Below are 57,671 nucleotides of genomic sequence, written 5' to 3' on the forward strand. Positions count from 1 at the left end.
CCCCCGGGGGGGGGGTGTGGGGGGGGGTGCCCCACACCTCGTCCCTTTGAATCTTCCCCCCTCCCAGCCTCCCCCCTCCGGGGGGAGGAGTATGTGCCCGCAAGACCTCCGATCTGAACCGTTGCTTTAACTGTAGTAGCATAACCTTCTGATATTCGTTGGGTTAACCATATAGAGGGGGGCAACAGATGAGAAAGATGTTCGCTGTAATCGGTATCACCATGCTGCTTCTGTGCAGTGCCAGCGCGGCCTTCGCCGCGGCTCCGATCAAGATCGGGGGACTCTTCGCCGTTACCGGTCCTGCTTCCTTCCTTGGCGAACCTGAAAAGAACACCCTTGAACTGCTGGTCAAAGAGGCCAACGCCAAGGGGGGCATCAACGGCTCCAAGATCGAGCTCTTCGTCTACGACACCGGCGGGGACGCCACCAAGGCTGTGCAACTCGCCAACAAGCTGATCAAGAACGACAAGGTAGTCGCCATCATCGGACCGAGCACCACCGGTGAATCGATGGCCGTCATCCCGGTCGCCGAGAAAGAACAGATCCCGCTCGTTTCCTGCGCCGCCGGCATCAAGATCACCGACCCCGTCAAGAAATGGGTCTTTAAGACTCCCGCCAACGACCATGTTGCGGCGGAGAAGATCTTGATTCAGGCGGAGAAGCTGAAGCAGAAGAACATCGCCCTGATCACCGTCTCCGATTCCTTCGGTTCCTCCGGACGGGAACAGCTGAAGCAGATGGCCGCCAAGCGCGGCTTCAAGATCGTGGCTGACGAAGTCTACTCGCCCAAAGACACCGACATGACCCCGCAGCTTACGAAGATCAAGGCTGCTAAACCGGACGCCATCATCTGCTGGGGCACCAATCCCGGCCCGGCCATCATCACTCGCAACATCCAGCAGCTGGGCATCAAGACCCAGGTCTACCAAAGCCACGGCGTCGCCTCCAAGAAGTACATCGAGCTGGCCACCGCGCAGGCCGCCAAGGGGATCATGCTCCCCGCCGGCAAACTGGCCGTGTTCGACCTGCTGAAGGCGAGCGACCCGCAGGCGAAACTGCTCAAGGACTACAACACCGACTACAAGAAAAGCTACGGCGTCGAGGCTTCCACCTTCGGCGGCTACGCTTACGACGGCTTCCAGTTGATCGCCGCGGCCATCAAGAAAGGGGCCGCCACCGCGGCCCAGATCCGCGACGGTATCGAGAAAAACGGCCGCATGGTAGGCGTGTCCGGCGTCTTCAAGATGTCGCCGACCGATCACAACGGCCTCGATCTGGGCGCCTTCGAGATGGTCCGCATCGTTAAGGGCGACTGGGTCATCGTAAAATAACGACCTGCGGCAGGAGTGCCGCTCAAAAGGGGAGGGAAATCGTGAAAAAACTAGTCTCGACTGCTTTTGCTTCGTTTGCATTATTCTGCCTGTCCACCGCCGCACTGGCAGCTCCGCCGATCAAGATCGGCGCGCTCTTCGCCGTGACCGGCCCCGCGTCGTTCCTCGGCGAGCCCGAGCGTAACACTGCGCAGATGGTGGTTGACGAGATCAACAAGGCCGGCGGCGTCAAGGGGCGCAAGTTGGAGCTGATCACCTACGACACCGGCGGGGATGCCACCAAGGCCGTTCAGCTCGCCAACAAGCTCGTCAAGAACGACAAGGTGGTCGCCATCATCGGTCCCAGCACCACCGGTGACAGTATGGCTATCATCCCCATCGTCGAGAAGGCCCAGGTACCGCTCATCTCCTGCGCGGCGGGCAGCAAGATCACCGAGCCGGTGAAAAAGTGGGTCTTCAAGACCGCCCAGAACGACGGGCTGGCCGTGGCGAAGATCTACGAGCAGCTGAAGAAGGAGAAGAAGACCAAGGTCGCCATCCTGACCGTCTCTGACGGCTTCGGCGCTTCCGGCCGGGAGCAACTGAAGGCGCAGGCAGCGCACTACGGCATCCAGATCCTTTCCGACGACACCTACGGTCCCAAGGACACCGACATGACCGCGCAACTGGCCAAGATCCGCGGTTCCCAGGCCCAGGCCCTCATCTGCTGGGGCACCAACCCGGGGCCGGCCGTCATCGCCAGAAACGCCAAGCAGCTCGGCCTCACCATCCCGGTGTACATGAGCCACGGCGTCTCCTCCAAGAAGTTCATCGAGCTGGCCGGCGATGCAGCCGAGGGGATCAAGCTGCCGTCCGGCAAGGTGCTGGTCGCCGACCTTCTGCCGAAAACCGACAAGCAAAAACCCTCTCTGCTTGCCTTCATCAAGGATTATCAGAACCACTTCAGGGCCGAGGGTGACCACTTTGGCGGCCACGCTTGGGATGCGGTCATGCTGCTGAAAGGCGCCATCGAGAAAGGCGGCGACACCCCTGCCGGTATCCGCAATGCGCTGGAAAATACTCGCAACTTCCCGGGTATCGGCGGTGTGTTCAGCTACTCCGCCAAGGACCACGCCGGTCTGACCAAGGATGCCTTTACCCTGGTCGAAGTGCGCAAAAAAGACTGGGTGCTGGTCAAGTAGGTAAAGAGGATTCATGGAGCTTTTAAACCAGGTAACGCAGTTCGTCATATCGGGGCTCGCCACAGGTTCCATCTACGCCCTTATTGGCCTCAGCTTCGCCATCATCTTCAATTCGACCGGGATCATCAACTTCGCCCAGGGTGAGTTCGTCATGCTGGGCGGGGTGTTGACCATCTTCTCGCTGAACGTGCTGCATCTGCCGCTGCTGGCGGCCATCGTCGTCGCGGTAGCGGTAACCACTATCATCGGCCTTGTTTTCGAGCGGCTGGCCATCCGGCCGCTCAAAAACGCCACCCCGCTCATGCTCATCATCATCACCATCGGCGCCAGCATCCTGATTCGCGGCCTGGTGATGCTGCTGTGGGGCAAGGACACCCAGGCGCTGCCGGCCTTTTCCGGGACCGACCCGATCAGCATCGCCGGGGCGACCCTGCTACCGCAGCATCTCTGGATCTTCGGCGTCACCGTGCTGGTCATCATCGGCTGCCGACTCTTCTTCAACCACACTATCAGCGGCAAGGCCATGCGCGCCTGCTCCTTCAACCGCCGCGCCGCAAACCTGGTCGGCATCAGCGTCGGGCGCATGGTGCTCTTCTCCTTCGTGATTTCCGCCGCGGTCGGTGCGCTGGCAGGGGTGATCATCGCGCCGCTCACCATGACCGCCTACGACGTCGGCGTCATGCTGGGGTTGAAGGGATTCTGTGCCGCCATCATGGGCGGCATGGGGAGCGGTCTCGGCACCGTGTTGGGTGGCCTGATCCTCGGCACCCTCGAGTCGCTCGGCGCCGGCCTCATCTCCTCCGGTTATAAGGACGCCATCGCATTTTTCATCCTGCTCCTGATCCTTTTCATCAGGCCGCAGGGGCTTTTCAAGAAGGGCGAAACAGAAAGGGTTTAAAGGTTTTACTTTGAAATCGGACAGAATAAAATTTCTCTTTTTTGCCCTCGTGGTGCTGCTTATCCCGCTGCCGCTCTCCGGTGGGTATCTTACCAACGTCCTTATCTTTGTCGGGATCAACAGCGTGCTCGCCCTGGGGCTCAACCTCCTGTTGGGCTACGCTGGCCAGATCTCGCTCGGGCAGGCTGCCTTCTTCGGCCTGGGCGCCTACGGTTCCGGCGTGCTCACTACCGCCTACGGCCTCAACCCCTGGCTCGCCATGATCGCCGTCGCCCTCTGCGTCGCTGCCTTCGCCTTCGCCATCGGCTTCCCGGTGCTGCGCCTGAAAGGGCACTACCTGGCCATGGCCACCCTCGGCGTCGGCGTCATCGTCAACATCGCCTTCAACGAGACCGTAGACCTCACCGGCGGCCCGTCCGGCCTCTCCGGCATTCCCAATCTCAGCATCGGCAGCCTCACCTTCGACTCTGACCTGAAGAACTACTACCTGGTCTGGGTCTTCGCGCTTGGGATGATCCTCTTATCGCTGAACCTGGTCAACTCCCGTTTCGGGCGCGGCCTGCGCGCCATCCACGATTCGGAGGTGGCCGCCCGCGTCATGGGCGTCAATGCGAGGCTCATGAAGGTGCAGGTATTCACCCTGTCGGCATTCATGTCCGCCATCATGGGGAGCCTGTACTGTCACGTGATGACCTTTATCTCGCCCAACTCCTTCGGGTTCAGCATGTCGGTTGAGCTGCTCACCATGGTGGTTATCGGCGGCCTGGGGAGCGTGTACGGCTCCATCCTGGGTGCCTTGCTGCTGACCCTGCTCCCCGAGATGCTGCGCACCTTCCAGGACTACGACATCATCGTGTACGGCCTCCTGCTGATTACCATGACCATCTACCTCCCCGGCGGCCTGGTGGAGGGGATTCCGGCGCTGTTCCGGCTCCTGGTGCCGGCGAAGAAGGTAACGGAGGGGAGCGATGCTTAGCCTGAACGGAATCGGCAAGAGGTTCGGCGGACTGATCGCCCTGGAGGGTATCAGCTTCAATGTCGGCAAGGGCTCCATCACCGGCATCATCGGTCCCAACGGCGCAGGCAAGACCACGCTCTTCAACGTCGCCACCGGGATCTATCCCCCATCCAGCGGAGCCGTGCTCCTGGAGGGGAAGGACATCTCCAAGCTGCCGCCGGAAGGGCGCGCGCGGCTGGGACTGGTGCGCACCTTCCAGAACATCGAGCTCTTCGGCAAGATGACCGTGCTGGAGAACGTCATGGTCGGTCTGCACACCCAGAGCAGCTCCGGCTTATTCGCCTGCTCGTTCCGGATGCCCTGGCAGATGAGCGAGGAGCGCCGCATACGCGCGCGGGCCATGGAACTGCTCGACTTCGTCGGCATCCAGGAGCTGGCCGAGGTCCAGGCTGGCACTCTGTCTTTCGGCAAGGGACGGCTTTTGGAGATCGCGCGCGCCATGGCGCTGGAGCCGAAGATCCTTTTGATGGACGAACCGGCGGCGGGCCTCAATAGCAGCGAGACGGCGGAGTTGGCCGAGCTGATTAAGCGGATCCGAGACCTTGGCGTGACGGTGGCCTTGGTCGAGCACGACATGGACCTGGTCATGGACATCTGCGACCAGTTGGTGGTCCTCAACCTGGGCTCCATGCTGGCGGAAGGGACCCCGCGCCAGATCCAGGACAACCAGGCCGTTATCACCGCGTACCTCGGGGAGGAATAGGCTAGTCCAGTTCCCTCCCCGGAGGGGGAGGGTGCCCGAAGGGCGGGTGAGGGCTGTGCCACGAAGTGAGTGAGGCGCATATTGCGGCGCCCTCACCCCCAGCCCCTCTCCCGGAGGGCGAGGGGAGTCTTTTAAGGAACCAAATGCTAAAGATCAAGAACATCAACGCCTATTACGGGAAGGTGCACGCGCTCAAGAACGTATCGCTGCACCTGAAGGCCGGCGAGATAGTGACCCTTATCGGCGCCAACGGCGCGGGGAAGACCACGCTGCTCAACACGCTCTCCGGCATCATCCCCACCGCCAGCGGGGAGATCCTGCTCGAAGGGAAGGATATCGTCGGGCAGGCCGCGGATCGCGTGGTCTCGCTGGGGCTGTCCCAGGTGCCGGAAGGACGCCAGGTTTTCAACCCGCTCACGGTCGAGGAAAACCTGGAGCTGGGCGCCTACCTGCGCTACCGGGCCGGCGGACAGAGACACGACATCGGAACGGACCTGGAGCGAATGTACCAGATGTTCCCGCGACTCAAGGAACGTCGCCGCCAGGCTGCCGGGACCCTCTCCGGCGGTGAGCAGCAGATGCTCGCCATCGGTCGCGCGCTTATGGCACGCCCGAAGCTCTTGCTTCTGGACGAGCCGTCCATGGGACTTGCCCCGCTGGTGGTGCAGGACATCTTCAAGGTGATCGAGCGCCTGCGCAGCGAGGAGGGGACCACCATCCTCCTGGTGGAGCAGAACGCACGCGCCGCGCTGAAGGTCGCAGATCGCGGCTACGTCCTCGAGACCGGTAAAGTGATACTTGAAGGAAAGGCGTCCGAACTGTTGGAAAACAAGGATGTGCAGCGCGCCTATCTGGGGCGCGACAAGAAAGAAATTTGGGAGAGGTAGCTATGCAGATTTGGGAGCCCGAATACGAGTGCATGCCGCGGGAGGAGATCGAGCAGCTCCAATTGGAGCGGCTCCAGGCTACTCTGAACCGCGTTTACAAGAACGTCACCTGCTACCGCAACAGGTTCAAGGAAATGGGGATCGTCCCCGAGGACGTCCGATCCCTCGCCGACCTGGCCAAGCTCCCGTTCACCACCAAGGAGGACCTACGCCTCAACTACCCGTACGGCATGTTCGCAGTGCCGCTGCGCGAGGTGGTTCGCATCCACTCCTCCTCGGGCACCACCGGCAAGCCGACGGTCGTGGGCTACACCAAGCACGACCTGAAGGTCTGGTCCAGCCTCGTTGCCCGCTTTATGACTGCGGCCGGGGTTAACAGTGACGACGTGGTGCAGATCGCGTTCGGCTATGGTCTCTTCACCGGTGCTTTTGGCCTGCACTACGGTTCCGAAATGATCGGCGCTTCCGTCATCCCGATGGGGTCGGGCAACACCGAAAAGCAGATCATGATCATGCAGGACTACCGCACCACCGCGCTGGTCTCTACGCCGAGCTATGCCGTCACCATCGCGGAGCGGATGGAGAAAATGGGGATCGATCCCAAGGGTCTCACTCTGAAGGTCGGTCTCTTCGGCGGCGAGCCTTGGTCCGAGGCGATGCGCCGCGAGATTGAGGAACGGCTCGGCATCACCGCCACCGACAACTACGGCCTCTCCGAGGTGATCGGCCCGGGCGTCGCCGGCGAGTGCCTGTGCAAGCGCGGCATGCACATCTCCGAGGATCATTTCATCGCCGAGATTATCGACCCGGATACGGGCGCCGTGCTGCCTCCCGGCAGCGTCGGCGAACTGGTGCTTACCTCGCTCACCAAGGAAGCCTTCCCGATGGTTCGGTACCGGACCCGCGACATCACCTCACTGGACTACGAGAAGTGCGACTGCGGCAGAACCATGGTGCGCATGAAGAAAACCATGGGGCGCTCCGACGACATGCTCATCATCAAGGGGGTCAACGTCTACCCGTCGCAGATCGAGGACGTGCTGTTCGCCATCGAAGGGTGCCAACCTCACTACCAGTTGGTCGTGGATCGCAAGGGTGCGCTGGACACCCTGGAGATCCGCATCGAGGTAACCGAGAACATCTTCTTTGACGAGATGAAGAAGCAGAAGGCCTTCCTGGACCAGGTGGAGAAGAAGATTGATTCCGTGCTCGGCGTCGGCGCCGTGGTGAAGCTGGTGGAGCCCAACAGCATTCCGCGAGCCGAAGGCAAAGCATGTCGCGTCATTGACAACAGGAAAATCTAGACTAGCATTGATTCCGCTTTTGCTTTCAAGCCGGGTGTCATTGTCAAGGCTGCAAGCATACTCAACTGGGGCACGCCCCCCCGATACTACCAAGGAGGAATCAACATGAAAAAAGTTCTCGTTGCTACTGCTGCTGTACTGTCTATGTCCGTAATCGCGGTTCCCGCTTTTGCCGAGGCCAAGAAAGGCGAGAAGATCGACGCCAAGGCCAAGTTCGACCAACACTGTGTCGCCTGTCACCCGAAAGGCGGCAACATCATCAAACCCAGCAAGGGCCTGGGCAAAAAAGAGCTCGCCGCCAACGGCATCAAGACCGAGAAGGACATCGTTGCCAAGATGCGCAACCCCGGCCCCGGCATGACCAAGTTCGATGCCAAAGCAGTGCCCGATGCCGAAGCCCACGCCATCGCCAAGTACATCCTCACCACCTTTAAATAATCTCGCTTCAGATAATGCAAAAAGCACCTGCCGGCCTTGCGCCAGCAGGTGCTTTTTTATTGAAGCAGGGAACCGGAGCCCTACAGCAGATTGTTCTACGAAGTGCTGCACTTGGCTTCAGGCTCCCCCGCTTGTTAAAGGGGGGATAGGGGGGATTTGCTTTATTCAACCCAGTGCCTGACCCCCCACAGCAAATTCGTCAACGAATCGCTGCACGTTACTTACGTTCCCCCCTTGTTAAAGGGGGGCAGGGGGATTTGCTCTTTGCTGGCACATCCTAAATATTTCTTCCAATACCGCTGTCGTTTCCACTAATACCTGCCGGTTGTCAAATCTCAGCACCATCAATCCCTGTTCTTTCAGAGACACGTCTCGGGCAGCATCACCCTTGCACTGCTCCTCCTCAAGATGCTGACAGCCATCGACCTCAATCACCAATTGTGCGGCGGCAGCAAAGAAATCGACAATATAAGGCCCCAGCGGTTTCTGACGATGGAACTGGAGCCCGAGGAGTTGCTTGCCCCGCAGGTGAGACCACAGCAGCTGCTCGGCCTCGGTCATCTGTTTGCGCAGTGTACGGGATGGCCATTTTAGATGGTGATTGTAATTTCGGAACAAGGCTGAATCCCCCCTGGCCCCCCTTTAACAAGGGGGGGACGCGAGTGCCCGTGCTGCGCTTTGTGGGCAAGGTAGTTCCGTTTCTTGTGATGGCAAGGAGGTGCCGGGACATAGCTAAATCCCCCCTGTCCCCCCTTTGTTAAAGGGGGGGACGTGATATGTAGTGAAGCGCTTCGTGCTCCACTCAACTGGGTGCAACCGTCGGTTGTTGGCCACGCAGGTCAGCACCAGAGTTCAGGTTCCCCCCCTTGTAAAAGGGGGGACAGGGGGGATTTGATCTTTGCTGGCAGACTGTGGTTCGAGGTCACACTATACCCTTAACCCTGAGCTTTGGCTGGAGACTTTTTAAGTTTGACTTTGTCGCCAATACTGTTAAACCGATCTAATGTTTTTATCCCGGTTTAGCAAGGAGCGGGCGATGGGAAAGGAACATTGGCTCTTTAAATGGCCGGCGCTACGCCAGTTGACTAACGGCGATCCGTCGGGACTGGGTGAGTCCGCGATGAGCGAACGGACGCGCAACCTGAAACCGCGCATCGCGGAGGCGGACAAGGTAGTGGGGTCGGTCTGCCCATTCTGCGGCGTCGGCTGCGGCCAGAAGGTCTACGTCAAGGACGGCAAGATCATGGACATAGAGGGAGACTACGACTCTCCCATCTCGGAGGGGTGCCTCTGTCCTAAGGGGGCAGCAACCATGCAACTCGTTACCGGGTCTCACCGGGTCATGAACGTCCTGTATCGGCGCCCCTACGGCAAGAGGTGGGAGAAGATCCCGCTCAAACAGGCGATGAACATGGTGGCTGACCGGGTCAAGCAGACCCGCGACGAAACCTGGGAGGACCAGCACGAACAGGGGCATCCGCTGCGACGCACGCTCGGTATCGCACACCTGGGCGGCGCGACCCTGGATAATGAAGAAAACTACCTCATCAAGAAACTGTTCACCTCCCTGGGCATAATCCAGGTGGAGAACCAGGCACGCATCTGACATTCCTCCACCGTCCCCGGTCTGGGGATCTCGTTCGGCAGGGGAGGGGCAACCACCTTTCAGCAGGACCTGCAGCACTCCGATTGCATCGTCATCCAGGGCTCCAACATGGCCGAGTGCCACCCGGTGGGCTTCCGCTGGGTCATGGAGGCCAAACGTCGAGGCGCCACCATCATTCATGTCGATCCCCGTTTCACCCGTACCAGCGCCGTCGCTGACATTCACGTCCCCATCCGCCCCGGCAGCGACATCGCCTTCCTGGGAGGCCTGATCAATTACATCATCAGTAACGAGCGCTGGTTCCGGGACTACGTCATCAACTACACCAACGCTGCTGCCCTGGTTTCCGAGGACTATCAGGACACGGAGGACCTGGACGGTCTGTTCAGCGGCTGGAATGCAGAGAAGGGGCAGTACGACCCATCGTCCTGGCAGTATCGTGGCCTGGAAGTGACCCCTGCCGCCGGCCACCGCGAAATGTTCTCCGGTGAGCCGCGCGCCGAACGCGGCGCCATCGTTGCGGCGGAACAACACGACTTCACGCTCACCGATCCGCTGTGCGTGTTCCAGATCGTGAAGAGACACTTCTCCCGCTACACGCCCGAAGTAGTGCAGGAGGCATGCGGTATCCAGCCCGAGATGTTCGAGACGGTGGCACGTGCCCTGTGCGACAACTCCGGCCGGGAACGGACCAGCGCGTTTTGCTACGCCGTCGGCTGGACCCAGCACTCAATCGGCGTTCAATACATCCGCACCGCCGCCATTGTGCAGATGCTCTTAGGCAACATCGGCCGTCCCGGCGGCGGCATCATGGCTCTGCGCGGGCATTCCTCCATCCAGGGATCCACTGATATCCCGACCCTGTACAACATGCTCCCCGGCTACCTCCCGATGCCCAAGGCCTCCTATGACACAGATCTAAAGAAATATCTGGAGTACAACGAGTCCGCCTCGGGGTGGTGGAGCGAGTTCCCCAAGTACATGGTTTCCCTCTTGAAGGCATGGTACGGTCCCGCTGCGACCTTGCAGAACGACTGGTGCTACAACTACCTGCCCCATATCTCGGGCGATCACTCTCACATGGTGACGGTGGCCGCCATGGCCGACTCCAAGGTGCAGGGGTACTTCGTCATGGGAGAAAATCCGGCAGTTGGATCGATGAACTGCGCCCTGCAGCGTAAGGGGCTGCGCAACCTGAAGTGGCTCGTTGTGCGCGATTTCGCCCCCACGGAGACCGCGGAGTTCTGGCGCAAAGCGCCCGAAATCGTCGCCGGTGACGTCAAACCGGAAGAGATCGGCACCGAAGTATTTTTCTTCCCCTGCGCCGCCCATACCGAAAAGGACGGCACCTTCACCAACACCCAGCGTCTGTTGCAGTGGCACCACAAGGCGGTGGAGCCACCCGGCGACTGCCGCTCCGAACTGCACTTCATCTGGCATCTCGGCCGGCGGCTGAAGGAGCTGTACCGGGCCTCGTCGGAGCCCAAGGACCTTGCCCTGCGCGACTTGACCTGGGACTACCGCAGCATCGGCGCGATCGAGGAACCGGATGCCGAGGAGGTTCTCGCCGAGATTGGCGGCTACACCCTGGGGGATCACAAATATCTCTCCGGGTACAAGGAACTTAAGAACGACGGCAGCACGGTCTGCGGCTGCTGGATCTACTGCGGTTGCTACAAAGATGGCGTCAACCAGCCAGCACGCAGAAAGCCGGCGGCTCAGCAGACCTGGGTGGCGCCGGAATGGGGCTGGGCGTGGCCAGCCAACCGGCGCATGCTCTACAACCGCGCGTCCGCTGATCTCGACGGCAAGCCGTGGTCGGAACGGAAGAAGTACGTCTGGTGGGACCCCGAGCAGCGCAAATGGACCGGCTACGACAACCCTGACTTCATCGTGGAACGTCCTCCCGACTATCGCCCGGGCCCCGACGCCAAGGGGATCGACACCCTCTCCGGCATCGATCCTTTCATCATGCAGGCGGAGGGGAAGGCGTGGCTTTACGACCCCAACGGACTTTTGGACGGTCCGCTCCCCACCCATTACGAACCCGAGGAATCGGTGCTGAAAAACCCGCTCTACGGTCAGCAGTGCAACCCGGCGCGCATGGAGTGGGTCCGCAACGACAACCCCTACCACAAGGCGTGGGGCGATCCCGATTATCCTTTTATCGGCACGACCTACCGCCTTACCGAACATCACACCGCCGGGGGGATGAGTCGATGGGTGCCCTGGCTGTGCGAGCTGCAACCCGAGATGTTCATCGAGGTGTCGCCGGAACTGGCACAGCTGCGTGGGCTGGAGAACGGTGGCTGGGCCACGGTAAGCACCATCCGCGGCGAGATCGAGGCGCGGGTGCTGGTGACCGAGCGGATGCAGCCGTTCGTGCAGCAGGGGCGGACGCTGCACACGGTAGGGCTTCCCTATCACTGGAGCTGGATCGGACGCTCCACCGGTGATGCTGCCAACGAACTCACCGCCTTCGTGGCGGACCCCAATGTCAGCATAGAGGAATCGAAGGCGTTCTCGGTCCAGGTGGTGGCAGGGAGGAAGTCCAAGAAGCGGCGTGCGGCGGCCCAGGGGCCGCTGGCACAGCGTGAGGTGTCGGGCCCAGAGCGGGACCTGCCACCGGTTCACGAGAAGCCAGCCGGCGCACACGGGCTCCACGCAGGTAAGACGGAATTGACGGAGGAATCATGACCACTCCAGCTACCGGTTTCTTTACCGACACCAGCGTCTGCATCGGCTGCAAGGCATGCGAGGTCGCCTGCAAGCAGTGGAACCAACTCCCGGCTGACGGAGACTTTTTCAGCGGCCGTTCCTACGACAACACCATTCACCTGGAAGCGACCACGTGGCGCCATGTCGCGTTCATCGAGCGCCAACAGCGGCTCTCTGGACAGAGCACGTCGCGACCATTCTCCTGGCTTCTCATGTCCGACGTCTGCAAACACTGCGAACGTGCCGGCTGCCTGGAGGCATGCCCAACCGGCGCCATCGTGCGCACGGAGTTCGACACCGTCTATGTCCAACCGGATGTCTGCAACGGCTGCGGCTACTGCGTGGTTTGCTGCCCCTTCGGCGTCATCAATCGCCGCGAGGACGACGGTCGGGCCTGGAAGTGCACGCTCTGTTACGACCGCCAGAAAGAGGGCATCGAGCCCGCTTGCGCCAAGACATGTCCGACCGATTCGATAACCTTCGGGAAGCTGGATGACTTGAAGGAGATCGCCCTTGCCCGTTTGCAGGAGCTGCACCGGCGCGGGGTGACCGAGGCGTGGCTGTACGGGATGGGTGGGCGTGACCAGCCGGGCACGGAGGGACTGCACGCCTTCTTCCTGTTGCTGGATCGACCCGAGGCTTATAACTTGCCGCCCGATCCTTACGTCCCGACCAAGGGAGTGGCAGGGGCGTGGGGCGTCATGGCGTTGGCAGCAGCGGGGATGGCGGCTGCGGCACTGGCCGCCGCCCATGGCAGGGGAGGGGACCGGAAATGAGCCTGGCACAGAGAAGGTTGCACGTAGGAAGGGAGATGAGTCCGGAACTCGCGCTGCAGATAGGCGAGGGGGCCGCACAGCAGGTAAAGCGTCCTGAACCGGATGCCGGAGGCATCGTGCCGTTGTGGCGGCAAGTTCCGTCGCAGCACCGCACCGACCAGAACTACTACGGGCTGGCACTGATCAAGGAGCCGGTGTGGATCTGGTCGGTGCCGGCGTACTTCTACGTCGGCGGGGTGGCTGGAGGGAGCGCCATGCTGGCCGCGGCGTTGCACGGCAAGAAGCGCCTGCGCAGGTTGGCGGCCTGGTGCCGTCTGCTGGCCTTTGCCGGCACCACGGTCGGTCCGGCACTGCTCACCTACGACCTGGGCAAGATGAGCCGGTTCCTGAACATGCTGCGCGTTTTGCGCCCCAGCTCTCCCATGAGTGTCGGTTCCTGGTCGCTTGCAGGCACCGGCATGATGGCGACCCTCTCCCTGCTGCAGGGTGATCGCTCCGGTGTGGTTACCCGTTACGGCACGGCGCTGGGAGGACTCCTGGTGGCTGGTTACACCGGGGTGCTTTTGGGCAACACTGCCAACCCGCTCTGGCGCGAGCGGCGGCTGCTCCTGCCGATGCTGTTCATGTCGTCAGCGGCGGCCAGCACGGCTGGCGTGCTGCAAATGATGCCGCTGGACAAGCGTGAGGAAAAGGTGGTGCAGCGCTTCGGCATGGTCGGCAAAGCGGGCGAAGCCGCCTGCATGGTTGCCATGCAGAGGAGCGATGCGGCGGTGCCCGAGGTAGGCGCGGCCGCAAGGGAGGGGAAGGGTGGAGTGCTGTGGACGGCGGCCAAGGCCGCACTGGTTTCCGGTATCCTGGTGGAGTTGCTGCCGGTACGCTCACCCTTGAAGAGGAAGGTAAGTGGTGCCCTTACCACCATCGGTGCCATCTGCCTGCGCTTCGCGCTGCTGGAGGCGGGAAAGACAGCGGCGCGGGAGCCGCAGACGACCATCAATTTGCAGCGTAGCAGGATGAGGCGGTAAGGCTGGCGGACAGCGTGGTGGACAGCACACACAAAGAGCGCCGCAGGGAATCCTGCGGCGCTCTTCTTTATTCCGTCTAGTCGATCCCTCTCCCCTCCGGGAGAGGGTGCCCGAAGGGCGGGTGAGGGGGATGCCCAATATGAGACGTTGCCTACTGCAGCACCCTCACCCCCGGCCCCTCTCCCGAAGGGCGAGGGGAGACCGGCCACTACAGCTACAGCGTCTGTTTGGCGGCCGAGACCTTGATTTCCATGACCGCCCTGGCCCAGGGGAAGGTGGCCTTGGTGGAATCGAAGTTGGGGCCGGAGTCGAGGATTGTCCCGGTACCCTCGACGAAGAACCCGGTGCCGGGGCCGTGACTTCCTTCGACTTCACGGGTGCCCAGCGTGATCAGGACCCGCGGGTTCTGGGCCAGGTTGTTCTCGGTCACGTGCATGTAGCCGACCGGCACCAGCAGTTTCCCGTCCGGGCTGATCCTCAGGTAGCTGTTCCAGGTGTTGACCATGTGCGGGCCTTCAATGCCCTGCGTCACTATGGCCACCACGCCCTCATGCGCCATCACTTCTTTCATCTTGTCAGGAATGGGAATCATCATATAGCTCCTCCTTTGGTGGCTACCACTGTCTCAGTTCGATGGGAAATCCGTCGCAATCCCGTATCTCGGCACGTTTGGAAGGTCCCAGCGCTACCGGTCCCCAACTGGGGGTGATGCCTTTGCCGGCGAGGTAGGCTAGGACGGCATCCATGTCTTCCACCTCCAGCGCCATCATCCGGTAACCGGTGCTCCAAGGCTCTGCCGCCGTTATGGTCGGATCCTTCACCCGCATCAGCTCCAGCACCGTGTCCCCCAAGGCGAGATAGGCGATTTCCTCGAGCGGCGCTGCCGCCACTGTCATTTGCTGCCGTACGGTGAAGCCGAGGACATCGGTATAAAACCGGATGGAGCGTTCGAAGTCTGCGGGAATTATCTCGATGTGATCGATTCTCTTAAACACACTTATCTCCTTATTGCTGTATCTACTTACCGCATTATCTGCTGTGATGTTTACTGTGGCTCTGCTATGAGTGCCGCTTCCGTTGCTTGGTCGGGCACCCGCATCCACTGTGCCGCGATGAGCGAGATGACACCAAGCACGGTGCCGGCAATGAAAGGAATGCGGTAATCCATCATCCAGAAGTACCCGCCCAGTGCGGGCAGGAACACGGCAGCTATGTGGTTGATGGTGAAACCCACTGACATGGAGGAGGCGATGTCGGCAGGATCGGCCACCTTCTGAAAGTAGGTCCTGATTGCAACTTCGAAATTGTAGAGGATGTTGTCGAGTATGTACATCAGCATGACCAGATTTTTGGAGGTGGTGAAGGCATAGACCAGGAAGATGACGATAACGCCGGAGTACTCGATGGACGAGATGGTGCGTTCGCCGAAGTGGTTGATCGCCTTGCCGATCAGCGAGTTGAGGATGTAGGCCACCACGTTGTTGACGATGAAGAGGATGGTCATCTCGCGTACCGTGAAGTGGAACACCTGGACCAGGAGCAAAATGGAAAACACCACGAAGATCTGGCGTCGTGCGCCGGACAGGAGCGTCATAAGGTAAAAGAGCGAGTACCGGCGGCGCAGGATCATCTTCTTGCGCTGCGGCACGATGCCGGCGTGGGTGGGGTTCTGGAACAGCCCCCAGATTCCTGCTGCCAGCACCAGTGCGCCGATGGTCAGGTACATCTCGCGGTACTGCGCGATGCCGCTCAGGCAGTACACGATGATGCCGGCGACGACGCTCGATACCGCCGCGAGCGCACGCAGACGACCGAAAATGAGTGGCGACACAGCGGTCGAGAAATATTGCAGCGTGAGTGACTGGTTGGTGCTCTCGTAGTAGTGGAAGCCGAAGCTCATGACCACGGTGGTGAAGATGACCCAGCCGTAGGAGGGGATTAGGGCGGTGATGCCGGTCCCCAGGCCGAGTAGGACGATGGAAAGCGCAGCCAGCTTGTGTTCCCGGACCAGCAGCAGCACGAACACCACCAAAAGCGACAAGAGCCCGGGTATCTCGCGCACCGACTGGGTTACCCCCACCTGGCTGCCGTTCAGATGCACCATCTCGGCGGCGAAGTTGTTGAAGAGAATGGTATAGCCCTGCAGGCCGATGGTAGAGGCTGCGGTAAGCACCACCAGGAAGCGCAGCATCGGGCGCTGCTCCGAGGCCAAAAGTCCGGTATCGAATTTCCCCAGTACACCTTTCATGAACTCTCCGGTTTCGTGTTGCGGTTCACGCGCCGGCTCCAGCCGCGCAGAGCGCTATTCTTAGCACTGATGGCGTCGCCTGTATATACCGCTGTCTCTAATGATTAAGAGGCGGCTTGACATTAATGGGTCGCCAGCTACTTTTTATGAATGTTTTTCGGCACAGGCACCGGCTGCGCAAGCGTATCGGCGCGGGTGACGGCTACATCAACTTGGGAGGAGGACGTCATGCAAAAGTATCGCTGCACTGTTTGTGGGTACATCTACGATCCAGAGGTCGGGGACATTGATAGTGGTGTAGCTCCGGGAACCGCTTTCGAGGACATCCCGGAGGATTGGGTCTGCCCCATCTGTGGTGTCGACAAGAGCATGTTCGAGCCGGAATAGGCCTCTCGGGGAGAACCGATCATGAAGTGCGTGATAATCGGTGGCATAGCAGCCGGACTTTCGGCGGCGAGCCAGATCAAGCGACAGTCACCCGAGGCTGAGGTCATCGTCCTGGAGAAAAGCGGCGACGTTTCGTACGCAGCGTGCGGCATGCCGTACAACCTCTTCTTCAGGGACCGCCCGGTGGAGAAGCTGTACGCCATGCCCCTGGTGACCATCCGCAGCGAGCGCGGCGTCGACTATCGGCTGCACCAGGAAGTGACCCGCATCGATGCGGACGGGAAGAAGGTCGAGATTACCGATCTACAGAGCGGTAAAAGCTACAGTGAAAGTTATGATTTTCTGGTGTATGCCACCGGAAACAAAGCGATCCGTCTCGATTATCCCGGCTTCGACGATCCTGACGTCTTCTATTTTCGCACCCTGGAAGATACCCGACGCGCCAAGGAATTCCTCTACCGCACCCCTCCTTCGAAGGTGCTCCTGATTGGGGCCGGCTATACCAACCTGGAAGTTGCCGACGTCATGACCAACCTGAAACTCGCCCCGGTGATCGTCGAGAAGGCGCCGGTGATTCTCCCCTCCTTCTGCGAGGAGGTGCGCGAGAAGGTCGTGGCGAAGGCGCTGGATAAGGGGATCGAGATCTTTACCGGTGTTGATATCGAGGAGAAGTCGGGCCGGAAGGTGAAGACCTCCGCGGGGACGTTCGAGGCCGACATGGTCGTTGTGGCAGCCGGGGCAAGGCCCAACACGGCGCTCTTCGCCGCGGCCGGTGGTGAACTGGGTGTTGCCGGCGCGGTCAAGGTGGACCGCTACCTGCGCACCAACCTGGACGGTGTCTTCTCCGGCGGGGACTGCGCCGAGCACTACGTTCGGCAGTTGGGGTTGAACTCGTATTTCCCGCTGGGGCCAGCTGCCAACAAGCAGGGGCGGGTGATCGGCCACAACATCTGCAACCCCGACAAGATGACCGAGTTCTGGGGCGTCGACCAGACCGCGGTCTTCAAGTTTTTCGACTACACCGTGGCCACCACGGGGCTCAACGAACGGCAGCTGCAAACGCTGGGCAAGAACGTGGTCAAGGTTGTGGTGGACGGGCCGACCAGGGGAGAATTTCCCGGAGGCGGCACCGTCCGCATCGTGCTCCTGTGCGAGAAAGGAAGCGGTCTTCTGCTCGGTGGCCAGATGGTGGGCGAGGACGTGGTCGCCAAGCGGCTGGATATCCTGGCGACTGCCATCTACAAGAACATGACCGTGTTCGAGATCGCCGAGTTGGACCTGAGTTATTCCCCGCCTTACGCGCCGGTCTGGGACCCGGTCCTGGTCGCGGCCAACGTCGCGGTAAAAAAAGTCTGAGGAGAAGACATGAGCGTACTAAACAGCTACAACACCCTCTCCACGCTCACCGTGGATGGCAAGAGCTACCGGTATCACTCGCTGAAGGCTTTCGCGGCCAACTCGGGCATCGATATCAGCCGGCTGCCGTACTCGATGAAGATCCTGCTGGAAAATCTGCTGCGCCGCGAGGACGGCGTGGTGGTCAAAAAGGCAGACATCGAGGCGGTGGCGCGCTGGGACGCGCAGGCGGAACCGGACCAGGAGATCCAGTTCATGCCGGCGCGCATCCTGTTGCAGGACTTCACCGGTGTACCTGCCGTGGCCGATCTGGCGGCCATGCGCTCGGCTCTCAACCGGCTCGGCGGGCGCCCCTCTGACATCAACCCGATGCAGCGCGCCGACCTGGTCATCGACCACTCGGTGCAGGTGGACCAATACGGCAGCCAACTCGCACTGAAGGCCAACTCGGTGCTGGAGTTCGAGCGTAACCATGAGCGCTACCAGTTCCTGCGCTGGGGGCAGTCCGCCTTCCGCAACTTCAGTGTTGTGCCGCCTGCGACGGGCATCTGCCACCAGGTGAACCTGGAATACCTGGCCCAAGTGGCGCTGGTGAACACGGTGGAGGACGAGGCCGGGGTAGAGTGGGTGCTGCCGGACACACTGGTGGGCACCGACTCGCACTCCACCATGATCAACGGCCTGGGCGTGGTCGGCTGGGGCGTCGGCGGCATCGAGGCCGAGGCCGCCATGCTGGGGCAACCCTGTTCCATGCTCATCCCGCAGGTGGTTGGTTTCCGGCTCACCGGCGCCTTGAGCCCCGGCGCCACCGCTACCGACCTCGTGCTGACCATCACCCAGATGCTCAGGAAGAAAGGAGTGGTCGGAAAGTTCGTCGAGTTCTACGGCCCCGGCGCGGCCTCGCTCAACATCGCCGACCGGGCCACCATCGGCAACATGGCCCCAGAGTACGGCGCCACCATCGGCGTATTCCCCGTCGATGAGCAGACCACGGCCTACCTCGGCCTCTCCGGCAGGGGCAAGGTGGTGCCGCTGGTGGAGGCGTACTTCAAGGAGCAGGAGCTCTGGCGCTCCTCCGACCGGCCCGAACCGGTGTTCAGCGATACCCTGGAACTGGACTTGGCCGACGTGGAGCCGTCACTTGCCGGCCCGAGCCGTCCCATGGACCGCGTGCGCCTCAAGGAAGTGCGCGGGTCATTCAGGAGGCAGCTCGTCACCCTCAGGCAGCAGGACGCGGCGCACGTGGACAAGGAGACCCTGAACCGGTGGCTGGGGGAGGGAGGCTCGCCCGTTACCGTCGCTCCGGAACTGATGGCTGAGCACCCGGACAAGGCGCTTGGGTCGCTGGGCCAGTGCGTGCCGGTGCGCCAGCCCGACGGCACCAGCTACAACCTGTGCCACGGCTCCATCGTCATCGCGGCCATCACTAGTTGCACCAACACCTCCAACCCCTCGGTGATGATCGGGGCTGGCGTTCTGGCGCGAAATGCGGTGCGGCGTGGGCTCCAGGTGCGCCCCTGGGTGAAGACTAGCCTTGCCCCGGGGTCCAAGGTGGTGACCGACTACCTGGCCGCCGCCGGGTTGACGCCCTACCTTGATGCGCTCCGCTTCCACCTGGTCGGCTACGGCTGCACCACCTGCATCGGCAACAGCGGCCCCTTGGCTGACCACATCTCGCGTGCGGTTGTGGAAGGGGATCTCGCGGTAGCGGCGGTCCTTTCCGGCAACCGCAACTTCGAGGGGCGCATCAACGCCCACGTCAGGGCCAACTACCTCGCTTCGCCCCCGCTGGTGGTCGCCTACGCCCTCGCCGGCAACATCAACATCGACTTGACCCGGGACCCCCTCGGCACCGATCCCAACGGCGAACCGGTGTACCTTAAGGACATCTGGCCGGACGACAAGGAAGTGGCGGAACTGGTGCAAAGCTGCGTCCATGCCGAGTCCTTCGCCACTAACTACGCCGATGTCTTCCACGGCGACGACGAGTGGCGCAGTCTCATTGTTCCCAGCGGTGAACTGTACCATTGGCAGGAGGATTCAACCTACATCAAGGAGCCTCCCTTCTTCCTCGAACTGCCGCCCGAGCCGCAGCCGGTTCAAGATATCACCGGCGCGCGTTGCCTCGCTCTCTTGGGCGACTCCATCACCACGGACCACATCTCGCCCGCCGGTTCCATCGGCAAGGCGACCCCGGCCGGTCGCTACCTGATGTCGCTCGGCATCGAGCCCAAGGACTTCAACTCCTACGGCGCGCGCCGCGGCAACCACGAGGTCATGGTGCGCGGCACCTTCGCCAACACCCGCATCCGGAACGTGCTGGTTCCCGGCGTGGAAGGCGGTGTCACCATGTTCTTCGCCAAGGGTGATGGCAGCGGCAAGCAGATGTCCATCTTCGATGCTTCGGAGCAGTACCGGGCCGAGGGGATGCCGCTGGTCGTCATTGCCGGCAAGGAGTATGGCACCGGTTCCTCGCGCGACTGGGCCGCCAAAGGGACCAAGCTCCTTGGTGTCCGGGCGGTGATCGCTGAAAGTTTCGAGAGGATCCACCGCTCCAACCTGGTCGGCATGGGGATTCTACCGCTGCAGTTCCTCCCTGGTGAAAGCTATAAGAGTGTCGGCCTCAACGGCACTGAGAGTTTCGACATGACCGGGCTGAACGACCTGACGCCAGGACAGAAACTCGAGGTGAAGTACGCCGGCGTGGATGGCTCCAGCGGATCCTTCACCGTGCTGGTGCGCATCGACACCTCCAACGAACTCGATTACTACCATCACGGCGGCATTCTGCCGTATGTATTGAGACAGTTCCTCAAGAGTTAGACCTCGTCTGACTGTGATTCCCTCCTCTGGAGGGGGAGGGGCGGGGAGGGGGCTCGCCGGCAACGGTTCCCCCCCTCCCAACCTCCCCCCTCCAGGGGGAGGAGTCGCCTCGGTCCCCGCCTAGTCCCTCCGCACTCGCATTCCAACCCGGAAGTCGCGCGAATGATTATTCGCCCCTACAGTTCTCACTTGACCTTTAATACCCCCTGGGGGTATTGTCGATCTAACTGGAGATACCCCCGTGGGGTATCCCGAAGGCTGGAGGGAGCTATGAGCGACTCGTCAAAAAACAAGCTGAACACGCGCGTCAAAAGGATCGCCGGGCAGGTGGCCGGTATCGAGCGGATGCTGGAGGAGAAGCGCTACTGCGTAGATATCCTGAACCAGATTTCCGCTGTGCGCTCCGCACTCGATTCTTTGGGAGTGGAGCTACTGACTCGTCACCTTGAAAACTGCGTACTGGGGCAGGGGGGCGACAAGCAGCACGACCAGGCCAAACCGATGAGCCAGCAGCAGTTGATGGACGAGGTGAAGACGGCATTGTCACGGTTCCTGAAGTAGTGAGTTAGGGAGGACAAGTACATGGCTGAGAAGGTATTATTTCGCGACCCGGTGTGCGGGATGGAAGTCGGCGCAGCTGCTCCCCTTTCCGCTACCCATAAAGGCACCAGTTACAAATTCTGCTCGGTGAATTGCCTGGAGAAGTTTCTTGCTTCTCCCGAAACCTACCTCGCGCAAGCTGCCGTGCCCGTGCCGGGCGAGTCGGCTGCACCGGTAGAGCCGCCGACCCCGCCTGCGACACATGAGACGCACGAGCTGCATGCACCGGAGCAGGTGGAACAGTGCGAGCTGCCGCTTCTGGGTATGAACTGCGCCGGGTGCGCTGGCCGGATCGAGAAGACGCTGAATACAACGCCCGGCGTTGTCACCGCAGCGGTCAACTTCGCCACCACCCGCGCCACGATCAAGTACGATCCCCAGGGAACTTCTCCTGATGCGCTCAAGCAGGTGGTGCGCGACATGGGCTACGACGTCCTGGAATCCGGCGGCGGAGGGGAGGCGGACGAGGCCGGCATGCTGGAGGCGCAGACCCAGGTGCACGAGGCGCAGTACAGGAAGAACCGGACCAAGTTCTTCCTGGCGCTGGCCCTGACCCTGCCGGTGGCCGTGCTGGCCATGGGGGGACACGTAATCCCTGCGCTGGCGGATTCCTTCAACTTCCCGGGACGCGCATGGGGCGAGCTCGCCCTCACCACTCCCGTGCTGTTCTGGGCCGGTCGGGAGTTCTTCACTGGCGCCTGGGCCGCGGCTAAACACCGGGTGGCGGATATGAACACGCTGGTAGCCCTGGGCACCCTCTCCGCATATGTCTTCAGTCTGGTCGCGACCATCGCCCCGGAGTGGCTGATGGCCGGAGCTGGCTCGTCTGGCGCAACCGCCGGGCACGCACATGCCATGGCCTCGCCGGTTGGGGTCTACTACGAGGTGGCCGCCATCATCGTCACGCTGATCCTGATGGGGCGCCTCCTGGAGGCGCGCGCCCGCAGTAAGACCAGCGGCGCCATCCATGCCCTTATCGGCCTGCAGCCCAAGCTGGCCCGCGTGGTTCGCAATGACAGGGAAGAGGATATCCCGATCGCCGAGGTGGTGCTTGGCGATGTCATCGTAGTTCGTCCCGGCGAAAAGGTACCGGTGGACGGTGACGTCATCGAGGGGAGTTCTTCGGTGGACGAGAGTATGCTGACCGGTGAGCCGCTGCCGGTGCACAAAAAAACAGGCGACACCGTGATCGGTGCTACCTTGAACAAGACCGGCTCGTTCCGGATGCGTGCCACCAGGATCGGCAAGGACACCGTGTTGCAACAGATCGTGCGTCTGGTGCAACAGGCCCAGGGGAGCAAGGCCCCTATTCAGCGCCTCGCCGATCTCATCGCGAGCTACTTTGTACCGGTGGTGATCAGTCTCGCCATTGCAACCTTCGTGATCTGGTTCGACGTTTCGCCGCCGGAGACGCGTCTCAATATGGCGGTGCTCACCTTCGTCTCGGTGCTGATCATCGCATGCCCTTGCGCCCTGGGGCTCGCCACGCCGACCGCCATCATGGTAGGGACCGGGCGCGGCGCCCAGAGCGGCATCCTAATCAAGGGGGGCGAGGCGCTTGAGACCGCCCACAAGCTGACAACCATCGTTCTGGACAAGACCGGCACCATCACCCGCGGCGTCCCTTCAGTCACCGACGTGGAAAGCTTCCTGGACGATCGGCAGACCTTGCTGAAGTTGGCGGCCTCCGCTGAGGCGGGCAGCGAGCACCCACTTGGGGAGGCAATCGTACGCTCGGCTGAGGAGGAGGGACTGGAACGGCTGCCGGTGAGCGGTTTCAATGCCATCCCTGGGCATGGCATCGAGGCCGAGGTGGCAGGCAAGAAGATCCTTATCGGCACCGAGCTGCTGCTGAATAACCACGCTGTAGCCGTTAATCCTTCGAAGGCTCACCGGTTGGCGGATGAGGGAAAGACCCCGGTGCTGGTAGCCATTGACGGACGGTTCGCCGGTGTCATCGCCGTCGCCGACCCGATCAAGGAAACGTCCGCCGCCGCTGTGAAGCGCCTGCACGAACTCGGGCTCGAGGTGATCATGCTGACCGGCGACAACCGCCGCACCGCCGACTCCATTGCCCGCCAGGTAGGCGTGGACCGCGTGGTGGCTGAGGTTCTGCCGGATGGCAAGGGTGAAGAGGTCAAGAAACTGCAGGCGCAGGGCAAGGTGGTCGCCATGGTCGGGGACGGCATCAACGACGCACCGGCGCTGGCCCAGGCCGACGTGGGGATCGCCATGGGGAGCGGCACCGACGTCGCCATCGAGGCGGCCGACATAACGCTGGTGCGCGGCGACCTCAACGGCGTCATCTCCAGCATCGCGCTCTCCCGGGCCACCATCGCCAACATCAAGCAGAACCTGTTCTTCGCCTTCATCTACAACATCCTCGGTATCCCGATCGCCGCGGGGATCCTGTACCCGTTCACCGGGTGGCTCCTGAGCCCGATCATCGCCTCGCTCACCATGGCGCTCTCGTCAGTGAGCGTGGTTACCAACGCCCTGCGTTTGCGCGGGTTTACCGTAGAGAGGGGATAGCCATGGATACGTCTCAGATACTGGTAACTCTGGGCGGAGTCGCCCTGATTTCGTTCAACCTCTGGTTCTTTTTCGGCAAAAAAGCTACCAACAAGCCTGCTGCCGCCAAGGGAGCACGGTATGCCTGCCCGATGCATCCCTGGATCACCAGCGACGATCCCACTGCTGACTGCTCGATCTGCGGGATGAAGCTGGTTAGCAGCGACGAGTTGAGGAAGTAGTCAGAGCGGCCGTGTGTGGAATATTCTTCTGCCTACGTTGAATATTCTTCCGCGGCCGTTGCCGTCCCGAGAGCGCAGACCCGCGCGGGTTGCGCTTTTCCAGGCACTTAAACTCTTGGTCGCCAGTTGGCACGACACTTGATAAACAAGTAGCCGTTAGTCGTTGAAAGAAGATGCCGCGGGGCTCCTCCTCCTCGGTCCCGCGGCATCTTTCAACCCGCAGCACGGAGACACGATGAAACTGCACACCATCTCGATCAACAACCTGAAGCGCCGCAAGGCCAAGATGGCATTTTTGACCATCGGCCTCATGGTCGGCATCGCCACCATCGTGACCCTGGTCACCCTGACCCGGTCCATGTCCAACGACATCGAGCGGAAGATGGACGAGTTCGGCGCCAACATCCTGATCACCCCGCAAAGTAACGGCCTGTCCATGAACTACGGTGGCATCAACCTGGGCGGCGTCACCTTCGACCAGCGTGAGATCAAGCAGGAGGATCTCGACAAGGTCCGCAAAATCAAGAACAACAAGAACATCTCCTCCATCTCCCCGAAAGTGCTGGGCGGCGTTAAGGTCGGTAACCACGACGTCCTGCTGGTCGGCGTCGACTTCGCGGCGGAGTTGAAGATGAAGCAGTGGTGGCAGATCTTCGGCAGCGAGCCCAAAGGCGACAACGAGGTGCTGTTGGGAAGCGACGCCTCCAACACGCTCAACGCGACCTCGGGGGACAGTATCGAGATAAAGGGTGAGAAGTTCAAGGTGGCCGGCGTCCTGAACCAGACCGGTTCGCAGGACGATTCGCTGGTCTTCATCGCGTTGCCCAAGGCGCAGAAGATCCTGGGCAAGGAAGGGAAGATAACCATGGCCGAGGTCGCCGCGCTCTGCTCCGGTTGCCCCATCTCCGATATGGTGACCCAGATCGCGGAACTGCTGCCGGACAGCAAGGTGTCAGCGATCCAGCAGGTCGTGGCGGGACGCCTCAAGGCCCTGGACCAGTTCAAGCGTTTCTCCTATGCCATGGGGAGCGTCGTCGTCTTCATCGGTTCCCTCATCGTCTTCGTGACCATGATGGGGAGCGTCAACGAACGCACCACCGAAATCGGCGTGTTCCGCGCCATCGGCTTCCGGAAGAGCCATATCATGCGCATCATCCTGCTCGAAGCCGCCTTGGTGAGTCTGCTGGCCGGCGTGCTCGGCTACGCGGCGGGCATGGGCGGCGCCAAGCTTGCCCTCCCGTTCATGGCTGAGACTAAGAACGCGCACCTGGTTTGGGACACGACGGTAGCCTTCGGCTCGATAGCGCTGGCGCTGCTGCTCGGCATCCTGGCCAGTCTCTACCCTGCGCTGCATGCCAGCAAGATGGACCCGACCGAAGCCCTGAGGGCACTCTAAGAGAGGAAGACATGGCGATCATAGAGATGAAAAACGTTAAGAAGCAGTACCAGACCGGCTCCGACCTGGTCGAGGCGCTGCGCGGGGTGGATATATCTATCGAGGCTGGAGAGTTCATCACCATCATGGGGCAGTCCGGTTCCGGCAAGAGTACGCTCCTTTCCGTCCTGGGCGGGATGAACCATCCCACCAGCGGTGAAGTAGAGATGGCCGGGGTAAAGCTGTACCAGTTGAAAAGCGAGGAGTTGGCAGACTTCAGGGCGCAGAACCTCGGCTTCGTTTTCCAGTCCTTCCACCTGATCCAGTACTTGACTGCACTCGAGAACGTCATGCTGCCGCTGGCTATCGTCAAGATGAGCACTGCGGCCAAAAAAGAAGCGGCGCGCCAGGCGCTGGAGCGTGTAGGCCTGGGAGCAAAGACTGACCGGCTCCCCAACCAGCTCTCCGGCGGCGAGCAGGAGCGCGTCGCCATCGCGCGTGCCATCGTCAACAACCCGCACATCCTGCTCGCGGACGAGCCGACGGGAAACCTTGACTCCAAGACCAGCGAGGAAGTCATGGCGCTTTTCAGGCAACTGAATGAAGCGGGGCAGACGGTGGTGATGGTTACTCATAACCCGGACAACGGTGCTTATTCGGATCGGACCATTCATCTCAAGGATGGTTTGATCAGCGCGTAGATCCCCGCATCTCTGTCATAAGTGGAGAAGATCTGGAGAACACTAAGGTTTTTCGTAGTGTTCTTCAGATCTTTCTTTTTGTGCCGAGTATTCAAGTAAACAGCAAAACGTGCCGAAGTGTGTATAATATTCCACGGTAAGTGCCGAATATCCTTCGCCTTGCTGTCAGGTTGAGTTTTGAGAACCTTTATAAAACGTATATTTATAACTCGGGCACGAAACGTGTATTTAAGTTGTGAAAGCTACTGCCAAGTTTCTGGAGTCACCATGAAATACCGGCTTTTCCCCTTGTACCTGTTGTTGTCCATCCTGATGACCGCGCCTGCGGCCCTCGCCGAAGACGCTAAGCCCGCCACGGAAAACCTCGATCAGCTCGTGCAGACTGCCCTGGCCAACAACCCGGAACTGAAGTCCACATCGGCGCGCTGGGAGATGTACAAGAGCCGCATCAAGCAGGCGGGTGCACTAGAAGACCCGATGCTGATGCTGAAACTGCAGAACATGATCGTTACCGATCCGCTGAGCTTCAACAAGGACTCGATGACCCAGAAGGTGGTTGGCATCAGCCAGTTGATCCCGTTCGCCGGCAAGCGCAAGCTCAAGGAGGACATCGCATCGGCTGAGGCTGAGACCTACCGCTGGAGCGTGGAAGAGCGCAAATTCGAACTGACCAGGATGGTTCGCGAGGCGTACTTCCAGGTCTACTTCACCGATAAGTCCCTGGGCATCATCGATAAGAACATCAAGATCCTGGACGACTTCATCACCCTGGCCCAGACCAAGTACTCCGTCGGGCAGGGTGCGCAGCAGGATATCTACAAGGCGCTTCTGGAACGCTCCAAGATGCTGGACATGAAGATCTCCCTGGAGCAGCAGCGCAGAAGCCTCGAGGTGAGCCTCAACTCGCTGCTGAACCGCCCCCAGAGTACCAAGGTCGGTGCCGTCCCCGATTTCAAGCTGGCACCTTTTGCCTACACCCCGGAACAGCTGGTGGATATGGCCGAGGAGAACCGGCCGCAACTCAAAGCGGTCAAGGCCCAGATCGAGAAGGGGCGGGCGGGTCACCTGCTGGCGCAGAAGGAATCCTACCCGGACTTCAACGTCTCCTTCGAATACATGCAGCGCCAGAAGGCCATGGGGAGCGATGGCGCCGATATGTACTCGCTGGGCGTCACTTTCAACCTTCCCATTCAGAAGGAGCGTCGTGCCGCGATGCGGGCCGAGTCCTCCTCTGAGATCAACATGGCCAGCGAGGAGTTGAACGGCGCGCGCAACACCATCTCCTCCGGGGTGAACGACCTCCTGGCGCAGATGGAACGGCGCAGGAAGCTGATCGACCTCTACACCACCGGCATCATCCCGCAGGCGGAGCAGTCGCTGGAGTCGGCGGTAATCGGCTACCGGGTCAGCAAGGTGGACTTCCTCACCCTGCTGGATAACCGAGTCACCCTGTTCAATTACGAGCGCGAATACTACGACTCGATGGCGGATTACCAGATGAAGCTGGCCCAGCTCGAAGCGCTGGTGGGCAAGGACCTGCAGTAACGCTCCTCCCCCCGGAGGGGGGAGGTTGGGAGGGGGGCTGGTTTCGAGATGAAGCATCCCCCTCCCTGTCCCTCCCCCTCCGGGGGAGGGGACGTGGCTACGCAGGAGCTTGTAATCTGGCCTGTGCTGATTGAGCCTAGGCCCCCGATATTAATTACTACCCCGCGAGGTACTTACTCATGAACAAAAGCGTGAAGGTTGCAGTCCCCATTATCCTGGTCCTGGTAGCGGCGGCTGCCGGTGGCGGATACTACCTGTACCAGCAGAAGCACCAGGCCCCGGCCGGCAAGGAGAAGGCGGCCCAGGGACAGGTCCTGTACACCTGCGCCATGCACCCTTTTATTATCAAGGACAAGCCGGGAACCTGTCCCATCTGCGGGATGCAGCTGATCAAGAAGGTCGAAGCGACCCAGGCGAGCGCCCAGGAACAGAAGATGCTCGGGCACGTTTCACTGTCGCCGACTCAGTCGGTCATGGCCAACGTCGCCACGGTACCGGCCGATTACGAGCCGCTTTCCAAGGAGATCAACGCCGTCGGCATCGTGCAGTACGACCAGTCCAAGCAGGCCAAGGTGACCGCCTGGGTCGCCGGGCGTATCGACAAGTTGAACGTGAGCACCGTGGGCGCTTTCGTCTCCAAAGGTAGGCCGGTGGCTGAAATCTACTCGCCGGACCTAGTTGCCGCGCAGCAGGAATACCTGCTGGCGCTGAGAAGCCGCGACCAGTTCAAGAAATCGAGCATTGAAGCCATCTCTCAAGGAGGCGAGGGACTGGTGGCCTCGGCGCGCCAGAGGCTGAAACTCCTCGGCGTCAAGGACGAGCAGATCGCCGGCCTGGAGAAGGCGGGGCATCCCAACATCAAGCTCCCCATCTATACGCCCTTATCTGGCGTTGTGATCGAAAAGGTGGTCCAGGAAGGGCAGTACGTGAACATGGGCGACCCGCTCTTCAACATCGCCGACCTCTCCACTGTCTGGGTAGACGTCGAGGTGTATGAGAACGAGTTCAGTTTCGTGAAGATGGGACAACGGGTGGAGATCGTCTCCCAGTCCTATCCCGGCAAGACTTTCTCCGGGCGCGTCTCCTTCATCTATCCCTTCCTCGATCCCAAGACCCGCACCGTCAAAGTCAGGGTGGAGATGGCAAACCCGGGCCTCAAGCTGAAGCCGGACATGTTCGTCAACGCCTCCATAAAGGCGCCGCTTGGCAAAGCCCTTGTCGTACCGACCACCGCGCTCATGGACACCGGTAAGCGCCAGGTGGTCTGGGTGGAATCCCAGCCGGGCATGTTCGAGCCGCATGACGTGCAGGCCGGCGCCCGCGTGGGGGACAAGGTGCAAATCCTGTCCGGCTTGAAACAGGGTGACAAGGTGGCGGCTTCCGGCGGCTACCTGATTGATTCCGAAGCGCAGCTCTCCGGCGGCAGCGGTGGCGGCGGCCACGAAGGTCATGCCGGCGGAGCCGCAACTCCGGCCGCACCGGCGGCACCGGGATCCGCAGGGGAGCACCAGGGCCACGGTGCCCCGGCCGCACCCGCCGCGCCCAAGAAGGGCGGCGGCATGGATATGGGCGACATGAAGATGTAGTTGTTGGAATTACTATGAGCACTGAGGTTTTACATGATTGAAAAGATCATCGAATATTCCGCCCGCAACCGGGTGATAGTGCTGATGATGTTCGCCCTGCTGATCGCATGGGGCGTCTGGGCGGTCTACAAGACGCCGGTCGACGCGATACCGGATCTCTCCGACAACCAGGTCATCGTCTTCACCGATTACCCGGGCCGGTCGCCGCAGGTGGTCGAGGACCAGGTCACCTACCCGCTGGCGGTCAACCTGCAGGGCCTGCCGCAGGTGCGCGCAGTGCGCGCCTCCTCCGCCTTCGGCTTCTCCATGATCTACGTGATCTTCGAGGACAAGGCGGACATCTACTGGGCCAGGACCCGCGTCCTTGAGCGGCTGAACTACGCCGCCAGCCTGTTGCCGCAGGGCGTGGTCCCGACCCTCGGTCCCGACGGCACCGGTGTCGGCCACGTATTCTGGTACACGCTGGAAGGGAAAGGGTACGACCTTGAGCAGTTGAGGACCCTGCAGGACTGGTTCGTGCGCTACCAGCTGAACACTGTCCCCGGCGTGGCTGAGGTCGCCTCCATCGGCGGATTCGTGCGCGAGTACCAGGTCGATCTCGACCCCAACCGCCTCTTTGCCTACAACATCAAGGTAAACCAGGTTGCCGACGCCATCAAGAAGTCCAACAATGACGTAGGCGGCAGGCTCCTGGAGCAGGCCGATGCCGAGTACCTGATCCGCGGCCGCGGCTACGTGAAGTCCACTGCCGACCTGGAGAACATCGTGGTCGGCGCCGACATGCGCGGCACACCCATCTACGTCAAAAACCTCGGCACGGTGCAATTGGGCGGCGCCATCCGGCGCGGCATGCTTGATATGAACGGGCAGGGCGAGGCCGTGGGCGGCATCGTGGTCATGCGCTACGGTGAGAACGCGAAGGACGTCATCGACCGGGTCAAGGAGAAGATCGTCTCCCTGGAGAAGGGGCTTCCGCCAGGTGTCAAGATCATGGTCTCTTATGATCGCAGCGACCTGATCGAGCGCGCCATCCACACGCTCAAACACTCGCTGATCGAGGAATCGATCGTGGTGTCGCTGGTCATCCTGGTGTTCCTGCTTCACTTCCAGAGTGCCCTGGTCATCGTGCTGACGCTCCCCATCGCGGTGCTCATCTCCTTCATCACCATGAAGCTGATGGGGGTCACTTCGAACATCATGTCGTTGGGCGGCATCGCCATCGCCATTGGCGTGCTGGTCGACGCCGGCGTCATCATGGTGGAGAACTGCTACCGCCACCTGTCCGAGATGCCACCCGAGGAGCGAAAAGAGAAGCGCCTGGACGTGATCATCACTTCAGCCAAGCAAGTCGGGCGCGCCATCTTCTTCTCGCTGGCCATCATCATCCTCTCCTTCGTGCCGGTGTTCCTGCTCGAAGGGCAGGAAGGGAAGATGTTCCACCCGCTCGCCTTCACCAAGACCTTCTCGATGATGGGATCGGCCTTCATCGCCATCACGCTGGTCCCGGTGCTGATGTACTTCCTGATGCGCGGCAAGATGCCGCCGGAGAGCTCGAACCCGGTGTCGAGCTTCTTCATCAAGCTCTACTCGCCCATCATCCGGTGGGTGCTCAAGTGGAAGAAGACGACCATTGCGCTCAACGTCCTGGCACTTGCCATCGCCATCCCGATGTTCATGAGCATCGGCAGCGAGTTCATGCCGCCATTGGACGAGGGATCGCTGCTCTATATGCCCGTCACGCTCCCCAATATCTCCATCAACGAGGCCAAGCGCCTGATCCAGGTGCAGGACACCGTGATCAAGAGCGTACCGGAGGTTCAGCACGTGCTGGGCAAGGTCGGCCGTGCCGAGACCTCCACCGACCCGGCGCCGGTCTCCATGTTCGAGAGCATCATCATCCTGAAGCCCAAGGAGCAGTGGCGCCCCGGCGTCACCAAGGCCGACATCGTTTCCGAACTGGACGGCAAGCTGCAGCAGATCGGCGTCCGTAACGGCTGGACCCAGCCGATTATCAACCGCATCAACATGCTCTCCACCGGCGTGCGCACCGACCTAGGTGTCAAGATCTTCGGCTCCGACCTGAACGTCCTGAAGGACCTTGCGGTACAGGCCGAGGGGATCCTGAAGACGGTGCCAGGGGCGGCGGACGTGGTTGCTGAACGCGTCACCGGCGGCAACTACATCGACATCGACATCGACCGCGAGGCCGCGGCGCGCTACGGCGTTTCCGTTGGGGACATCGAGGATGTCATTTCCACGGCCCTGGGCGGCGAGATGCTTTCCACTTCTGTCGAGGGGCGCAACCGCTTCCCGATCCGCCTACGCTACATGCGCGAGATGCGCAGCGACATCCCGTCCATCCAGCGTATCCTCGTCTCCGGCATGGATGGGGCGCAGGTGCCGCTGTCGCTGGTGACCAAGCTGAAGGTGTCCACCGGCGCGCCGGAGATCAACAGCGAAGGCGGCCTGTTGCGCTCCATCGTCTTCCTCAACGTGCGCGGCCGTGACATGGGCGGTTTCGTCAACGAGGCGAAGACCGTGCTTGAGAAACAGATGAAGCTTCCTCCGGGCTACTATGTCGCTTGGTCCGGACAATGGGAGAACCAGGTGCGAGCCAAGGCGCGTCTGCAGATGCTCGTTCCTGCCGGGATCCTGATCATCTTCATCCTGCTCTACTTCACCTTCCACTCGGCGCTCGAGGCGAGCATGGTCATGCTCTCGGTGCCGTTTGCGCTGGTGGGCGGGGTGTACCTGGTGAAACTGCTCGGCTACAACATGTCGGTTGCGGTCTGGGTCGGCTTCATCGCCCTCTACGGCATCGCGGTTGAAACCGGCGTGGTGATGGTCATCTACCTGCACGAGGCGCTGGACCGGAAACTCTTGAAGGGGCCGGTAACCGAGCAGGATATCTACGACGCCACCTTCGAAGGGGCAGTGCTCAGGCTTCGTCCCAAGTTGATGACGGTGGCGGTGGCCCTGCTCGGCCTGGTACCCATCATGTGGTCCACGGGAACCGGCGCAGACGTGATGAAGCCGATCGCGGCGCCCATGATTGGCGGTATGATTTCGTCCGCGGTGCACGTGCTGATCATGACGCCGGTCATCTTCGTGCTGATGAAAAAGCACGACCTGAAGAAAGGCAAACTGAAGTACTCGGGGATGAAGCATTAGGCGAATATGCTACTGCCGCAGTAGAATATTCCTCACGACACTCTCTCGTGGTGCCGTGAAACCACGCTGAAACGGCACTTTAGCTCTTGGCACACCGCGTGCTTAGTCAATAACAGATTATTTTTCACGCAAAAGGAGAACTACCATGAAGAAACTCGTCGTTCTGGCTGCCGCCGCACTCGCTCTGTCTGCACCGTTTGCTTCCTATGCTATGGACCACGGTTCCATGGACATGGGGCACGGCGATATGAAGATGGACCATGATATGGGTGGCGTCGCTCACCAGGAAGTTGTCAACGGCGTCAAGGCCACCTTCAAGGTTATGAGCATGAAAGAGCACATGGCCGCCATGAAGATGGAACTGCCCAAGGGGATGAAAGAGACCCACCACATTGCAGTCGAGTTCAAGGACGCCAAGACCGGCAAGCCGCTTACCGAAGGCGAAGTGAAAGCGAAGGTCCAGGGCCCGGACAAATCCGAGCAGACCAAGGACCTGATGGGCATGCAGGGCCACTTCGGCGCCGACTTCGACCTCTCCAAGAAGGGCAAGTACGGCGTGATGTGCAAGTTCAAGCTGAAAGACGGCCAGGTGCGCACCTCCAAGTTCTGGTACACCGTTAAGTAGTTCAGACAGGGGCGGCTCCGTAAGCGGAGCCGTCCTGGTTTTCCCTTCCCCTCCTGCGTTCTCCAGTCCTCTTCAGCAATTGCCGTCTCGCATAGTTCGTTTTTTAAGTATAAGTTGTCGAACTATAAGAATTATCGACTGGCGTTTTTCTCTAAAATATCTTAGAGGATACTTACCATGACCACAGATACTCTCATCCGCACCTTTCGCACCGTGTCCCTCTTTCTTCTCCTTGCCTTATTTGTAGGGTGCACGTCCCGCCAGGAACCGCCTGCCGAAGCGAAGGGGAGGGTGAATGCCACGGCCTCCTTCGTAAAGTACTTCGGCCCGGTGCCGCCGGTGGACAAGGGCACCTGCTACGGCTTCGTTATCTATTTCCCTTCCGCCAAGGAAGTGGGCAAAGTGCTGCCTTTCCCGTTCTTCACCTTTGACGAGGCGAGTCTCAAGAAGGTGGCTCTTGGCAAATTGATGGCGGGTATGGGTGACCAGAAAGCATATCAGGGCGAACTGGTTCAGCCGTTTCCGGTCGGCAGCCGCGTCCTTGATGTCTCTCAAGCCGCCGGCACGGTCACCGTCAATTTCAGCAAGGAAGTAAATTCGATCAAGGAACAGCAACAGCAGGCAGTGGTGAATGCCGTGGTCCTAACGTTGAGCCAGTTTACCGGAGTGACCAAGGTCGTCATTAAGGTCGAGGGGGCGGAAAGTCCGCTTGAGAAACTGGTCGTGAAAGCCGATGAAAGTGCCGTGCTTCCCCTCGCACCGCCGAGGCTTTTGGGTGTGGTCGGCATGAAGGAAAAGGGTGCCGCCAACGTCGAGGAGATCGACGCCTTCTTCGATCGCCCGGTGGACATCAAGGAACTCACGCTGTCCGCAGCCGATGGGGGGAAGATTGACGGGGACGTCTATCAGTCGGTGTTCGACATGGCAGGGGTCTTAAAGGCAAAAAAGCCGCTGCCGTACCAGGCCGGCACGCAGGTGAAGGTTCATTGGAAGGTTACCGATAAGCTGGGGCGTAGCGCCTCGGGTGATGTCGGCGTCGCTCTCGAGATAAGGGAACATTGATCGAAGTCCAGGGGTGGTGACAGGCGGGGTGTAGAAAGCGTATGTTCAAGAAAGCCATATTGCTGCTCGGCGTCGCAGTAACTTGTTGTCTGCTCTGGTTCGCCGTCTACGACTATCGCGAGGCCGGGCCCATAGCCAGGGAAAACCTGCGTGGGCTCGCGCTGTCGCTCACCACCGCCATAGAAAAACTTGCTGCCAACGATCCCTCCTTAGAGACACTGCATTCTTTCCATCCCGCTGATGTAGCCTACTTCGCCCTCGTCGACGGCCGGGGTGTCTACCGCTTCCATTCCAACCGTGACCTCGTCGGAACTGCCGTTGATCATAGGGCCGCCAAGGAGCAGGTGTTATTCGACAGGTCCGAGACTCGTGTCGTCCTCGGCACCGGTGAGCGTGCCTACCAGTTCGCCTCGCCGGTGACCGTGGCCGGAGAGCCGCTTCTCCTGGTGCTCACCCTGCACACGTTCCGCGCTGACGCGGTGACACGCCGTGCCAGGCTCAATATGACCATCGTGGTTGCCTTGGTCGGCATCGGGTGGCTGTTGAGCCTGGGGTTGGCGCGATATGCGCGGCGCCAGGAGCGTCACGAGGAGGAACTGGCGCGCCGGGAGGCGTTGGCGAAACTGGGGGAAATGGGAGCCGTGCTCGCCCACGAGATTCGGAACCCTCTGGCGGGAATCAAGGGATTCGCCCAGGTTATCGCTGCGAAACCGCAGGAGTTACGCAACGGAGCTTTCGCCGAGAGCATCGTCACCGAGGCTGTCCGCCTGGAAAGTCTGGTCAACGATCTGTTGCTCTATGCCGCCAACGAACCCGACACGGTGGCAGATTTTCCCCTTGCCCCCCTTGTCGAACACGTCGTTTCCCTTCATGGACCCGATGCCGGCTACGGTCATGTGGGCATCACCTGGAGCTGCCCGGCAGATCTGCTGGTGCGTGGCAACAGGGACAGGATCGAACAGGCGTTGTTGAACCTTGTCCATAATGCCCTTCAGGCCATGGCCCAGGGAGGTGAACTCCGCGTGGTTGCGTCACGATCTGGCAGAAACGTCGTCATCAGGATTGAGGATAACGGGCACGGCATAGCCGATGAGCATCTCCCGCTCGTTTTCGAGCCTTTTTTCACCACCAAAACCAGGGGAACCGGGCTGGGGCTCGCCCTGTGCAAGAAAATAGTCGAGGCAAACGGTGGCAGGATTACGCTGAAAAGCAGGGCAGGGGAGGGGACCGTGGTGACGATGGTCCTGCCCCGTGCACGCTGACGGGATTGAGGAGCTGAAATGAACGGAACTGTGCTGGTTGTCGAGGATGACGATACCTTTCGTGCCTTAATACAAACCATTTTGCAGGACGAGGGATACCAGGTGCAGACCGCGGCCGACGGCGTCAAGGCACTGCGCCTGTTGCGTCAGACCGCCTTTGACGTCGTGGTTTCCGACCTGAAGCTGCCAGGAAAGAGCGGTCTGGAGCTGTTTCGGGAGACGAGACCGGACCCGGGCGCACCTCCGTTCATCTTCCTCACCGCCTTTGGCACCGTCGACGAGGCCGTTGGCGCCATCAAAGACGGGGCGGTGGATTTCCTGACCAAGCCCCTGAAGGATCCGCAGGCCTTGATCACGCTGGTGCAGCGGACCATCGAGGCACAGGGGCGGACCCGCGAGTACCTGTCTTTGAAGGAGTCCGAGGCTGCCGGGTTGCCGCCTGAGGAGCTTCTTTTTGCCGGTGATGCGATGCGCGCCGTGCGGCAATTGGTCGGGGACGTGGCTGCCACCATGGCAAACGTCCTCATCTTCGGCGAGAGCGGCACCGGCAAGGAGTTGGTCGCCCGGACCATTCACCTGATGAGCCAGAGAAGCAAGGGCGCGTTTGTCGCCATAAACTGTGCCGCCATTCCGGAAAACCTCCTGGAGAGCGAACTGTTCGGTCACGAGAAGGGTGCCTTCACCGGCGCCATCCAGGCGCGCCAGGGGAAATTCGAGCTCGCCAAGGGGGGCACCATCTTCCTCGACGAGATCGGTGAAATGCCCCTTCCGCTCCAGGCGAAGCTGCTGCGCGTGATTCAGGAGCGCGCCTTTGAGAGGGTGGGGGGGACCCGGGAGATGAAGGCGGACGTCCGCATCATTGCGGCCACCAACAGGAACCTGCGCGAGGAAGTTGATCAGCGGCGTTTCCGTGAAGACCTGTATTACCGGCTCAACGTCTTCCCGCTTCGACTTCCCGCGCTTCGCGAAAGAATCGATGCTATAGATCTTTTGGCCGAATACTTCGTGCGACGCTTTAGTTCTCAACTCGGCAAGACGCTTAAGGGAATTGAGCATGACGCGGTCGCCGCGCTACGCCGGTACCCTTGGCCCGGTAATGTCCGGGAACTGCAAAACGTGATGGAACGGGCGGTGATCCTGTCCAGGGACCTGGTCCGAGCGGGAACGCTCCCGGACGAGATCGTCTCTGTCGCTCAAGCCGGACAAATGGGCAGCAGGGATTGCCTGAAGGGGGCGGAACGCGACCTGATTGCACGGGCCATCGCGAAACATGGGGGCAACCGCCGCCTCGCCGCGGAGGAACTCGGTATTTCCCGCCGGTCATTGCAGTACAAGCTCAAGGAGTACGGCTTTCTCGACGAGGGATAAGTGGTGCAAGGACGCCTGTGGCGGTGCAAAGAATTGCACAACAGACGCTGTCCTAGCCTCACATCGATTTCCCCATTCAACGCTATTTCGGTGCATTATGCAGTACACCACGATTGGCACGAACCGTGATAAACCTCTACCGTCGGCACTACGAAAAGGAGGTTGAGGTTTTGGAAACGGAGCGTTGTTCGGTGAACTGTGACCCGAGAAGTGGGGGAGCGATGAAAGTATTGGCGATGGTTTTGATAGTGGCGGGATTCGCGCTGCTGACCGGGTGCTGCATGTTGCATCCGATGTGGTGACAACCGGAAGGACGGTGAATTGTTATGGCGGGTGGGCGACTTGTTGTGATGATTATTGTTTTGCTCTTGAACGGGCTGTGGATCGGGGATGCTTCCGCGGGCTTTCTCGGTTTCGGCTCGGATGACAAGGGAAAAAGCGGCCTTGACTTCAACCGTGGCTACGACCTCAACACCGTGGGAAACGTGTCCGGTCGAGTCACCGCCGCGCCGCACCAGGTGGAAAACGAGCAGTACATCCTTGAGGTGCAGACCGCATCGGGTCCGGTGAACCTGAGCGTCGGACCAGGATCGTATTGGCGCAAAAGCGGGATAGCGGTACGGGTAAGCGATGAGGTCAGTGCCAAAGGCGCCAAGGCGCAGGGGCTTGATGGAAAGAATTACCTGCTGACACAGAAGTTGGTGAACAAGACCACGGGAGCCGCTGTAGAACTGCGCAGCGAGAGCGGCGATCCGGCATGGTCGAGCAAGGGAACCGGGGCCGGCATGCGCTCGCAGGACAACCGGTTCGGTTCCGGCATGGGCGGCGGTTTCATGCGTGGCGGCGGCATGATGGGCGGCGGCATGAGGCGTTAGTGCCTTGAGCCGGGCGTACTACGAGGTGACGATGTTCAAAAAAGGGATTGATCGCAAGGTATTGGGCTTTTTTGCTCTGGCGGGATGTTTGCTGCTGCCCGGGCAGGTCCGGGCCGAGGGGCCGACGCTCTCAGCCTCCATGGGGTTCGAGTTCGCCTCTGGGGATTACGGCACGAGCACAAAGACCCAGTCCATCTACCTTCCGTTCACCTTGGCGCTGGCAGCCACCGAGCGGCTTGGGTTTTCACTGGAAATACCCTATGTCTACCAGAGCAACTCGGCGGTGAACACCGGCGTCATCCTCGGCTCGGGCGGACAAATGGCCGGGATGCAAAAAGAGGTGGCTGCGATGAATGGTGGCCATGGCGGCAGCGGCTCGATGTCCTCCGCCACCCCGGACAACTACGGCAAATCCGCGAGCGGCCTGGGTGACATTACCGCAAAGGCCGGTTACGTCCTGGTGCCGGAAGGCGAACTGATGCCGAGAGTCCGTCCCTACCTTTTCGTTAAGTTCCCGACAGGGGACAAGAACCAGGCGCTGGGCACCGGGGCCTTCGACGAAGGAGGTGCCGTCGAACTGTTCAAGCAGATCGACCGGTGGTACACCTTCGCCGAGGCGGGCTATACCTTTCAGGGGCATTCGTCAGTGCTGCCCCTGAAGGATTACTTCAGCTTCAATGCGGGCGCTGGTTACGCGGTTACGGATGCTCTGCTCCCCATGCTGGTGGTGAAAACTTCGACGGCGCCCATCGAGGGGGCCAGCGAGCTTGTAGAAACACGCCTCAAGTTGAAGTACCTGGTTACCAGCCGGACCAGCATCGAAGGGTACGTAAGTAAAGGATGGACCCGCAGCAGTGCCGACTACGGTAGTGGCATAGCGGTCAGTTACGATTTCTGAACATACACGATTACGACAATCTAAATAGGGGGCATTACCATGAAAAAGGAAATTATCGCGGCAGTGGCAGCAGTTGTGGGGCTTGGTCTGCTGGCGGGGTGCGGTGGTGGCGGCTCCTCGTCCACCTCGGCCACGGTTGCCGGTAAGGTGGCGGACGGATACCTGGAGAAGGCAACCGTCTTCCTCGACAAGAACAACAACTATCGTCTCGATGCAGGCGAGCCCAACACCCAGAGCGACGCCAATGGCGCCTATACGCTTACCGTGGATCCTGCCGATGTAGGCAAATACCCGATCGTCGCCCTGGCCGTCAAGGACGTCACCATCGACCACGATACCGGCCTTGCCGTGGCACACAGTTACCTGATGAGCCTGCCCAAGGACAGCGTTTCCGGGACCGTGAGCAGCAACTTCATCAGCCCTATCACGACCCAGGTCCGCGAGATGATGGAGACCGGCAACTACACCATGACCCAGGCCATGGACCAGTTGCGGCTCAAGCTGCACCTTGCTCAGGATGCTGACATGATGGGCGACTACATGGCAGGGCAGAATACGGCGCTGCACCAAACCGCCCAGAATATGGCGACCCTCATGGGGGGGCAGATGGGGCTGGTGTACCAGCCGGGCAGTGACACCGTGGTGGACGTCAACCGTTACCGCGGCATGATGGGGGCCATGTTCAGCAACATGTCTTCGGTGCGGGCCGCCAACACGGACGCGCAGATGACGCAGTTGATGAACCAGATGTCCTCGGACCTCAACACCATCATGATCGGGCAACCGTTCCACAACATGTCTTCCTACTTCGGCGGCATGATGGGGAGCGGGGGGATGATGGGCCAATAGGAGATTCAAAAGCGGCATCCTCCGGAGAAGTGGGGGATGCCGCTCTTGCATTTCACGTTTCGTCTAAGACCTCTCGCACCTTGGCCGCAAGCGTCTGCATGGTGAATGGTTTTTGCAGGAAACACATGTCCTCGTCCACCTTCCCCCTCTCCGCGATGACATCGGCGGTGTAACCCGACATGAACAGGCACTTCAGCTCGGGCCGGGTTTGCGACAGCCGCTCGGAGAGGTCACGGCCGTTCATGCCGGGCATGATGATGTCGGTTAGGAGCAGATCGATATCCTTGCTGCGGTCGGCCGCGATAGCGATCGCCTTTTCCGGTGAGCCTGCCGCATAGACGGTGTAGCCCAACTGGGACAGGATGGTCGTTCCTATCTCCATAATGGCCGGCTCGTCCTCGACCAACAGTATGCTCTCCGTTCCTCCGGCAGGCCTTTCCCTCTCCCGTGTCGATTCCTTGGCGTCCTCGTGTACGGCCGGCAGGTAGATCCGGAAGGTCGCACCGTGGCCGGGCTCGCTGGCGACCTCGATATTACCGCTGTTCTGCTTGACGATGCCGAACACCGTGGCGAGGCCGAGCCCGGTGCCGCGCCCGAATTCTTTTGTCGTGTAAAAGGGCTCGAAGATACGGTCCATTACCTCCCGGGTCATGCCGCGGCCGCTGTCAGATACCACCAGCATCACGTAGTCTCCCGGGGTGAGGTCGGCCATTCGCGCCTGGTCGTGCATATCGAGCGTGACGTTTTGGGTATCGATTTCTATCTTGCCGACCCCGGCGATTGCGTCGCGCGCGTTGACGCATAGGTTCGCCATGACCTGGTCCAGTTGTGATGGGTCGATGCGGATCTTGCTGACGTTGAAGCCGGGCGACCAGGATAGGTCGATGTCTTCCCCGATCAGGCGATGCAGCATCTTGAGCATCCGGGCGATGGTCTCGTTCAGGTCGAGAACCTTGGGCTCGGCGTGCTGTTGGCGAGAAAAGGCGAGCAGTTGCCTGGTGATGTCGGCCGAGCGGTTGGCGGCGTCCAGTATCTCATTGAGGCGGTCATGCATCTCAGCCGAGGTATCGGTGCGCAGGAGCGCCAGCTCGGCATGACCGATAATGACTCCGAGCATGTTGTTGAAGTCATGCGCAACGCCGCCCGCCAACTGGCCCACGGCCTCCATTTTCTGGGATTGCGCCAACTGCTGCGCCAGCCCCCGCTTTTCCGCCTCTATCTCGGCCTTCTCGGTAATGTCTCGTATCACCAGCACCATGCCCGCCAGCTGCCCCGAACTGTCGATGATGGGGGCCCCGTTGGCTGTAACGGTGCGCAGTGCGCCGTTCCTGGAAAGGAGGTGGTGCTGCCCCGACAGTTCGAGTGTCCGCCTGGCAGTGAGGACGGAGTTTAGTTGGGCCATCACTTCCACGTATTCCGCATCGCTGCCAAGCTTTAACACCTGGCCCAGTTCCATTCCTTTGGCGTCTTCTTCGCGCCAGCCGGTCAGTTGTTCCGCAATCTGGTTCAGCAGCATGATCCTGTTGCCGGTATCCGTCGCGATAACGCCATCGCCGATCGATTGCAGGGTGACGGTGAGTCGCTCCTGCTCCGCAAGCAGGCGTTGCTCCGCCTCGCGCAGCTCGGTCGAGGAATGGTTCAGCGCATCGGCCAGCAAATCTATCTCGTAGACTCCGCGCCGCACCGAAACCTGCGCTCCCTTTCGGTCCTGCAGTTCCTGGGCAAACTGGCTTAGCTCCCTTACCGCCTTCAACGGGCGCTTTACCACCATGATCATCAGTAGCGTGCCGACCATGATCCACAGCGCCCCGATCTGGAGGCTGCTGTTCCAAGTCGCCTCCTGCAGTTGGGTTGCGGTCTTCAGTGTCAGTGCCATTCTGACCCAACCGAGGTGGGTGCCTGCGAAAATGGGGGCCCAACTCACCAGTTGGTCTCCTTCGCGCCTGAGAACTGGCTCGGTTTTACTAGGTACTGCTATCACCTTGGTGTCGTAGCTGAGTTTAGGAGGTGCGCCACGCGACGGGCGTTTGATGTTGCAAAGGATATGGCCATCGGGCTCGGTCACTTGGACGGAAAGGACATCCGGCATGCTGGCCGCGTTCATCATGTGGGATTCCAGTCCCGCGTACTCCTCGGTTACGATGAAAGTGGCCGCGTCATCGGCGTGGCTGTGGGAAAGAACCCGGATGTTGTCGGTCAGGGCCTGGATGTAGACCGACTGCTGCCTGCTGCCGGTCCACCAGCCGTAGACCGCAATCATGACCGCAAGGATCAGGGCAAGCGAGACGATAATCTTTGTTTCCAGGCGCTTTATCATCAAAGATGTCCGGTTACTTAGCTTGTTTGGGCTGCTGTTTCTCAAGCCGGTCAAAATCAACATTGGCAAAGAAGGAGTAGTCGCGCTTGTAGTCAGCCCTGACCGGTTTGGTCAGTTTCACCGCCTCCAGCATCTTGCGTCCCTGGTCGGTCTTGTCCAGGTTAAGCAGTGCGACCGTGACTGCATCGCGAACTTTTTTGGGAACTCTGGGATGTGCTGACAAAGGGTGGGGGGGGATCTGTGGGGTTTGCATGAGGACCCGGAATTCGTTCTGCATTTCGCGCGCATCTTCCATCATGCTGCTGTCGAGGGTGGCGCCGGCATCTGCCTTCCCGAGCAGGACGCTTTTGGCGACATTTATTGTGGAGCCGCTGAAAGATACGTTGAAGTCGATATTTTGGCCGGTGATAAGGGCGTGGCGCGTGATGACGCTGCAGACGTTTTTAGGGCCTACGATGGCGATGGTCTTGCCTTCCAGGTCTTTAACCTTGGTATAGGGGGAGTCCTTACGCACGAAGACTTGTCCTCGTAACATATTGGAACCACGTACTAATGGGATATATTTCTGTTTCTGGTAGGCCAGGAAGAACATGTTGGGGGCGGCATACATGAAGTCCGCATCGCCGGCCTGGGTCTGCTCCAGGAAGGTTGTTATCTTGTCATAGAGTTTCAGTTCGACCTTGACGCCTAGTTCGCGACTCAGGTATTCCGCGACAGGCGTCCAGTTTTTATGAAGGGTCACGGCCGGAAGATTTGGGACAATAGCCAGCGTATAGCTTTTGTCCATAGCGGCTGCAAAGCAGGGCAGGGTAGTAAGAAAGAGGATGGCCAAAGTAAAAGTTAAAAACCTGAATCTGAAGCACGTCATACACATTCCTCCAAAGCATTGGCGTTGTGTGATGCTGGTACAGCTGTAACTGAAGGAGAATACTGGTCGGCGAAATACTATGCCTGAAACAGGGACGCAGTAACAGTTGCTGGTAACGAAATCTCCTGAAAGTCGCGCTGGTCTAGAAATGACATCACACGTTGTCTCTTCGGCGGGTTATGTCTGTAACTGTAGGAGGAATGCAGGTGGCGAAAGAAAGCAAGGAAGTAAAGATAGGGGAGATTATGAACGGGACTGGTGGGCTGGCCTTGCGGCGGGGTGCTCGTTGCAATGCGGGGTGTGACACTTGTAAATGTCCCATAAGATATATTATGTCAAGTTGAAGGCGTGTGTGCGGACGATTTGACACCTGGAAATGCTTCCCTCTGCCCCGAGTGGCGTTTTAACGTCGGAGGTAGCTGCAAAACAGGAATCGGGACCCGCCTCCAAAAGAACCACCGGCACCTCCATTTAGTTTATAGCTGTCGCGTAGTCACCCTGCGTCGTTCGAGCTCCCCATCGCCGGTTCATCCACGTCGCACTAGCAACCCCACGTCGGGCTTGCTCCGCTTTGTGGCCGGCACGCTCGTCGATAGTACCAGCTTACCTGACATGCCTTCTACGCCGGCGGCCAAAGCGTGCGGCAATTCTTCTGCTGCCACCGATTTCATCTGCCAAGCGCCTAAAATGGCTCCTGGAGCACCGATAGCAAAAATCGGGTGCAGGTCTACCCCTGCACCCGATGGAAAAGTCCCTTTAAACGGCAAATTTGGAAGCCGCTTTTTTAGGCAATTACCAGTGACGGCTCTCGAGGGCCTTGACCAACTCGACCACCTTGTCTGCCACCAGTGATTCCAAGATCTTACCTTTTTCCGCGCTCGCCTTGCCGGGGTCCCCCCAGACGCCACCAGGCCAAAAGCTGCGCTTGTCGCGTACCAGGATCCCGACGGGAAAATTCGGGTACTCGGCGGCAGCCAACCCTTTGACCAACTGCGGGTGCGAATGCATGATGCGTGACGTCTCGATCTCACCGGCGTGGGCGTCGCCGCGGGTCTCGATGAGATGGGCGCCGCTTTCTTTGGCCAACTCGTACTCGGTGACCACGGCCATGTTGATCTCGTGGAGTTCCTGGATCAGTTCCTCGCCGGCATCCTGGAGCGCCATGCGGTGTGATCCACCAGCGTGCCCGGTAAGCACGACGAAGTTGATTAACCCCTGGGCGTGCAGCGAGCGCACGATGTCCTTGAGTAACGCCTTCAGCGTTGACGTACTGATGGACACGGTGCCAGGATGGCGTGCCGTCGAGCGGCAGCAGCCGTAATTTACCGGTGGCGCCACGAATAGCGGTATCCGTTCGGCGGCGCGTTTGCCGACCTCGTAGGCTTCGATGGTATCGGTCGACAGCGGCAGATGGCTGCCATGCTCCTCGACGGAACCAAACGGAATATAAACGGTTTTACAGACCTCCAGTCCCCGGGCGAACTCATCCATAGTGATATCTTCAATTAGCATAATATTTCACCTTTAAGTAGTTTAAATTAAACGCTTTTTCTGCAAATGGGACTCCCCTCCCCTGTTCTGACCAGCTGGGGCAGGGGGCGCAGGTGTCAGGAATCGAGCATCTCACGCACCTTGTTGGCCAGTTCGATCGGCCGCGCTGGTTTCTTGATGATGTCGACGCCCTCCTCCATGAAAATTCCCTTGTCCTGTATTACGTCAGCCGTATATCCGCTCAGGAAAAGGACTTTCAACTGTGGTGACTGGCGGCGCAATGCCTCGCAGAGCTGCTTGCCGTTCATCTTGGGCATGATCACGTCAAGCAGTGCCAGGCTGATCTCCTGGCTCCTGGACTCGAAGAGTTGCAGCGCTTCGTCGCCACTGCTCGCAAGGATCACCTGGTAGCCATACCTCTTCAGAACCGATTCGACCAACCGTCCCACGGCGGCGTCGTCTTCCACCACCAGGATGCTCTCGCTACCTCCTTCTGGAATGAAGGTGGCGGGTTTCTCGCTCGTCTGGACCTTTTCTGTGATCAGAGGCAAGTAGATGCTGAACGTGGTGCCGAAGCCAACCTGGCTGAAGACCGTGATGTAACCTCCGTGCTGCTTGATGATGCCGTACACGATCGACATGCCCAGGCCGGTGCCGCGCCCGGGTAACTTGGTGGTGAAGAAGGGCTCGAAAATCTTCTGCTGGGTTTCGACATCCATCCCGGTCCCGGTATCGGTAACGGTGATGAGGGCATAGCGTCCCGGCATGCCGTACCCGTACTGGCGGTGAAACTCCTTGTCCACCGTGGTCAGTTCGGTCCGTATGGTGAGCTCACCGCCGGTAGGCATGGCATCCCTGGCGTTGGTGGCCAGGTTCATCAGTACCTGCTCCAGCTGCCCGCTGTCGGCCATTACCAGCAGCTTCTCGTCGCTGAAGGAGGTTTTCAAGGTCACGTCTTCGCCGATGATCCTGACCAGGAATTTGGCATGCCTGCGGGTGAGTTCGTTCAGCTCTACCTGCTGCATCACCATGACCTGCTTGCGGCTGAAGGCCAGCAGGCTCTTGGTGAGATGCGTGGCCCGGTCAGCAGCATCGAGGATCTGCTCCATGTGGTCGAGCATCGGGTCGTTTGGGGGCAGGGAGTGCTGCAGCAGTTGGCCGAAGCCGAGGATTACGGTGAGTATGTTGTTGAAATCATGGGCGACGCCGCCGGCGAGTTGGCCGATTGCCTCCATTTTCTGTGCCTGCCTCAGTTGTTCCTCGAGTTTTTTGCGCTCGTTGATGCTCTCCATGAAGGCCATAAAGTGGCTGATGACCCCGGAACTGTTCAGGATGGGCGAAATGGTGGCGTGCTGCCAGAACGTGGTGCCGTTTTTGTGCCGGTTGTACAGTTCGCCGCTCCAGACGCGGCCAGAGGTGATGGTGTCCCACATCCCCTGGTACAGCTCCGGCGAGGTCTTGCCGCTTTTCAGGAGGCGCGGGTTCTGACCGATGACTTCCTCCGAGGTGTAGCCGGTGACCTCGGTAAAGAGAGGGTTTACGAACTCGATATCGCCTTTGACGCCGGTGATCATGATGGCGACGGGACTCTGCATCACGGCCTGGGACAGCTTCAGCAACTGCTCGTCTGCCTGCCTGCGCTCGGTCACGTCCTTGTAGATCACCACGGCGCCGACCAACTCTCCCCCTTCCCGGATCGGCCTGCAGTTATATTCAGCGTAGAAGCTGCTACCATCCTTGCGCCAGAACAACTCGTCGCTCCCCTGGTAGGGGCGACCTTCGTAGCAGGCGGCCGACATCGGACATTCCTGTTCCGGGAACGGGGAGCCATCCTCACGGCTATGGTGCATCAGCGAATGCTGGTGCTGTCCGAGTAGTTCTTCCTGGGTCCATCCCACCATGTGCGCCGCAGCCGGGTTGACGAAGGTGATGCGTCCCTGGGTGTCGACGCCGTTGATTCCTTCCCCAGCCGCGTCCAGGATGAGCTGCATCTGGCGCCGGGTCTGTTCATGGGCGACTTCGGCCTGTTTGCGCTCGGTGATGTCCTCCAGGTTCTGGATCGCACCAACCACCCTCCCCTGCCGGTCACGGATCTGCGCCGCGTTGATGGTGACGTAATGCCCGTTTCCGTGTGGATCCTGGTACCAGCCTTCCGCCTGCAGCCCCCCCTCGATCAGCGGGGACCTGCGGCAGTCGCTGTAAAACCGGGTGCCTTCTTGGAATTCTTCGTCCAGCACCAGGTCCGCGAGAACGGGTCGGTCGTTGCCGTAAAAGACTTTGCCGACGTGGGCGGCTCCGAGCACTTCGCTTGCCCTGATTCCCGTGAGGTTCTCCAGCGCGTGATTCCACATGAGGACGCGGTGTTCGCTGTCCAGCACGAAAGTCGGCTGTGTCATGTTCAGGACCAGGCTCTCGGCGAATTCCTTTTGCGATTGGAGGGCCGCCTCGGCCTGTTTGCGCTCGGTGATGTCGAGCATGACCCCTAGTACACCGCCGCAGTTGCCGTTGGTGGCCGTGAAGCTGGTTTTGAAGAAGATGACGTCGCGCTCGCTGTGGTCAGTGTGCACGGCCTTGCTTTCGTAGACCTGAACCCCGGCGCCGGCGATCACCTCTTGGTCCGATCGGTGGTGCACCTCGGCGATCGGAGCGGGGGTCAACTCGAACACGGTCTTGCCGATGATCCGGTCCCTGGTTAGGCCGGTAAAGTTGAGGAAGGCCTGGTTGCAGCCCAGATACCTGCCGTCGGCGCCCTTGTAGAACACAGGGATCGGGGTGACCTCGATCAGCTTTTGCGAAAAATCAAGCTGCCGTTTCAGCTCGTGTTTCTGCTGTTGAAGTTCCTGTACCAGTTGGTTGAAGGCGTCCCCAAGGACGCCAATCTCATCGCCAGCCGGGATGTTTATCGGTGCGACGTCGCCTTCCTTGTTCTGGGTCAGCACCCTGATCTGTTCGGTGAAGGTGGTAAGCGGCGCGGTGAGAAACTTCATGCACAGCGAGACTACCAGCATGGATATGAGAAACACTACGAACAAGGCGATCAGGATATAGCTGCGGGCCCGGTAGATGGGCGCGTAGGCTTCTTGCTGCGGGAAGTTGCTGGCGAGGATCCAGTTGGTGGTCTTGAGACGCTTGAAGGAACTGATGACCTTGAGGCCACGGGAGTTGGTGGTCTCGCCGGTCCCCTCGTACCCGCCGATGGCCTTGTCGTAGAGGCGGTTCTTGCCGATAGGGACGTCCTGTTTGAAGACCCGGCGGTTATCGGGGTGGGCGATCATGACCCGGTCCGTGTTGTACAGGTAGAGGTAGCCCTTGTTCCCTAGGGTGATCTTGCCGACTCGGGTCACGAAGTTGTCCCTGGTAAGGTCCATGCTCCCGGTCAGGACGGCTGCCACCTCTCCCCGATCGTCAAGCACCGGCGCGGTCAGCATGATGATGGGGTGTCCGTGGGTCTGTGCTGAGAGGAACGGGGCAGAAATCTGGGGCTGCCGGGTGTCGAGGGTCTTTTTCAGGTAGTCGCGGTACAGAAAATTCTTGCCGATTATGCCGCTGTCGAGCGGGTTACCGGAGATGAGCGTCCCCTGGGCGGAAAAGAGAAACAAGCCGTTGTCGAACATGGTCAGGTTGCCCGGACGCTGGTGGAAAAAGCCCTGCATGGCGCGCGGGTCGTGCAGCGCGGCGGTCTTCAGGGTACGGGCGGTAGCCACCAGTTCGGTTTGCGACAAGCGGAACTTGTCGTCGATCTGGTCGGCAAGGGCGGTGACCATGTCGAATTGCTGCGTGTAAAGCAGTCCCTTGATCTGGTCGGTAACGTAAAGGTGGGTGGTAAGCGCAAGAATGGACAGCAACCCCGCAATCAGCAGGGATATTGTCACCGTCATCTTCGATTTGAGGGTAAAAGGGCGCAATCAGCCTCCGCTGGCATGGCAGCACGCACGGCGTTACGGAAGTTGTTACCTTAGTATGAAAACATCGGGGCTGTCCAGCTTAAAAAGTTTTTGTATGACCGCGACAAGTTGCTGTTTATTAACTGGATTTTTCACGGTTACAGGCTGAAGCGCGGTATCCTCCACCTGCGTGCTGAAAAGATTGATAGGTTCCCAAAGCGATTTGATATAGTATTTCGGTTTGTGGCTGCAAAACATTAGAGCCGCGTGGAGGAGTACAAAGAAGATGTTAGCAATCGGCAAGTACAATCGTCTGGAAGTGAAGAAGCTCAGCGCCATTGGGGCCTACCTCGCATCGGAACTGGGGGAGATCCTTTTGCCCACCAAGTACGTTCCGGAGGGACTGCATCACGGCGAGCACTTGAAGGTGTTCGTCTACCTTGACTCCGAGGACCGGCTCATCGCCACCACGCTGGAACCCAAGGCACAGGTTGGCGATTTTGCGCTCATGGAGGTGAAGGACGTAAGTCCGGTGGGGGCCTTTTTGGACTGGGGACTGGAAAAGGACCTGCTGGTGCCGTTCAGCGAGCAACCGCGCCCCATGCACAAAGGGGAACGGCACCTGGTTCGGGTGTACCTGGACCGCTCGGAGCGGATCGCGGCGTCGGCCAAGATCGGCAAGTTCCTGGAAAAGTCGCCGGCGGGGCTCAAAGAGGGGCAGGAAGTGACACTTACCTTCTACGAGTTCGGTAACCTCGGTGCCAAGGTCATCATTGACGGCCGCTATGACGGGCTGCTGTTCAAGACCGAGCTGTTCGGAAGCTACGGTACCGGCGATACCACCAAGGGGTACGTCAAGAAGATCAGGGACGACGGCAAGATCGATGTGACCCTCAGAAAAGGGGGGAAGCAGGACCTCACCGGCGGCAGAGAGACTCTGTTGCGAGTGCTTGGCGAGCGGGGCGGCTTCCTTCCGGTAGGGGATAAGTCGCCGCCGGAATTGATCGCGGAGATGTTCAGGATGAGCAAGAAGAACTTCAAGGCGGTGATCGGTAACTTGTACCGGGAAGGAGTAATCGAGATCACCAAGGAGGGGATCAGGCTGCGCTAGCCTCCCCTCCCCTGTCTATACATGAAGCCCCCCGGCGTGATCCGCGCCGGGGGGCTTTTTTTTATCTGCGGTCGCCCAGGAACCTGAGCATCAGTAGGAACATGTTGATGAAGTCGAGGTAAAGGGTCAGGGCCCCGAGGATGGCCCCCTTGCCGCCGGTGTTGCCCATCTGCTTGATCCGCTGGGTATCGTAGGCGGTCAGACCGGTGAAGACGATGATGCCGCACAGACTGAGCACCCAGTTGAGCATCGAGCTGTGCAGGAAGATGTTTACCAGAGAGGCGATCACCACCCCCACCAGGCCCATGAACAGGAAGCTTCCCCACGAGGAGAGATCGCTCCTGGTCAGGTAGCCGTAGAGGCTCATGGCGCCGAACATCCCCGCGCTGACCAGGAAGGTCGAGGCGATGGAGGACTGGGTATAGGCCACGAAGATGGTAGACATGGTCAGGCCGTTCAGCGCGGCGTAGAGCAGGAAGAGCATGCTTGCCGTGGCGGCGCTGATCCTGTTGATGGCCCCGCTTATGGCCACTACCAGTCCCAGTTCGCCGAACAAAAGCGCGTAGAAGAGGATGCGGTTGCCTAGGATCGCCTGCAAAAGAACCGGTGAGGACGCGGTTATTACAGAGACGAGTGCGGTGAGGAGCAATCCGCCGCTCATCCAGCCGTACACTCCTCTCATAACGCCGCTGTTAGTAACAGAAATGGTGCGGTACTGAGTCTGATATCTTTCCATTAAAAGCTCCCTTAGGTTGCCGCTGCGGCCCGAGAATACAGTTCTCGTCGCAGTTTTCAGTGTGTTACGCTCCTTCTTTATAGCATGAAGCAGTGTGGTCAGTCAGGAAAATAAGCATTCTGACGTGATTATGCAAGGGGCCGCTCTATTTACTTCGCCCTCTCGTACTGCACCGGCCAGGGCAGGTCCACGCCCAGCGCCTTGGCGGCGTGGATCGGCCAGTACGGGTCGCGCAACATGGCCCGCGCCAGGAATACGGCGTCAGCCAGGCCGGTGGCAACGATCTGTTCGGCCTGGACCGGGTCCGTGATGACACCCACCGCGCCAGTCGGGATGCCGACTTCGTGCCTGATGGCCGTTGCGAAGGGTGTCTGGAAGCCAGGGCCGAAGGGCGGCATGGCCTCGGGTACCATCCCGCCGGTGGAGCAGTCGATCAGGTCGACACCGATCTCCTTGAGCGAGCGGACCAGGTACAGCGTCTGCTCCAGGTCCCACCCCCCTTCCATCCAGTCGGTGGCCGACACCCTGACAAAGAGCGGCAGGTGCCCCGGCCAGATCTCGCGCACCGCCTTGGCAACGCGCAGCGGGAAGCGGCAGCGGTTCTCCAGTGAGCCGCCGAATTCATCGCTGCGCTGGTTGGAGAGCGGCGACAGGAACTGGTGCAGCAGGTAGCCGTGCGCCATGTGGATCTCGGCCACCTCGAAGCCGGCTTCGATGCTGCGTCGTGCGGCGGCCGTGAACTGGCCGAGCAGCGTTTCAAGGTCCTCCAGGGTTGCCTCACGGGGGATCACCGGCTCCTGCTTGGAAAAGGGAACCGGGCTCGGAGCGATGGTCTGCCAGCCGCGGTGCTTCGCGTCCACCGGACGCCCCCCTTTCCAGGGCAGATCCGTCGACGCCTTGCGCCCGGCGTGGGCGAGTTGGATGCCCGGAACCGAGCCCTGCTCCTTGATAAAACGTGTTATGGGGGCGAAGGCGGCGGCATGCTCGGCGCTCCAGATACCGCTGTCGTCGGGAGAAATCCGTCCCTGGGGGGTGACTGCGGTCGCCTCGACCATGACCAGCCCGGCCCCGCCTACGGCGCGGCTTCCCAGGTGCACCATGTGCCAGTCGGTGGGGAGTCCCTCTTTACTGGAATACATGCACATGGGTGAAACGAAGATGCGATTCTTGAAGACCAACTCGCGCAGGGTAAGCGGGGTGAAAAGGATGCTCATGCTGGAGAACCTCCTGAAGCTGGTGTGATGTGGCAGGTCTGTGTGTCTGCGGCAGTTTAGCAGGCATTGTCATAACTGCAATGAAACTGGAGCATCCTTCGGTTATGTTACAGCTGCTCCGGCTGGCACTGCGGACAGTAGAAGGTGGAGCGGTTGCCAAGTCTTCCCCTGCGGATCGAAGTACCGCACTCGCGGCAGGGAAGCCCTTCCCTGCCATAGACGAAGAGTTGCTGCGGGAAGTAGGCAAGCTTTTCTTCCGCCTTGTGAAAATCCATCGTTGCGCGCCCGGTGGCGATGGACGAAGCAAGGGTCTCCTTGATGGCAGTGACCAACGCGGAACAGTCGGCCGCGGTCACGTCACCCGCCGGGATGTCCGGGTGCAGCCGGCAGCGAAAGAGACTTTCCGCGGCATAGATGTTGCCGATCCCCGCCACGACTGCGCTGTCCATCAGGAACCGCTGCAGTGCCACCCGCCTGCCGCGGCTCAGCCGGTACAGGTAATCCGGCTCAAAGGCGTCGGTGAGAGGTTCCGGCCCGATCTTCTTGAGCAACTGGTGTTGCAGCGGGTCAGATCCGGTGAAGTGTATGGAACCGAACCGGCGCGGGTCGTTGAGCCGGAGCACGAGTCCTGAGTCAAGCCGCAGGTCGAAATGGTCATGCGGGCCCGGCGCGACCGAGGCTGGAACCAGGCGCAGGTGCCCGGTCATGCCAAGGTGCAGCAGCAGCGACCCCGCACCGCAGGCGAGGATCAGGTACTTGCCTCGGCGCTCGACCGAACGAATAGTCTGCCCAACGAGGAGTTCGGGGAGCCCCTCGGGTACCATGTTGCGCAGCTTGGGGATGTGCATCTGCACCGACGCGATGCGGGCGCCGGTCAGGTGGTCCTTTATCCCCAGGCGGGTAACTTCTACTTCGGGCAACTCAGGCATGATCGCTCCGGTTACTGGTCCAGTGGCATGGGGCTGCAGACGTTGTCTTCGGAGTTGGCCTCCGCCCCGCAGGTAAAACAGACTACCTTTGGTTGGTCGGTAATGTGAGCGATATCTTCAAGGCGGCCGGCGCTTTTGAGCATGCAGATGTGTCCGGTGTGTTTTGCCCCGCATTGGCAGGTTGCAGTAGATTCCATATGATCCCCCTTTGTCTGACGTACCTCTCATATCTACTGCAAATCTGCCGTGGCAGTCAACTCCTAGGTCGTCCATTGACAGGCCGTAAGGGCAATGCCATAGAATTGAGAGATTATTTTTTTATAATTTGTGGTTGCTACTTTTGTGTATTGTGATTATATTAGAAAAAACTTTTACTATGACTGTCCGGATTGTTCTAAGACAGAGCACGAGAAGCACAAGGTTTGGTATGAGCTTGGTTACAATGTTGCCCAAGGGGGAGCGCATGAAAGGAATGGTGAACCAGGTTGCCCATGACAACAGCGGGGCATCCCGTACCTGCATTGAAGGCGACGCACTGGCACTATGTCAACCCGCCCTGTCTACGCCTGACTATGAACAGGTTCTGCGCAATATGTTCAAATCGGTCCCCCTGGGGGTATACCAGACTGACCGCTACGGCCACCCCACCGCTACCGAGTTGCTCTGCTTCACGGCCCCCCATGAACCCGTTACGCACCGTACAGGCTACCTCAATCCGCAGGATCGAAAGGTCCTGGTGGCATCGTTCCAGGCTGCCATGGAGGCAGGACAACAGTGGCATCAGCAGTTCCAGTATCGTTTTGCCGATGGCGCCGGCAGCCACATCCAGACCGTCGTTGCCCCGCTGGTTGGCAATGACAGTGCGCTGTCCGGGTACCAGGTCTGCACCATCGATATCACGTCACAGCACCACTCCCACCTGGAACTAGCCCTGAGTGACGATCGCCAACGGGCCGCCCTGGAGGCTGCGGAACTGGGCATCTGGGATTTTAACGTAACCGGCAACTACTGCTATTTCAGTCCCTTTTGCTACCAGATGCTGGGCTACAGCGGCGGTCAGGCGCAGGTGCGCCTCCAGGATTGGAGCAACATCATCCACCCGCAGTACCTCGACAACGCGCGTCGGGTCCTGGAGAACTGCATCAGCGGTACTATCGAGAAGTTCGAAGTCGAGTTCCGCCTCAAGACCAACGAGGGCAAATGGCGCTGGTTCCGCTGTACCGGCAAGGCTGCCGAAAGGGATGCCAGCGGCCGGGCCAACCGCCTCGCCGGAACGCTGCTGGACATAAACCAGGCGAAGCTCATGGAGCACCTGCTGCAGATGGAGCACGGCCTACTGAACCTCATCACTTCAACGAGCCCGGTTGGCATCATGTTCATAGAGTCCGACGGCAACATCACCTTCGTCAACCCGAAGGCGGAACGGATCCTGGGCCTGACCAAGCAGCAAATGGCGCACAGGGAGCCTGCAGTCATCGACACCATTTTCTCCGTGGAGGAGGACACCGCCACAGGCGCGGAACTCTCGCTGGGCAAGATCCTGGAACAGGGACGTTGCCTGCTGCAATCCTGCTTCGTCTTCACCCGGCCTGACGGCGCCAGCGCGGTGCTTTCCATCAGTACCGCCCCCTTCCTCGATCCTGCCAGCACGGTCAGCGGCACCGTGGTGACCCTGGAAGACGTGACGGAGCAGAAGACACGCGAGCAGGTGCTGGCGGACAACGACCGCCTACTGCGGGAAACGCAACGCATTGCGCAACTGGGGAGCTACGTGCTCGATATCGCCCAGGACCACTGGGCCTGTTCCAGCAAGCTGGAAGAAATCCTGGGCATCGGCGCCGGCTACCCAAAGACCATGCAGGGGCACTTCGATATCGTGCACGAGGAATTCCGGGATCAGTTCATCGACAGCTACCGTGCCGCCATCGGCACCAACCGCCCCTTCGAGCACGAGTACAAGATCCGGAGACACAACGACGGCGTGGAGCGCTGGGTGACTGAGTGCTGCGAACTGACCTGGGACGCGGCCTGCAAACAGGCTCGCATGATCGGTACCATCAAGGACATCACCGAGCGAAAGGCAGCGGAGGAGGCGATCCGTAACCTCAACGACGAACTGGACCGGCGGGTCATTGAGAGGACCTCTCAGTTGGTGGCAGCGAAGAAGGAAATAGAGTCCTTCAGCTATTCGGTCTCTCACGACCTGCGCGCGCCGCTCAGGCACATCAACAGCTACAGTTCGATCCTGGTGGAGGAATACGGCGAAACCCTTCCGGAGGACGCCCGCTATTACCTGGAACGCATCTGTACCGCCAGCAACAGGATGGGGAAGCAGATCGACGACCTGCTTGCGCTGACCCGGGTCGGCCGCGCCATCATGAAGCGGAGCACGTTCAACATCAGCCAGTTGGCCGCCGACGTGGTGGACATGCTGAGCGATGAATCCGATAATCCGCCGGAATTCGTGGTGCAACCCGGCATCAGTGCCTACGGTGACAGCGCCCTTGTGCGGCTGGTATTGCAAAATCTCCTGGGTAACTCCGTCAAGTACTCTTCACGCGCCCCAGACCCGCGCATCGAGTTTGGGCAAACGCTCGTATCAGGAAGGCATGCCTTCTTCGTCAGGGACAACGGCGTTGGGTTTGACATGGCCTACGTAGAGAAGCTGTTCCAGCCCTTCCAGCGCCTTCACGGTTCCGAATTCGAGGGGACCGGCATAGGCCTCGCCACGGTACGCCGCATCATCGAGCGCCACGGCGGCAGCATCTGGGCCGAAGGAAAAGAAAACGAGGGCGCTACCTTCTACTTCACCCTCTCCCACCCACGCAAATCCGAAGTGACTGCCTGCTAGCGTATCGAGCCCACGCGCCACTCTTCCCTTGCGGGGCGGCTAACGCCCCGCCTGCCTTGTGTCTTCTTTTTTTATTGAACATAAAACAGCGTGTATGCTCGGTGCAGGTGTGGTCAGTAGAGAACGTGTCTTGAAGAGATGTCTTGACCGCCAAGGCTGAGAGTGTTGCCCCAATGTAGCTGTTATTATGTGTGATAGTGTCAACTCTAGGGGCGGTTATCATAAAAAAATAATTGTCAAAATATCAAAACTATGTTTTATATGTGTATACGGCTGCGTTCTGCCCGTAACGAGGTAACGCAGTTGGCAAAGGTATGCTAGTCTGCCTGCCGTCTATATAAAGTGAGGCACCGATGAGGAAAACCTGCCAGATGGTGGAGAAGGCTTTGGTGGACGGGATGTTGAAGGGGGAGTTCAAACCGGGGAGTCCGCTGCTCAGCGAGCGGGACCTGGCGGATCGCTTCTCCGTGAGCAGGACCACGGTGCGCGAGGCGCTGCAGAAGTTGCAGGATGCGGGATGGATTTCGGTGCAGCAGCGGCACGTCACCGTCGTCAAGGATTTCTGGTCCCAAGGCGACCTGGAGATCCTCTCTTCCATCACCAGGAACAGTGATCCTTTTCCTTACGAGTTGGCGACCCACCTGCTGGAGTTGCGGGTCCAATTCGCTCCGGATTACGCGCGCCGGGCCGTCGAGAACGACGCGGCCGGGGTGGCAGCGGTGCTACGCAAGGCGGAGAAGCTGCGCAACTGCTCATCGGCCTTGGTCAGCTTCGACTGGGAACTGCACCTGGCCATGGCGGTGATGTCGGGGAACCGCATCTACCCCCTGATGCTGAACAGTTTTGCCGGCGTCTATTCGAAACTCAGGTCCTCGCTCTTCTCCAGGGACAAACACCGGCTGCAGCTGCGTGGCTACTACCGCGAGATGCTGGCTGCCGCCAACGCCGGCAACGCCCTGCTGGCGGAAAACATCACCAGGGCGGCGATGCTGATGAGGCTGAACGATTTTAAGCTCTACTTCGGCTCCCTGGCCCCGGACTGCCCTGCCCCGGCCTAGTCGGGGGCGTGAGTCAGCTTCCCAGTGTGAAGTAGAAGGTCGCCCCCCCGTTCACCTCCGCCTCTGCCCAAATCCTGCCGCCATGCCGGTTGATGATGCGCTGCACGATGGCGAGTCCGATGCCCAGCCCCGGAAACTCCTCGTCGCGATGCATGCGCTGGAACGGCCCGAAAAGCCGGTCGGCAAAGCGCATGTCGAAGCCGGCGCCGTCGTCCCGCACGAAATAGACCACCTCATCCCCGTCTTTCCTGCTGCCGACTTCGATGGTCGCGGAATCCTTCTTCGCCGTAAATTTCCAGGCGTTTTCCAAAAGATGTTCGAGGGCGGTGCGCAGCAGCACAGCGTCTCCATGAGCGGTTAGCCGCTCCGGGATCTTGAAGGTGACCTTTCTACCCGGGTCCCCTTCCCTGATGCACGCGGCGTAACTGTTGGCCATCTGGCTCAGGTCGAGGTTCAGTGGTGTCATGTCCTGGCGGCCGATGCGCGACAGCGCCAGCAGCGCGTCCACCAGTCCTTCCATCTTGCGACCAGCCCGAACGATACAGTCCAGGTAGCTGTGCGCGGTCGGTTCCAGCGCTGTACCGTAGTCCTCGAGCAGGGCGTTGCTGAAGCCGATCAGGTGCCGCAGCGGGGCGCGCAGATCGTGTGAGACAGCGTAGCTGAAGGTTTCCAGTTCCTTGCCCAGGTTCTCCGCCGTCGCTTTTTGTCGGGCTAACTCCTGGTTGAGGCGGAACAGTTCCCGCTGGGCCTGGGCCAGGCTGCTTTCACACTCGCCAGCCGGGCCTTTCGGCTCATGACCAGGCTGCTGCGGCTGTGCTGAGACCTCTGCCGAGTTGCCGGTGCTTTTTGGGGTGCCCGCCTTGCACTTGCCCTTGCTGTCCATGTGCTCCTCCTGCTGCTACTGACACTGCCCCGCTTAAAACTCTCTTAAAGTCAAATTTTGCCACAACATACAGCATTGCACCAATCATAAAAGTAAGATTTTTGCTCTGAGCGTCGGCTTTTGACATGCTTTTCATGTCATTACTGACATCCGACCTTCGCCGTGGAAAAGAACGGGCCGGTTCTGCTGACGTTATACCGAGAACCGGCCCGGACCAATGTCCAAGGTTTTGCGTGTCAGAAGGGGTATTTCTCGGCCTCTATCACCGCCTGGGCCAGGATCCGTTTGTCCTGGAGTAATCCCGTTGGCTGGTAGCGGGTGAATCGCCGGACTGCCCCCAGGAGAACGGTCAGGGGGTCACCCTCCTCGCAGTAGAAAGCTGCCTTGCGGGCGGCGGTGGCGGTCTTCTCGTTGGCGCCGAAGCAAAAGCTGCGTACGGCTGCGGTAACGGCGCGTCCCTTGGCCTCGCTCAGGCGCGGCAGGATCTTGTCGGCGCGCAGCATCACGCTTTCCATGGCGAAAATATTGATGACAACGTCGGCTAACGCCATGAGAATTTCCTGCTCGTCCTTGATGGCCGCTTGATACTTCTGTGCAGCCGACCCCGCCACCACCAGGAACAGTTGCTTGAGTCCCGCAAGAAGGGCCTTCTCCGCAGCGAAGGGGACGCTGTCGTCGGGCTCCTCGAAGGATGGCGTGGTGAGGGCGTCAAGTGCCTTCATCGCTTCGCGCTGCAGCGGGATCTCCCCTTTCAGGGCACGGGTAAGCAGGGTGCCCGGTATGAGTAGCCGGTTGATTTCGTTGGTACCTTCGAAGATGCGGTTGATGCGCTCGTCGCGGTAGTAGCGCTCGGCGGGGTACTCCTGGATGAAGCCGTAGCCGCCGTGGATCTGGACCACCTGGTCCGCCACGAAAGCGAGCATCTCGGAGCAGAACACCTTGGCGATGGCGCACTCCATGGCG

Annotated in this window: 45 protein-coding genes (1 of these 45 only partly in view); 32 read left to right on the top strand and 13 right to left on the bottom strand. The window is 60.2% G+C overall.

Going from position 1 to position 57,671, the window contains the following annotated elements; all coding sequences use genetic code 11:
• The first annotated feature begins 188 nt into the window (after positions 1 to 188).
• The 8 genes from K7R21_RS05440 (at position 189) to K7R21_RS05475 (ending at position 7,760) form a co-directional block, all read left to right on the top strand.
• Complete coding sequence (locus K7R21_RS05440) at positions 189 to 1,331, top strand: ABC transporter substrate-binding protein (RefSeq protein WP_224982261.1); 1,143 nt, start codon at positions 189 to 191, stop codon at positions 1,329 to 1,331.
• 41 nt (positions 1,332 to 1,372) lie between these two features.
• On the top strand, positions 1,373 to 2,512 hold the full coding sequence (locus K7R21_RS05445; RefSeq protein ID WP_224982262.1) for an ABC transporter substrate-binding protein: 1,140 nt from the start codon (positions 1,373 to 1,375) through the stop codon (positions 2,510 to 2,512).
• A 13-nt stretch (positions 2,513 to 2,525) separates the two neighbouring features.
• Positions 2,526 to 3,410 carry a branched-chain amino acid ABC transporter permease gene (locus K7R21_RS05450; protein WP_224982263.1) on the top strand — a complete coding sequence of 295 codons (885 nt, stop codon included), beginning with the start codon at positions 2,526 to 2,528 and terminating at the stop codon, positions 3,408 to 3,410.
• Between the two features lie 10 nt (positions 3,411 to 3,420).
• Positions 3,421 to 4,386 (top strand): branched-chain amino acid ABC transporter permease, encoded by a 966-nt coding sequence (locus K7R21_RS05455; RefSeq protein WP_224982264.1) that lies wholly within the window; start codon positions 3,421 to 3,423, stop codon positions 4,384 to 4,386.
• A complete protein-coding gene (locus K7R21_RS05460) occupies positions 4,379 to 5,131 on the top strand; it encodes an ABC transporter ATP-binding protein (protein ID WP_224982265.1) in 753 nt (250 codons plus the stop codon). Before K7R21_RS05455 ends, K7R21_RS05460 begins: the two co-directional genes overlap by 8 nt.
• Positions 5,132 to 5,274: 143 nt before the next feature.
• Positions 5,275 to 6,018, top strand: coding sequence for an ABC transporter ATP-binding protein (locus tag K7R21_RS05465; protein WP_224982266.1), 744 nt, complete (start codon positions 5,275 to 5,277; stop codon positions 6,016 to 6,018).
• A 2-nt stretch (positions 6,019 to 6,020) separates the two neighbouring features.
• Positions 6,021 to 7,322, top strand: a complete 1,302-nt coding sequence (locus tag K7R21_RS05470; protein WP_224982267.1) for a phenylacetate--CoA ligase family protein — start codon at positions 6,021 to 6,023, stop codon at positions 7,320 to 7,322.
• Positions 7,323 to 7,427: 105 nt separating this feature from the next.
• Positions 7,428 to 7,760, top strand: coding sequence for a c-type cytochrome (locus K7R21_RS05475; RefSeq protein WP_224982268.1), 333 nt, complete (start codon positions 7,428 to 7,430; stop codon positions 7,758 to 7,760).
• Positions 7,761 to 7,997: 237 nt separating this feature from the next.
• On the opposite strand, the gene K7R21_RS05480 is transcribed toward K7R21_RS05475, so the two are convergent.
• Complete coding sequence (locus tag K7R21_RS05480) at positions 7,998 to 8,321, bottom strand: endonuclease domain-containing protein (protein ID WP_263630523.1); 324 nt, start codon at positions 8,319 to 8,321, stop codon at positions 7,998 to 8,000.
• 475 nt (positions 8,322 to 8,796) lie between these two features.
• On the opposite strand from K7R21_RS05480, the gene fdh reads away from it, so the two are divergent.
• From fdh to nrfD, 3 genes are read left to right on the top strand one after another with little or no spacing between them, the layout of a single operon-like run.
• Complete coding sequence (gene fdh, locus K7R21_RS05485) at positions 8,797 to 12,063, top strand: formate dehydrogenase (protein ID WP_224982270.1); 3,267 nt, start codon at positions 8,797 to 8,799, stop codon at positions 12,061 to 12,063.
• A complete protein-coding gene (locus K7R21_RS05490) occupies positions 12,060 to 12,860 on the top strand; it encodes a 4Fe-4S dicluster domain-containing protein (RefSeq protein ID WP_224982271.1) in 801 nt (266 codons plus the stop codon). Before fdh ends, K7R21_RS05490 begins: the two co-directional genes overlap by 4 nt.
• A 35-nt stretch (positions 12,861 to 12,895) precedes the next feature.
• Positions 12,896 to 13,882: an NrfD/PsrC family molybdoenzyme membrane anchor subunit gene (gene nrfD / locus K7R21_RS05495; RefSeq protein WP_224982272.1), complete on the top strand. Its 987-nt coding sequence runs from the start codon at positions 12,896 to 12,898 to the stop codon at positions 13,880 to 13,882.
• 214 nt (positions 13,883 to 14,096) lie between these two features.
• On the opposite strand, the gene K7R21_RS05500 is transcribed toward nrfD, so the two are convergent.
• Genes K7R21_RS05500 through K7R21_RS05510 form a run of 3 tightly spaced genes read right to left on the bottom strand, consistent with a single transcriptional unit; the run spans position 14,097 to position 16,130 of the window.
• Positions 14,097 to 14,477, bottom strand: a complete 381-nt coding sequence (locus tag K7R21_RS05500) for a pyridoxamine 5'-phosphate oxidase family protein (RefSeq protein WP_224982273.1) — start codon at positions 14,475 to 14,477, stop codon at positions 14,097 to 14,099.
• Positions 14,478 to 14,496: 19 nt separating this feature from the next.
• Positions 14,497 to 14,877: a VOC family protein gene (locus tag K7R21_RS05505; RefSeq protein WP_224982274.1), complete on the bottom strand. Its 381-nt coding sequence runs from the start codon at positions 14,875 to 14,877 to the stop codon at positions 14,497 to 14,499.
• Between the two features lie 50 nt (positions 14,878 to 14,927).
• The gene (locus tag K7R21_RS05510; RefSeq protein ID WP_224982275.1) at positions 14,928 to 16,130 is read right to left on the bottom strand and encodes an MFS transporter; all 1,203 of its coding nucleotides are present in this window, start codon (positions 16,128 to 16,130) and stop codon (positions 14,928 to 14,930) included.
• 228 nt (positions 16,131 to 16,358) lie between these two features.
• On the opposite strand from K7R21_RS05510, the gene rd reads away from it, so the two are divergent.
• The 18 genes from rd (at position 16,359) to K7R21_RS05600 (ending at position 39,366) form a co-directional block, all read left to right on the top strand.
• Complete coding sequence (rd, locus tag K7R21_RS05515) at positions 16,359 to 16,517, top strand: rubredoxin (protein ID WP_199388743.1); 159 nt, start codon at positions 16,359 to 16,361, stop codon at positions 16,515 to 16,517.
• Positions 16,518 to 16,538: 21 nt separating this feature from the next.
• A complete protein-coding gene (locus K7R21_RS05520) occupies positions 16,539 to 17,873 on the top strand; it encodes an FAD-dependent oxidoreductase (RefSeq protein ID WP_224982276.1) in 1,335 nt (444 codons plus the stop codon).
• A gap of 9 nt (positions 17,874 to 17,882) precedes the next feature.
• Positions 17,883 to 20,696 (top strand): aconitate hydratase AcnA, encoded by a 2,814-nt coding sequence (gene acnA, locus K7R21_RS05525; RefSeq protein ID WP_224982277.1) that lies wholly within the window; start codon positions 17,883 to 17,885, stop codon positions 20,694 to 20,696.
• Positions 20,697 to 20,966: 270 nt separating this feature from the next.
• Positions 20,967 to 21,257: a metal-sensitive transcriptional regulator gene (locus K7R21_RS05530; RefSeq protein WP_224982278.1), complete on the top strand. Its 291-nt coding sequence runs from the start codon at positions 20,967 to 20,969 to the stop codon at positions 21,255 to 21,257.
• A gap of 21 nt (positions 21,258 to 21,278) precedes the next feature.
• Positions 21,279 to 23,828 (top strand): heavy metal translocating P-type ATPase, encoded by a 2,550-nt coding sequence (locus K7R21_RS05535; RefSeq protein ID WP_224982279.1) that lies wholly within the window; start codon positions 21,279 to 21,281, stop codon positions 23,826 to 23,828.
• 2 nt (positions 23,829 to 23,830) lie between these two features.
• Complete coding sequence (locus K7R21_RS05540) at positions 23,831 to 24,049, top strand: heavy metal-binding domain-containing protein (protein WP_224982280.1); 219 nt, start codon at positions 23,831 to 23,833, stop codon at positions 24,047 to 24,049.
• A 235-nt stretch (positions 24,050 to 24,284) separates the two neighbouring features.
• Positions 24,285 to 25,445 carry an ABC transporter permease gene (locus K7R21_RS05545; protein WP_224982281.1) on the top strand — a complete coding sequence of 387 codons (1,161 nt, stop codon included), beginning with the start codon at positions 24,285 to 24,287 and terminating at the stop codon, positions 25,443 to 25,445.
• A gap of 11 nt (positions 25,446 to 25,456) precedes the next feature.
• Positions 25,457 to 26,125, top strand: coding sequence for an ABC transporter ATP-binding protein (locus K7R21_RS05550; protein WP_224982282.1), 669 nt, complete (start codon positions 25,457 to 25,459; stop codon positions 26,123 to 26,125).
• A 267-nt stretch (positions 26,126 to 26,392) separates the two neighbouring features.
• The gene (locus K7R21_RS05555; protein WP_224982283.1) at positions 26,393 to 27,670 is read left to right on the top strand and encodes a TolC family protein; all 1,278 of its coding nucleotides are present in this window, start codon (positions 26,393 to 26,395) and stop codon (positions 27,668 to 27,670) included.
• 179 nt (positions 27,671 to 27,849) lie between these two features.
• Positions 27,850 to 29,256, top strand: coding sequence for an efflux RND transporter periplasmic adaptor subunit (locus tag K7R21_RS05560; RefSeq protein WP_224982284.1), 1,407 nt, complete (start codon positions 27,850 to 27,852; stop codon positions 29,254 to 29,256).
• A 33-nt stretch (positions 29,257 to 29,289) separates the two neighbouring features.
• A complete protein-coding gene (locus K7R21_RS05565) occupies positions 29,290 to 32,427 on the top strand; it encodes an efflux RND transporter permease subunit (protein ID WP_224982285.1) in 3,138 nt (1,045 codons plus the stop codon).
• Positions 32,428 to 32,572: 145 nt separating this feature from the next.
• Positions 32,573 to 33,052, top strand: coding sequence for a hypothetical protein (locus tag K7R21_RS05570; RefSeq protein ID WP_224982286.1), 480 nt, complete (start codon positions 32,573 to 32,575; stop codon positions 33,050 to 33,052).
• Between the two features lie 177 nt (positions 33,053 to 33,229).
• Positions 33,230 to 34,114 carry a GerMN domain-containing protein gene (locus tag K7R21_RS05575; protein WP_224982287.1) on the top strand — a complete coding sequence of 295 codons (885 nt, stop codon included), beginning with the start codon at positions 33,230 to 33,232 and terminating at the stop codon, positions 34,112 to 34,114.
• Between the two features lie 41 nt (positions 34,115 to 34,155).
• On the top strand, positions 34,156 to 35,376 hold the full coding sequence (locus tag K7R21_RS05580) for a two-component system sensor histidine kinase NtrB (protein WP_224982288.1): 1,221 nt from the start codon (positions 34,156 to 34,158) through the stop codon (positions 35,374 to 35,376).
• Between the two features lie 18 nt (positions 35,377 to 35,394).
• Positions 35,395 to 36,744: a sigma-54-dependent transcriptional regulator gene (locus K7R21_RS05585; protein WP_224982289.1), complete on the top strand. Its 1,350-nt coding sequence runs from the start codon at positions 35,395 to 35,397 to the stop codon at positions 36,742 to 36,744.
• Positions 36,745 to 37,094: 350 nt separating this feature from the next.
• Positions 37,095 to 37,619: a DNA-binding protein gene (locus K7R21_RS05590; protein ID WP_224982290.1), complete on the top strand. Its 525-nt coding sequence runs from the start codon at positions 37,095 to 37,097 to the stop codon at positions 37,617 to 37,619.
• 31 nt (positions 37,620 to 37,650) lie between these two features.
• The gene (locus tag K7R21_RS05595) at positions 37,651 to 38,517 is read left to right on the top strand and encodes a transporter (protein ID WP_224982291.1); all 867 of its coding nucleotides are present in this window, start codon (positions 37,651 to 37,653) and stop codon (positions 38,515 to 38,517) included.
• A 39-nt stretch (positions 38,518 to 38,556) separates the two neighbouring features.
• Complete coding sequence (locus tag K7R21_RS05600) at positions 38,557 to 39,366, top strand: hypothetical protein (protein ID WP_224982292.1); 810 nt, start codon at positions 38,557 to 38,559, stop codon at positions 39,364 to 39,366.
• Between the two features lie 52 nt (positions 39,367 to 39,418).
• Here the strand turns inward: K7R21_RS05600 and K7R21_RS05605 are convergent, their stop codons facing one another.
• From K7R21_RS05605 to K7R21_RS05620, 4 genes are all read right to left on the bottom strand, one after another.
• Entirely contained in the window at positions 39,419 to 41,683 is a 2,265-nt protein-coding gene (locus K7R21_RS05605; protein WP_224982293.1) for an ATP-binding protein, read from the bottom strand.
• A 13-nt stretch (positions 41,684 to 41,696) separates the two neighbouring features.
• Positions 41,697 to 42,551, bottom strand: coding sequence for a phosphate/phosphite/phosphonate ABC transporter substrate-binding protein (locus K7R21_RS05610; RefSeq protein WP_224982294.1), 855 nt, complete (start codon positions 42,549 to 42,551; stop codon positions 41,697 to 41,699).
• Positions 42,552 to 43,343: 792 nt separating this feature from the next.
• Entirely contained in the window at positions 43,344 to 44,063 is a 720-nt protein-coding gene (locus K7R21_RS05615) for a creatininase family protein (protein ID WP_224982295.1), read from the bottom strand.
• A gap of 95 nt (positions 44,064 to 44,158) precedes the next feature.
• On the bottom strand, positions 44,159 to 47,947 hold the full coding sequence (locus K7R21_RS05620) for a PAS domain S-box protein (protein WP_224982296.1): 3,789 nt from the start codon (positions 47,945 to 47,947) through the stop codon (positions 44,159 to 44,161).
• Positions 47,948 to 48,212: 265 nt separating this feature from the next.
• Here K7R21_RS05620 and K7R21_RS05625 point away from each other — a divergent pair, with 265 nt between their 5' ends.
• Positions 48,213 to 49,037 carry a CvfB family protein gene (locus K7R21_RS05625; RefSeq protein WP_224982297.1) on the top strand — a complete coding sequence of 275 codons (825 nt, stop codon included), beginning with the start codon at positions 48,213 to 48,215 and terminating at the stop codon, positions 49,035 to 49,037.
• Between the two features lie 61 nt (positions 49,038 to 49,098).
• Here the strand turns inward: K7R21_RS05625 and K7R21_RS05630 are convergent, their stop codons facing one another.
• The 3 genes from K7R21_RS05630 to mutM all read right to left on the bottom strand — a co-directional run bounded on the left by K7R21_RS05630 (position 49,099) and on the right by mutM (position 51,916).
• Positions 49,099 to 49,773 carry a Bax inhibitor-1/YccA family protein gene (locus K7R21_RS05630; RefSeq protein ID WP_224982298.1) on the bottom strand — a complete coding sequence of 225 codons (675 nt, stop codon included), beginning with the start codon at positions 49,771 to 49,773 and terminating at the stop codon, positions 49,099 to 49,101.
• A 149-nt stretch (positions 49,774 to 49,922) separates the two neighbouring features.
• Entirely contained in the window at positions 49,923 to 50,987 is a 1,065-nt protein-coding gene (locus tag K7R21_RS05635) for an NADH:flavin oxidoreductase/NADH oxidase (protein ID WP_224982299.1), read from the bottom strand.
• 107 nt (positions 50,988 to 51,094) lie between these two features.
• Positions 51,095 to 51,916 (bottom strand): bifunctional DNA-formamidopyrimidine glycosylase/DNA-(apurinic or apyrimidinic site) lyase, encoded by an 822-nt coding sequence (gene mutM / locus K7R21_RS05640; protein WP_224982300.1) that lies wholly within the window; start codon positions 51,914 to 51,916, stop codon positions 51,095 to 51,097.
• 463 nt (positions 51,917 to 52,379) lie between these two features.
• On the opposite strand from mutM, the gene K7R21_RS05645 reads away from it, so the two are divergent.
• Both K7R21_RS05645 and K7R21_RS05650 read left to right on the top strand, forming a co-directional pair.
• Entirely contained in the window at positions 52,380 to 54,767 is a 2,388-nt protein-coding gene (locus K7R21_RS05645) for a PAS domain-containing sensor histidine kinase (protein WP_224982301.1), read from the top strand.
• Between the two features lie 353 nt (positions 54,768 to 55,120).
• Complete coding sequence (locus K7R21_RS05650) at positions 55,121 to 55,825, top strand: GntR family transcriptional regulator (protein WP_224982302.1); 705 nt, start codon at positions 55,121 to 55,123, stop codon at positions 55,823 to 55,825.
• A gap of 13 nt (positions 55,826 to 55,838) precedes the next feature.
• Here K7R21_RS05650 and K7R21_RS05655 read toward each other — a convergent pair whose 3' ends face one another.
• Complete coding sequence (locus K7R21_RS05655) at positions 55,839 to 56,708, bottom strand: sensor histidine kinase (protein WP_224982303.1); 870 nt, start codon at positions 56,706 to 56,708, stop codon at positions 55,839 to 55,841.
• Positions 56,709 to 56,944: 236 nt separating this feature from the next.
• A protein-coding gene (locus K7R21_RS05660) for an acyl-CoA dehydrogenase family protein (protein WP_224982304.1) crosses the window boundary here: on the bottom strand, positions 56,945 to 57,671 show its 3' end. The gene runs 1,052 nt beyond the window's last position; 727 of the gene's 1,779 nt are visible here — the last part of the coding sequence; its start codon lies off the right edge, out of view; it ends in the stop codon at positions 56,945 to 56,947.

Source organism: Geomonas agri (assembly GCF_020179605.1).
GTDB lineage: Bacteria > Desulfobacterota > Desulfuromonadia > Geobacterales > Geobacteraceae > Geomonas > Geomonas agri.

Bases quoted from the DNA above. Each gene is read 5' to 3' on its own strand.
- K7R21_RS05655 (WP_224982303.1), bottom strand. From the start codon at position 56,708: ATGGACAGCAAGGGCAAGTGCAAGGCGGGCACCCCAAAAAGCACCGGC.
- K7R21_RS05610 (WP_224982294.1), bottom strand. From the start codon at position 42,551: ATGACGTGCTTCAGATTCAGGTTTTTAACTTTTACTTTGGCCATCCTC.
- K7R21_RS05535 (WP_224982279.1), top strand. From the start codon at position 21,279: ATGGCTGAGAAGGTATTATTTCGCGACCCGGTGTGCGGGATGGAAGTC.
- K7R21_RS05555 (WP_224982283.1), top strand. From the start codon at position 26,393: ATGAAATACCGGCTTTTCCCCTTGTACCTGTTGTTGTCCATCCTGATG.
- K7R21_RS05625 (WP_224982297.1), top strand. From the start codon at position 48,213: ATGTTAGCAATCGGCAAGTACAATCGTCTGGAAGTGAAGAAGCTCAGC.
- K7R21_RS05600 (WP_224982292.1), top strand. From the start codon at position 38,557: ATGAAAAAGGAAATTATCGCGGCAGTGGCAGCAGTTGTGGGGCTTGGT.
- K7R21_RS05605 (WP_224982293.1), bottom strand. From the start codon at position 41,683: ATGATAAAGCGCCTGGAAACAAAGATTATCGTCTCGCTTGCCCTGATC.
- K7R21_RS05440 (WP_224982261.1), top strand. From the start codon at position 189: ATGAGAAAGATGTTCGCTGTAATCGGTATCACCATGCTGCTTCTGTGC.
- K7R21_RS05575 (WP_224982287.1), top strand. From the start codon at position 33,230: ATGACCACAGATACTCTCATCCGCACCTTTCGCACCGTGTCCCTCTTT.
- K7R21_RS05480 (WP_263630523.1), bottom strand. From the start codon at position 8,321: ATGACCGAGGCCGAGCAGCTGCTGTGGTCTCACCTGCGGGGCAAGCAA.
- K7R21_RS05560 (WP_224982284.1), top strand. From the start codon at position 27,850: ATGAACAAAAGCGTGAAGGTTGCAGTCCCCATTATCCTGGTCCTGGTA.
- K7R21_RS05510 (WP_224982275.1), bottom strand. From the start codon at position 16,130: ATGAAAGGTGTACTGGGGAAATTCGATACCGGACTTTTGGCCTCGGAG.
- K7R21_RS05460 (WP_224982265.1), top strand. From the start codon at position 4,379: ATGCTTAGCCTGAACGGAATCGGCAAGAGGTTCGGCGGACTGATCGCC.
- K7R21_RS05490 (WP_224982271.1), top strand. From the start codon at position 12,060: ATGACCACTCCAGCTACCGGTTTCTTTACCGACACCAGCGTCTGCATC.
- K7R21_RS05550 (WP_224982282.1), top strand. From the start codon at position 25,457: ATGGCGATCATAGAGATGAAAAACGTTAAGAAGCAGTACCAGACCGGC.
- K7R21_RS05595 (WP_224982291.1), top strand. From the start codon at position 37,651: ATGTTCAAAAAAGGGATTGATCGCAAGGTATTGGGCTTTTTTGCTCTG.
- K7R21_RS05635 (WP_224982299.1), bottom strand. From the start codon at position 50,987: ATGAGCATCCTTTTCACCCCGCTTACCCTGCGCGAGTTGGTCTTCAAG.
- K7R21_RS05450 (WP_224982263.1), top strand. From the start codon at position 2,526: ATGGAGCTTTTAAACCAGGTAACGCAGTTCGTCATATCGGGGCTCGCC.
- K7R21_RS05615 (WP_224982295.1), bottom strand. From the start codon at position 44,063: ATGCTAATTGAAGATATCACTATGGATGAGTTCGCCCGGGGACTGGAG.
- K7R21_RS05545 (WP_224982281.1), top strand. From the start codon at position 24,285: ATGAAACTGCACACCATCTCGATCAACAACCTGAAGCGCCGCAAGGCC.
- K7R21_RS05530 (WP_224982278.1), top strand. From the start codon at position 20,967: ATGAGCGACTCGTCAAAAAACAAGCTGAACACGCGCGTCAAAAGGATC.
- nrfD (WP_224982272.1), top strand. From the start codon at position 12,896: ATGAGTCCGGAACTCGCGCTGCAGATAGGCGAGGGGGCCGCACAGCAG.
- K7R21_RS05570 (WP_224982286.1), top strand. From the start codon at position 32,573: ATGAAGAAACTCGTCGTTCTGGCTGCCGCCGCACTCGCTCTGTCTGCA.
- K7R21_RS05565 (WP_224982285.1), top strand. From the start codon at position 29,290: ATGATTGAAAAGATCATCGAATATTCCGCCCGCAACCGGGTGATAGTG.
- K7R21_RS05585 (WP_224982289.1), top strand. From the start codon at position 35,395: ATGAACGGAACTGTGCTGGTTGTCGAGGATGACGATACCTTTCGTGCC.
- K7R21_RS05500 (WP_224982273.1), bottom strand. From the start codon at position 14,477: ATGATGATTCCCATTCCTGACAAGATGAAAGAAGTGATGGCGCATGAG.
- mutM (WP_224982300.1), bottom strand. From the start codon at position 51,916: ATGCCTGAGTTGCCCGAAGTAGAAGTTACCCGCCTGGGGATAAAGGAC.
- K7R21_RS05475 (WP_224982268.1), top strand. From the start codon at position 7,428: ATGAAAAAAGTTCTCGTTGCTACTGCTGCTGTACTGTCTATGTCCGTA.
- K7R21_RS05540 (WP_224982280.1), top strand. From the start codon at position 23,831: ATGGATACGTCTCAGATACTGGTAACTCTGGGCGGAGTCGCCCTGATT.
- K7R21_RS05580 (WP_224982288.1), top strand. From the start codon at position 34,156: ATGTTCAAGAAAGCCATATTGCTGCTCGGCGTCGCAGTAACTTGTTGT.
- K7R21_RS05465 (WP_224982266.1), top strand. From the start codon at position 5,275: ATGCTAAAGATCAAGAACATCAACGCCTATTACGGGAAGGTGCACGCG.
- rd (WP_199388743.1), top strand. From the start codon at position 16,359: ATGCAAAAGTATCGCTGCACTGTTTGTGGGTACATCTACGATCCAGAG.
- K7R21_RS05590 (WP_224982290.1), top strand. From the start codon at position 37,095: ATGATTATTGTTTTGCTCTTGAACGGGCTGTGGATCGGGGATGCTTCC.
- K7R21_RS05520 (WP_224982276.1), top strand. From the start codon at position 16,539: ATGAAGTGCGTGATAATCGGTGGCATAGCAGCCGGACTTTCGGCGGCG.
- K7R21_RS05650 (WP_224982302.1), top strand. From the start codon at position 55,121: ATGAGGAAAACCTGCCAGATGGTGGAGAAGGCTTTGGTGGACGGGATG.
- K7R21_RS05645 (WP_224982301.1), top strand. From the start codon at position 52,380: ATGAAAGGAATGGTGAACCAGGTTGCCCATGACAACAGCGGGGCATCC.
- acnA (WP_224982277.1), top strand. From the start codon at position 17,883: ATGAGCGTACTAAACAGCTACAACACCCTCTCCACGCTCACCGTGGAT.
- K7R21_RS05470 (WP_224982267.1), top strand. From the start codon at position 6,021: ATGCAGATTTGGGAGCCCGAATACGAGTGCATGCCGCGGGAGGAGATC.
- K7R21_RS05630 (WP_224982298.1), bottom strand. From the start codon at position 49,773: ATGGAAAGATATCAGACTCAGTACCGCACCATTTCTGTTACTAACAGC.